The sequence below is a fragment of the Pseudomonas sp. NPDC089554 genome, from assembly GCF_050280645.1.
Classification (GTDB): domain Bacteria; phylum Pseudomonadota; class Gammaproteobacteria; order Pseudomonadales; family Pseudomonadaceae; genus Aquipseudomonas.
On record NZ_JBNNVR010000005.1, the window covers coordinates 54,665 to 107,712 of the forward strand.

General features: G+C 62.1%; 49 protein-coding genes and 2 tRNA genes (1 of these 51 cut by a window edge). 15 read left to right on the forward strand and 36 right to left on the reverse strand.

Features of this window, described 5'->3' with window-relative positions:
* The 7 genes from ACQKPE_RS03065 to ACQKPE_RS03095 all read right to left on the reverse strand — a co-directional run.
* Nucleotides 1–886, reverse strand: partial view of an XdhC family protein gene (locus ACQKPE_RS03065; protein ID WP_427663297.1) — the 5' portion only. Its footprint begins 293 nt before the window's first position; 886 of the gene's 1,179 nt are visible here — the first part of the coding sequence; the start codon lies at nucleotides 884–886; its stop codon lies beyond the left edge, outside the window.
* A gap of 14 nt (nucleotides 887–900) precedes the next feature.
* Entirely contained in the window at nucleotides 901–1,596 is a 696-nt protein-coding gene (locus ACQKPE_RS03070; RefSeq protein ID WP_427663298.1) for a hypothetical protein, read from the reverse strand.
* Between the two features lie 2 nt (nucleotides 1,597–1,598).
* Nucleotides 1,599–3,899, reverse strand: coding sequence for a molybdopterin cofactor-binding domain-containing protein (locus ACQKPE_RS03075; RefSeq protein ID WP_427663299.1), 2,301 nt, complete (start codon nucleotides 3,897–3,899; stop codon nucleotides 1,599–1,601).
* Nucleotides 3,889–4,380 carry a (2Fe-2S)-binding protein gene (locus tag ACQKPE_RS03080; RefSeq protein WP_427663300.1) on the reverse strand — a complete coding sequence of 164 codons (492 nt, stop codon included), beginning with the start codon at nucleotides 4,378–4,380 and terminating at the stop codon, nucleotides 3,889–3,891. Before ACQKPE_RS03080 ends, ACQKPE_RS03075 begins: the two co-directional genes overlap by 11 nt.
* A 480-nt stretch (nucleotides 4,381–4,860) precedes the next feature.
* A complete protein-coding gene (locus tag ACQKPE_RS03085; RefSeq protein WP_427663301.1) occupies nucleotides 4,861–5,565 on the reverse strand; it encodes a glutamine amidotransferase in 705 nt (234 codons plus the stop codon).
* A 17-nt stretch (nucleotides 5,566–5,582) separates the two neighbouring features.
* On the reverse strand, nucleotides 5,583–6,581 hold the full coding sequence (locus ACQKPE_RS03090; RefSeq protein WP_427663302.1) for a homoserine dehydrogenase: 999 nt from the start codon (nucleotides 6,579–6,581) through the stop codon (nucleotides 5,583–5,585).
* A gap of 19 nt (nucleotides 6,582–6,600) precedes the next feature.
* Nucleotides 6,601–7,023, reverse strand: a complete 423-nt coding sequence (locus ACQKPE_RS03095; protein WP_427663303.1) for a VOC family protein — start codon at nucleotides 7,021–7,023, stop codon at nucleotides 6,601–6,603.
* Between the two features lie 103 nt (nucleotides 7,024–7,126).
* Between ACQKPE_RS03095 and ACQKPE_RS03100 the strand changes: the two genes are divergently transcribed.
* Nucleotides 7,127–7,999, forward strand: coding sequence for a LysR family transcriptional regulator (locus ACQKPE_RS03100; protein WP_427663304.1), 873 nt, complete (start codon nucleotides 7,127–7,129; stop codon nucleotides 7,997–7,999).
* Between the two features lie 447 nt (nucleotides 8,000–8,446).
* Here ACQKPE_RS03100 and ACQKPE_RS03105 read toward each other — a convergent pair whose 3' ends face one another.
* From ACQKPE_RS03105 to ACQKPE_RS03155, 11 genes are all read right to left on the reverse strand, one after another.
* Nucleotides 8,447–9,289: a hypothetical protein gene (locus ACQKPE_RS03105; RefSeq protein ID WP_427663305.1), complete on the reverse strand. Its 843-nt coding sequence runs from the start codon at nucleotides 9,287–9,289 to the stop codon at nucleotides 8,447–8,449.
* Complete coding sequence (locus ACQKPE_RS03110) at nucleotides 9,286–10,479, reverse strand: AAA family ATPase (RefSeq protein WP_427663306.1); 1,194 nt, start codon at nucleotides 10,477–10,479, stop codon at nucleotides 9,286–9,288. Before ACQKPE_RS03110 ends, ACQKPE_RS03105 begins: the two co-directional genes overlap by 4 nt.
* A complete protein-coding gene (locus ACQKPE_RS03115; RefSeq protein WP_427663307.1) occupies nucleotides 10,476–11,870 on the reverse strand; it encodes a DUF262 domain-containing protein in 1,395 nt (464 codons plus the stop codon). Before ACQKPE_RS03115 ends, ACQKPE_RS03110 begins: the two co-directional genes overlap by 4 nt.
* Before the next feature lie 425 nt (nucleotides 11,871–12,295).
* A tRNA-Thr gene (locus ACQKPE_RS03120) sits at nucleotides 12,296–12,371 on the reverse strand.
* Nucleotides 12,372–12,469: 98 nt separating this feature from the next.
* Nucleotides 12,470–12,718 (reverse strand): hypothetical protein, encoded by a 249-nt coding sequence (locus ACQKPE_RS03125; RefSeq protein WP_427663308.1) that lies wholly within the window; start codon nucleotides 12,716–12,718, stop codon nucleotides 12,470–12,472.
* A gap of 326 nt (nucleotides 12,719–13,044) precedes the next feature.
* The gene (locus tag ACQKPE_RS03130; RefSeq protein WP_427663309.1) at nucleotides 13,045–14,262 is read right to left on the reverse strand and encodes a methyltransferase; all 1,218 of its coding nucleotides are present in this window, start codon (nucleotides 14,260–14,262) and stop codon (nucleotides 13,045–13,047) included.
* 73 nt (nucleotides 14,263–14,335) lie between these two features.
* On the reverse strand, nucleotides 14,336–15,025 hold the full coding sequence (locus ACQKPE_RS03135; RefSeq protein WP_427663310.1) for an ABC transporter permease: 690 nt from the start codon (nucleotides 15,023–15,025) through the stop codon (nucleotides 14,336–14,338).
* Nucleotides 15,025–15,717, reverse strand: a complete 693-nt coding sequence (locus ACQKPE_RS03140) for an ABC transporter permease (RefSeq protein ID WP_427663311.1) — start codon at nucleotides 15,715–15,717, stop codon at nucleotides 15,025–15,027. Before ACQKPE_RS03140 ends, ACQKPE_RS03135 begins: the two co-directional genes overlap by 1 nt.
* Nucleotides 15,718–15,774: 57 nt before the next feature.
* Nucleotides 15,775–16,524, reverse strand: coding sequence for an ABC transporter substrate-binding protein (locus tag ACQKPE_RS03145; RefSeq protein ID WP_427663312.1), 750 nt, complete (start codon nucleotides 16,522–16,524; stop codon nucleotides 15,775–15,777).
* Between the two features lie 11 nt (nucleotides 16,525–16,535).
* Entirely contained in the window at nucleotides 16,536–17,309 is a 774-nt protein-coding gene (locus tag ACQKPE_RS03150) for an ABC transporter ATP-binding protein (RefSeq protein ID WP_427663313.1), read from the reverse strand.
* A gap of 440 nt (nucleotides 17,310–17,749) precedes the next feature.
* Nucleotides 17,750–18,193, reverse strand: a complete 444-nt coding sequence (locus ACQKPE_RS03155) for a hypothetical protein (RefSeq protein ID WP_379671444.1) — start codon at nucleotides 18,191–18,193, stop codon at nucleotides 17,750–17,752.
* A gap of 196 nt (nucleotides 18,194–18,389) precedes the next feature.
* On the opposite strand from ACQKPE_RS03155, the gene ACQKPE_RS03160 reads away from it, so the two are divergent.
* Nucleotides 18,390–18,680: a type II toxin-antitoxin system RelE/ParE family toxin gene (locus ACQKPE_RS03160; protein WP_427663340.1), complete on the forward strand. Its 291-nt coding sequence runs from the start codon at nucleotides 18,390–18,392 to the stop codon at nucleotides 18,678–18,680.
* A 9-nt stretch (nucleotides 18,681–18,689) separates the two neighbouring features.
* Complete coding sequence (locus ACQKPE_RS03165) at nucleotides 18,690–18,995, forward strand: addiction module antidote protein (RefSeq protein WP_427663314.1); 306 nt, start codon at nucleotides 18,690–18,692, stop codon at nucleotides 18,993–18,995.
* A 121-nt stretch (nucleotides 18,996–19,116) separates the two neighbouring features.
* On the opposite strand, the gene ACQKPE_RS03170 is transcribed toward ACQKPE_RS03165, so the two are convergent.
* The 4 genes from ACQKPE_RS03170 to ACQKPE_RS03185 all read right to left on the reverse strand — a co-directional run bounded on the left by ACQKPE_RS03170 (nucleotide 19,117) and on the right by ACQKPE_RS03185 (nucleotide 22,871).
* A tRNA-Phe gene (locus ACQKPE_RS03170) sits at nucleotides 19,117–19,192 on the reverse strand.
* A 90-nt stretch (nucleotides 19,193–19,282) separates the two neighbouring features.
* On the reverse strand, nucleotides 19,283–19,555 hold the full coding sequence (locus ACQKPE_RS03175; protein WP_427663315.1) for an oxidative damage protection protein: 273 nt from the start codon (nucleotides 19,553–19,555) through the stop codon (nucleotides 19,283–19,285).
* Nucleotides 19,552–20,619: an A/G-specific adenine glycosylase gene (gene mutY / locus ACQKPE_RS03180; RefSeq protein ID WP_427663316.1), complete on the reverse strand. Its 1,068-nt coding sequence runs from the start codon at nucleotides 20,617–20,619 to the stop codon at nucleotides 19,552–19,554. Before mutY ends, ACQKPE_RS03175 begins: the two co-directional genes overlap by 4 nt.
* Nucleotides 20,616–22,871: an AsmA family protein gene (locus tag ACQKPE_RS03185; RefSeq protein ID WP_427663317.1), complete on the reverse strand. Its 2,256-nt coding sequence runs from the start codon at nucleotides 22,869–22,871 to the stop codon at nucleotides 20,616–20,618. Before ACQKPE_RS03185 ends, mutY begins: the two co-directional genes overlap by 4 nt.
* Before the next feature lie 367 nt (nucleotides 22,872–23,238).
* Between ACQKPE_RS03185 and ACQKPE_RS03190 the strand changes: the two genes are divergently transcribed.
* From ACQKPE_RS03190 to hisF, 6 genes are all read left to right on the forward strand, one after another.
* Nucleotides 23,239–24,897, forward strand: a complete 1,659-nt coding sequence (locus tag ACQKPE_RS03190; RefSeq protein WP_427663318.1) for an OFA family MFS transporter — start codon at nucleotides 23,239–23,241, stop codon at nucleotides 24,895–24,897.
* A gap of 202 nt (nucleotides 24,898–25,099) precedes the next feature.
* On the forward strand, nucleotides 25,100–25,693 hold the full coding sequence (gene hisB, locus ACQKPE_RS03195) for an imidazoleglycerol-phosphate dehydratase HisB (protein ID WP_133327498.1): 594 nt from the start codon (nucleotides 25,100–25,102) through the stop codon (nucleotides 25,691–25,693).
* Nucleotides 25,693–26,331, forward strand: a complete 639-nt coding sequence (hisH, locus tag ACQKPE_RS03200) for an imidazole glycerol phosphate synthase subunit HisH (RefSeq protein WP_427663319.1) — start codon at nucleotides 25,693–25,695, stop codon at nucleotides 26,329–26,331. Before hisB ends, hisH begins: the two co-directional genes overlap by 1 nt.
* Nucleotides 26,332–26,592, forward strand: a complete 261-nt coding sequence (locus ACQKPE_RS03205; RefSeq protein ID WP_427663320.1) for a DUF2164 domain-containing protein — start codon at nucleotides 26,332–26,334, stop codon at nucleotides 26,590–26,592.
* A gap of 27 nt (nucleotides 26,593–26,619) precedes the next feature.
* Complete coding sequence (gene hisA, locus ACQKPE_RS03210) at nucleotides 26,620–27,357, forward strand: 1-(5-phosphoribosyl)-5-[(5-phosphoribosylamino)methylideneamino]imidazole-4-carboxamide isomerase (protein ID WP_023382794.1); 738 nt, start codon at nucleotides 26,620–26,622, stop codon at nucleotides 27,355–27,357.
* Between the two features lie 10 nt (nucleotides 27,358–27,367).
* A complete protein-coding gene (gene hisF, locus ACQKPE_RS03215; RefSeq protein ID WP_427663321.1) occupies nucleotides 27,368–28,138 on the forward strand; it encodes an imidazole glycerol phosphate synthase subunit HisF in 771 nt (256 codons plus the stop codon).
* A gap of 36 nt (nucleotides 28,139–28,174) precedes the next feature.
* Here hisF and choV read toward each other — a convergent pair whose 3' ends face one another.
* The 3 genes from choV to ACQKPE_RS03230 form a co-directional block, all read right to left on the reverse strand.
* Nucleotides 28,175–29,353, reverse strand: a complete 1,179-nt coding sequence (gene choV / locus ACQKPE_RS03220) for a choline ABC transporter ATP-binding protein (RefSeq protein WP_427663322.1) — start codon at nucleotides 29,351–29,353, stop codon at nucleotides 28,175–28,177.
* Nucleotides 29,350–30,198 (reverse strand): choline ABC transporter permease subunit, encoded by an 849-nt coding sequence (gene choW, locus ACQKPE_RS03225; RefSeq protein ID WP_427663341.1) that lies wholly within the window; start codon nucleotides 30,196–30,198, stop codon nucleotides 29,350–29,352. Before choW ends, choV begins: the two co-directional genes overlap by 4 nt.
* A 73-nt stretch (nucleotides 30,199–30,271) precedes the next feature.
* On the reverse strand, nucleotides 30,272–31,219 hold the full coding sequence (locus tag ACQKPE_RS03230) for a choline ABC transporter substrate-binding protein (protein WP_427663323.1): 948 nt from the start codon (nucleotides 31,217–31,219) through the stop codon (nucleotides 30,272–30,274).
* 445 nt (nucleotides 31,220–31,664) lie between these two features.
* On the opposite strand from ACQKPE_RS03230, the gene ACQKPE_RS03235 reads away from it, so the two are divergent.
* A complete protein-coding gene (locus tag ACQKPE_RS03235) occupies nucleotides 31,665–33,041 on the forward strand; it encodes an L-serine ammonia-lyase (protein WP_427663324.1) in 1,377 nt (458 codons plus the stop codon).
* Between the two features lie 392 nt (nucleotides 33,042–33,433).
* Complete coding sequence (locus ACQKPE_RS03240) at nucleotides 33,434–34,540, forward strand: GlxA family transcriptional regulator (protein WP_427663325.1); 1,107 nt, start codon at nucleotides 33,434–33,436, stop codon at nucleotides 34,538–34,540.
* A gap of 107 nt (nucleotides 34,541–34,647) precedes the next feature.
* On the opposite strand, the gene ACQKPE_RS03245 is transcribed toward ACQKPE_RS03240, so the two are convergent.
* The 6 genes from ACQKPE_RS03245 to ACQKPE_RS03270 form a co-directional block, all read right to left on the reverse strand.
* A complete protein-coding gene (locus ACQKPE_RS03245) occupies nucleotides 34,648–36,315 on the reverse strand; it encodes an ABC transporter ATP-binding protein/permease (RefSeq protein ID WP_427663326.1) in 1,668 nt (555 codons plus the stop codon).
* On the reverse strand, nucleotides 36,312–39,098 hold the full coding sequence (locus ACQKPE_RS03250; protein WP_427663327.1) for an insulinase family protein: 2,787 nt from the start codon (nucleotides 39,096–39,098) through the stop codon (nucleotides 36,312–36,314). Before ACQKPE_RS03250 ends, ACQKPE_RS03245 begins: the two co-directional genes overlap by 4 nt.
* Nucleotides 39,099–39,124: 26 nt before the next feature.
* Nucleotides 39,125–41,953, reverse strand: coding sequence for a secretin and TonB N-terminal domain-containing protein (locus ACQKPE_RS03255; RefSeq protein ID WP_427663328.1), 2,829 nt, complete (start codon nucleotides 41,951–41,953; stop codon nucleotides 39,125–39,127).
* A 156-nt stretch (nucleotides 41,954–42,109) separates the two neighbouring features.
* Entirely contained in the window at nucleotides 42,110–43,069 is a 960-nt protein-coding gene (locus ACQKPE_RS03260) for a FecR family protein (protein WP_427663329.1), read from the reverse strand.
* 88 nt (nucleotides 43,070–43,157) lie between these two features.
* A complete protein-coding gene (locus ACQKPE_RS03265) occupies nucleotides 43,158–43,658 on the reverse strand; it encodes a sigma-70 family RNA polymerase sigma factor (protein ID WP_427663330.1) in 501 nt (166 codons plus the stop codon).
* A gap of 129 nt (nucleotides 43,659–43,787) precedes the next feature.
* A complete protein-coding gene (locus ACQKPE_RS03270; RefSeq protein ID WP_427663331.1) occupies nucleotides 43,788–44,045 on the reverse strand; it encodes a hypothetical protein in 258 nt (85 codons plus the stop codon).
* A gap of 353 nt (nucleotides 44,046–44,398) precedes the next feature.
* Between ACQKPE_RS03270 and ACQKPE_RS03275 the strand changes: the two genes are divergently transcribed.
* Entirely contained in the window at nucleotides 44,399–45,691 is a 1,293-nt protein-coding gene (locus ACQKPE_RS03275) for a M12 family metallo-peptidase (RefSeq protein ID WP_427663332.1), read from the forward strand.
* 372 nt (nucleotides 45,692–46,063) lie between these two features.
* Here ACQKPE_RS03275 and ACQKPE_RS03280 read toward each other — a convergent pair whose 3' ends face one another.
* From ACQKPE_RS03280 to choX, 4 genes are all read right to left on the reverse strand, one after another.
* Nucleotides 46,064–46,549 (reverse strand): thioesterase family protein, encoded by a 486-nt coding sequence (locus ACQKPE_RS03280; protein ID WP_427663333.1) that lies wholly within the window; start codon nucleotides 46,547–46,549, stop codon nucleotides 46,064–46,066.
* Between the two features lie 10 nt (nucleotides 46,550–46,559).
* Nucleotides 46,560–47,525 carry an L-carnitine dehydrogenase gene (locus ACQKPE_RS03285; RefSeq protein ID WP_427663334.1) on the reverse strand — a complete coding sequence of 322 codons (966 nt, stop codon included), beginning with the start codon at nucleotides 47,523–47,525 and terminating at the stop codon, nucleotides 46,560–46,562.
* Between the two features lie 25 nt (nucleotides 47,526–47,550).
* Complete coding sequence (locus ACQKPE_RS03290; RefSeq protein WP_427663335.1) at nucleotides 47,551–48,435, reverse strand: 3-keto-5-aminohexanoate cleavage protein; 885 nt, start codon at nucleotides 48,433–48,435, stop codon at nucleotides 47,551–47,553.
* A gap of 133 nt (nucleotides 48,436–48,568) precedes the next feature.
* On the reverse strand, nucleotides 48,569–49,513 hold the full coding sequence (gene choX, locus ACQKPE_RS03295; protein ID WP_427663336.1) for a choline ABC transporter substrate-binding protein: 945 nt from the start codon (nucleotides 49,511–49,513) through the stop codon (nucleotides 48,569–48,571).
* Nucleotides 49,514–49,660: 147 nt separating this feature from the next.
* Here choX and ACQKPE_RS03300 point away from each other — a divergent pair, with 147 nt between their 5' ends.
* Nucleotides 49,661–50,605, forward strand: coding sequence for a GlxA family transcriptional regulator (locus tag ACQKPE_RS03300; protein ID WP_427663337.1), 945 nt, complete (start codon nucleotides 49,661–49,663; stop codon nucleotides 50,603–50,605).
* Between the two features lie 64 nt (nucleotides 50,606–50,669).
* Here ACQKPE_RS03300 and ACQKPE_RS03305 read toward each other — a convergent pair whose 3' ends face one another.
* Complete coding sequence (locus ACQKPE_RS03305; protein ID WP_427663338.1) at nucleotides 50,670–51,074, reverse strand: lysozyme inhibitor LprI family protein; 405 nt, start codon at nucleotides 51,072–51,074, stop codon at nucleotides 50,670–50,672.
* A gap of 285 nt (nucleotides 51,075–51,359) precedes the next feature.
* Here ACQKPE_RS03305 and ACQKPE_RS03310 point away from each other — a divergent pair, with 285 nt between their 5' ends.
* Nucleotides 51,360–52,337: a dipeptidase gene (locus ACQKPE_RS03310; protein WP_016392223.1), complete on the forward strand. Its 978-nt coding sequence runs from the start codon at nucleotides 51,360–51,362 to the stop codon at nucleotides 52,335–52,337.
* A 214-nt stretch (nucleotides 52,338–52,551) separates the two neighbouring features.
* Nucleotides 52,552–53,048 (forward strand): DUF5943 domain-containing protein (locus ACQKPE_RS03315; protein WP_427663339.1); only part of this gene is annotated, 497 nt, incomplete at its 3' end.

A 53,048-nucleotide genomic window follows, 5' to 3' on the forward strand; every position in this document is an offset into this window, starting at 1 on the left:
GCAGCCCGCCTAGCCAGTGACGGTCCTGGCTGTAGCTGTGGGTCATGACCGCCACCAGCGCGCCGTCGGTCAGCGGTTGCAAGGCGTAGGGCGCCTGGACGTCCACTTGCAACACCGCATCGGCCTCGGGGAAGCGTTCGGCGCGGGCGAAGTGGGCGCGGCCATCGACCACGGTCACGTGCCAGTCGTGCAGCTTGGCCAGTTGTACCAGCGGCTGGGCATCGTGGCCGGCGCCGAAGACCACCAGGCGTTGCTGCGCCGGCAGGTATTCGCAGAACACTTCCACTTCGCCATGGGCATCGCGGTAGTGGTGCAGGGCTGAGCGGCCTCGGGCGAGGACGTTGGCCAGGTCGGCGCGTACCTGGGCGCCGAGCAGCGGGTCTTTCAGGTGGTAGTCGATGTCGTGGTCGGGGTGCAGCGGCATCTGCTCGCCCACCTCGGTGCGGGCATTGCGGTGGCTGCTGATCACGGTGGCCAGTGCGCCTGCCTGGCCACTGCCACGCACCAGGCGCAGCAGCTCGAAGGCGGCCAGCGGGCGCTCTGGGCTGTGGCGTTGCAACAGCACATGCACGGTTCCGTTGCAGCCCAGGCCGAAGGTCAGCGCGGCGTCCTCATCATCGGCGTGTTCGTCGCTGGCGGTGCTGTAGCGGCGCACCATGGCCGGTACTTCGTCGGTCAACCACCAGGCCTTCCTGGCCACTTCGGACTCCAGGCAGCCGCCGCTGATGGTGCCCACGGTGCCGCCGTACAAAGGAATGAGCATGCGTGCCCCCGGGCGGCGGTAGGCCGAGCCTTCCACCTTGACCACCGTGGCCAGTACCGCCTGGCCGCCTTGCCGTTCCAGGGTCGCGATCGCATCCAGCAGTGCTGTTGTTCCGCTCGACATGGCTGCGCTCCGGCCTAGAGGGTTTTCTTGCCGTCATCGGGGCAAGGCGCCCCCGCGCTGGTCCACAGCTGCATCGCCTCCACCAGCTGCTTGTGCGTGCCCGGCGCCGGGATACGCCCTGGCCCCGGCTCCCAGGCCCAGCGCACCAGCGGGTCGTCGTTGACGTGGTGGTCGAATTCCTTCTTGAAGGTCTTCAGGTCGTGGCGCCCGCCGCGCACGGCCAGGAAGCTGTTGCGGGCGGGGTCCAGCAACTGCTCGCACAGCGCCTGTACGCCCATGTCGCGGGTCAGCAGCATGGTCGGCGGCGGCATGTGCCAGACGAACCCTGGCATCAAGTCGTTGGCGGCACCCGGCGGCATGCCCGGTGCGTCACCGTTCTTGTCCTGGTGGCAACTGCGGCAGTTGACCGGCTGCGAGGAGTTGGCGATTTCCACGAACATCTTGCCTTCCACCTTCAGGCGCAGGTTGTGCACGATGGAAATGTTCATCGGGTGCAGGCGGCCGTCCTCGCCTACCGTGGGGCGCTGCACGCCATCCTTGATGACCCCGTGGCAGTTCACGCAGCGCTGGTGGGTGGTGACCTGGTGGATGTACTTGAATGCACTGTCCGGGTTGGGGGCCTTTACGTAATCCTCGAAGGCGTCGGCTTGCACCACGCCGGTGAAGCCGGTGAATGCCAATGCACTGAGCGTCAGGCGAGCGGTGGCCATGGTCAACCTACCTTCTTTTCAAGGGCTGCAAGGATGTGTGCCGGGCGCATCGGAAGGTCCCGAAGCCTCACGCCTACGGCCTGGTAAATGGCATTGCTGATGGCCGGTGCGATACCGATCACGCCGGGCTCGCCGAGGCCTGTGGGGAATTCGCTGCTGTCGACGAACTCGATGACGATTTCCGGCAGCTCGTTCATGCGAATGGGCATGTAGGTGTTCAGGTTCACGTCACGCACCTGCCCGTCCTGGAACTCGGTGTGCTCGTTCAGCGCCATGCTCAGCCCCCACATTGCACCGCCCTCCACTTGGGCGCGGGCGCCATCGGGGTGGATGATGATGCCGGCGTCCACCACCATCACCACCTTCTTCACCCGGATGCTGCCACTGGCCGGGTCGACCGCCACCTGCACGGCAGTGGAGATCCACGTGGCGTTGGTGCGCTCCTGGCCTGCCGACAGGGCGATGCCGATGCCCTCGTTGGCAGGCAGCGGGCTGCCATAGTTGATGCGCGCCTTGAGCACTTCCAGGGTATGGCGCAGGCGGTTGGCGCCGCCGGCAGTCTCTGGCGCGATGCCGGCGTGCTTGCCTTTGCCATCGAGCATCTGCAAGCGGAATTCCAGTGGGTCGACACAGGCGCGGTGCGCGGCTTCGTCGATGAACGCCTCCAGCCCCCAGACAATCCAGCCTTGGCCGACCGAGCGGAGCCAGCCGGGCAGGAAGGTGCGTTGTGCAAGGTCGTTGTTGATGGCCCGTGAGCGATGGTTGTCGATGCTGTACCAGTGGTCGGCGCCGCTGGCGGAGAAGGGGTCGACCTTGCCCTTTTTGTCCACGCTTTCGGTCATGCCGGCCGGGAACATGGTCAGGGTTGGCCAGGCGGCGGAAAAGGCGTGGTCCATCGCCACCAACTGGTTGTCGGCGTTGAAGTTGGCTTGGTAACGCTGTACTGAGGCCGAGCGCACCTGGTCGAAACGCGAGTCGTCGGCGCGGGTGAAGATCAGCTTCACCGGCTTGCCGTACTGTTTGGCGGTCAAGGCGGCGGGGATCATGTAGTCGCCCCCCAGCCTGCGGCCGAAGCCACCACCGAGGTAGTACTGGTGGATGATGATGTCGGTCTCGGCGACTTCCAGCGCCTTGGACAGGATCGCCAAGGTCAGCGTCTGCCATTGGTTGCCGCCGTGGATATGCCACTTGCCGTCCTGTTGCAGCGCGATGGCGTTCAGCGGCTCGAGGGCGAAATGCAGGACGGTGTGGGTGTTGTAGATCGCTTCTATCGAGTCTGGGTGCTTGGCCAGGGCGCTATCGACATCGCCATCGTTGATATACAGGACGCCCTCCGACGGGTCGTTCACCTGGCGCAGGCCTTCGGCCAGGATATCGCTTTCGCTGACCGATGCCGTGGGGCCTGGCTGGTACTGCACCTTGATCAGGTCACCGGCCTTGATCGCGGTGGGGTAGTCCTTGGCCAGCACCGATACCCAGCCCTCGAGCTGGCCGCTGGGGTCCTTGAGCACCTCAAAGCCCAAGTAACCGGGCAGCGCTTTGGCGCGTTGGTCGTCCACGCTGATCACGCGGCTGCCGTAGCGCGTAGGCGGCACGATGGGGCGGGCATAGACCATGCCTTCGACTTCCACATCGATGCCGTACACGGCCGAGCCGTTGGTTTTCGGCGGGATGTCCAGGGCGTTGTGCTGGGTGCCGATAAGTGTGTGCTTGCTCTTGGGCTTGGCGGTGAAGGCGTTCAGTTGTTCCGGGGTGAAGGTGCGGTCGATGGCGCCTTTTTGCACCACCTCGGCAAAGCTGAGGTTGCCGGCTGGCGTCAGCACGTAGCCGTTCTTGGTATCGCACTGTGCAGCGGGGACGCCCTTGAGCTTCGCCCCGGCTTCGATCAGCGCGGTGCGGCCGGCGGCACCGGCCTGGGAAAGCGTCTTGAACGAGGTGTTCACCGACCAGGACCCGCCGGTGATCATCAAGCCCCACTTGGGGTCGGTGTCCACGTGGATGATCTTGACCTGGCTCCAGTCGGCACCCAGCTCATCGGCGACGATGCGTGCCAGCGCGGTGCCCACGTGCTGGCCCATTTCCGCGCGGGTGATGTTCACGGTGACCGCACCGCTGCTGTCGATCTCGAACCAGATGGTGGGCGAGAACAGCTTGTCCTTGAGCATGTCCTTGGCGGGGGTAGCTAATACCGGGAAGGTCGGGGCGAAGGCCATCATCAAGGTGCCGGCCACGCTGCCGACCAGGAAGTTGCGCCGTGACAGGCTGGCCATGTCGACGGTGAGGCGCAGTTGCTTATTTGACATGGGCCACCTCCACCACGACAGGCGCGCCTTCGGTACTGGCCATCGCCGCTGCGTGCTTGATGGTGTCCTTGATGCGCTGGTACGTCATGCAGCGGCACAGGTTGGAGCTCATGTGGTTGACGATGTCGTCATCGCTTGGGTTTGGCGTGCGGGTCAGCAGGGTAGCGGCCTGCATGATCTGCCCGGACTGACAGTAGCCGCATTGCGGCACCTGCTTTTCGACCCAGGCCTTTTGCAGCGGGTGGTTGCCGCCCAGGCCTTCGATGGTGGTGATACGCATGCCCTTGGCCATGGCCATCGGGTACACGCAGGCACGAATGGCATTGCCATCGATATGCACGGTGCAGGCGCCGCACATGGCGACGCCACAACCGAACTTGGTGCCTTTGAGTTTGAACTCGTCGCGAATCACCCACAGCAACGGTACATCGTCAGCGGCGTTCGATTTAACTTTCTCGCCGTTCAAGTAGAACTCGATCATGCCGACCTCCAGAGGGTTTCAGGCGTCGCGTTATTGATTTATATCGTTGTTTTTTGGGCAGCCGAATACGCAAGGCGCCACGCCAAGTGGCACACATACAGCAATTGGATAGGCAGTAAATCGGCGCGGCCAATGAGCCGTGCCTGAAGGATTTATGGCGTTCGCACAGCCTCGCGCTCAACAGGAAACGTGCGCGTTAGTTGCACGTTTCCTTGTGCGTTCGGAGAATTAATAGTTATGGGCTTAGTGCGAAAAGAAGCGAGACCACGGTGTTCAGAATGAGGTGAAGTCTAGCAATGGCAGGCGGGGCGACAATGTCATATACGCAATGTTTTGGGACATGGTTTGGAGTAAAGAAAATGGGGCTGCTATGCGGCCCTTCGCGGGCGAGTCCGCTCCTACAGAGATGGGGAGAACCTGTAGGGGCGGGCTTGCCGGCGAAGGGCTGCATAGCAGCCCCATTTTCAAACAACGTTGGGCTTAGAACGAGAGCCCGGCCAGCCAGCCGCGCAGCATGTGCTTGCCCGCTTGCTCCAGCCCTTTCGCATACAACCCGGCATCGCGACGCAGGGCAACGGGGTCGATACCCGAGGTGCCCAGTTCGCACGCATGCCCCAGCAGCCAATGCTCGAAGCGCGCGCCCAGTACTTCGGGGTGGAATTGCAGGCCCAGCTGGTTCGACCCACGGGAGAACGCCTGGTTGTGGCAGATCTCGGTGGATGCCAGGCGGGTGCAGTCTTGCGGCAAGTCGAAGGTATCGCCGTGCCAGTGCAGCACCGGCACATCGCGCAGCTCGGCCAGCGGGTTGGGCTCATCCGTGTTTGCCAGCTCGAGCACCGACCAGCCGATTTCCTTCGCCGGGCCCGGGTACACCCGAGCGCCCAAAGCGGCGGCCATCAGCTGCGCGCCCAGGCAGATGCCGAGGGTTGGGCGGTCGGCGGCCAGGCGTGTGCGCAGAATGTCCAGCTGGTGGGTGACGATGGGGTAGGTGTCGTGGTCGTAGACGCCGATCGGCCCGCCGAGAATCACCAGCAGGTCGGCACCGTTCGGGTCCAGTTGGGTCAGGTCGTGTTCTGCCGCCTCGATGTACTCGATGGCGTAACCGGCTTCGCGCAGGGGGGCCTCGAAGCTGCCGAGGTTTTCGAAACCTACATGGCGGATGGCTTGCAGGGTGCGTTGGGTCATGGATGCAGTTCCGGGCGTTAGGCGTACTTGGCCATAAGGAGGTGTTCGAGGTCTTTCAGTGCGGCAGCGGCTGTGGCCAAGGGCTCGGCCCCGCCGCCTATGGCGATCGTTTCACCCATCGCATCGCTGGTAATACGGATGGCCTTGTTCTTGCCGCGTACATGGGCGAACGGGTCGGTAATCGGGTAGGTCTTGATGCCAACGCTGGCGCGGACCTTGCCATTCTCGTAGCTGAGGCTACCGACCAGCTTGGGTACCAGGCCCTTGGTGCGCCAGCCCTCGCTGAGTTCGGGGGTGACCGAGTGAATGCCGTCGACCACCAGGTCGTCCATGGTCAGGTCGGTGCCGAGGCCGAAGTTGGCCAACAGCAGCAGCTTGCAGGCAGTGTCCCAGCCTTCGGTGTCGTTGCGCGGGTCCGCTTCGGCGAAGCCATTCTCCCGCGCCAGGCGCAAGGCTTCGTCGAAGCCGAGCCCATGGCTGCCCATGGAGTCGAGCAGGAAGTTGGTGGTGGCGTTGAGAATGCCGTCGATCGACAGCACCTTGCAGCCTGCCAGGCTGTAGCCGACCAGGTCCAGGGTGGGCAGGGCCGCCGCAGTGGCGCCACTGAGTTTCAGTGTCGCCCCCGAGGCCTTGGCCAGTTCGCGCAGCTGGCGCCCGCTGTGGACCAGCGCACCTTTGGAGATGACGATGCAGTCCTTCCCGGCGGCCAGGGCCGCTTGCAGGTAGGGCAGGCCCGGGCCGCCACTGCGAAAGTCGCTCGGCCCTGCTTCGATGAGCAGGTCGGCGCCACTCGAGGCGATGAAGTCCGGCCCTGTCAGCTCAGGTTGCAGCGTCTGCAACTGACTTTCTCGCAGGCCATCGGTGGCGACCAGGCCGGCCTTCGAGCCGCACACTGCCACCAGGCGGACATCCACGCCGTAGCGCTGGCGGTAATGCTCTTGGCGGGACAGCAGCAGCTGGGCCGTGGTGCGGCCTACGCCGCCGAAGCCTGCGATGGCGACCTTGAGGGTGTGCATGGGGGCGCTCCTCGAACCGTTACTTGGCGAACAGGTTGTTGATGTCGGCGAAGGCCTTCATCTCGACGGCATTGCCGCTCGGGTCCTTGAAGAACATGGTGGCTTGTTCCCCAGGCTCACCCTTGAAGCGGATGTAGGGCTTGATGATGAAATCGACGCCGGCTTCGGTCAGGCGGTCGGCGGCTTCTTGCCACTGGGCCATTGTCAGCACCACGCCGAAATGTCGCACCGGCACGCCATGGCCGTCTACCGCGTTGGCCGACACGCTGCCGGTCTGGTCGGGGGCGAGGTGGGCGACGACCTGGTGGCCATAGAAGTTGAAGTCGATCCACTGCTCGGAGCTGCGGCCTTCGCTGCAGCCCAGCAGGTTGCCGTAGAACTCACGGGCCTCGGCCAGGTCGTTGACGGGGAAGGCGAGGTGGAAGGGGCATAGTGCGGTCATCGGAGTATCCCTCTGGGGTGTGTGGAAACAGCGTATCCGGCGACAAGGCTCATGAAAAACTATATGTTCTTATCATGAGCACAACAAAACGTTATCAATTGCCATGATCGTCGAACTCCGCACTCTGCTCGCCGTCGCCCGCCACGGCACCTTCAGCGCCGCCGGCGACCGCCTGGGCCTGACCCAGGCCGCCGTCAGCGGCCATATGCGTCGCCTGGAAGATTCCCTGGGCTTCGCCCTGTTCGACCGCACTGGCCGCTCGGCCACCTTGAATGCTGCCGGCCTGCGCACCCTGGCCCGCGCCGAGGTGCTGGTGTCCGGCTTCGACGCGTTGGGCGAACCGACCACCGACGAAGAATGGGGCAAGCCCCTGCAGATTGGCGCGATCGCCTCGGTGCAGGCAACGCTGGTCACCCGCGCCCTGGTGCCGTTCCGCCAACGCTTCCCGAACTGCCGGGTGCACCTGGCGCCAGGGGTTTCCCTGCACATGATGGACCGGGTGGAAGCGGGCGAACTCGATGTAGCCATTCTCATCCGCCCCACCTTCGAGCCGCCGCAGGAGCTTGAGTGGATACCGCTGGTGCACGAGCACTATGTGCTGCTCGTCGCGCAGGATGTGCTGGGTGACGACTGGCAGCGGGTGCTGGTGGAGCAGCCGTTCATTCGCTACAACCGCTCGTCGTTCGGCGGGCGGCAGGTGGAGCGCTTTCTGCGTGAGCACGCACTGGCGTTGCGTGAGTGGGTGGAGGTGGATGATATCCAGGCGATGGTGGCGATGGTCGAAAACGGGTTGGGGGTGGCGGTGGTGCCACTGACCGAGACCATATTGCCGCTGCCGGCGGGGGTGCGGGCGATACCGATGGGGGGCGAGCCGGTGCATCGGGAGATTGGGGCGCTTTGCCGGCGGGTGGCGGTTTCGGATGCGGTGTTGGGATTTGTGGAGTGTTTGCGGGGGAGGTGTTTAGGCGGCGGGTAGTTTGAGCGTGAGCGGGATGGAGCAGTGGTTAGGGTTTGGTGGCAAGTAGGTCGGTGCGCTGGAGCATGTGGGAGGAAAAGCTCCTTAGGCTCTGTATAAAAAGCCTTGATACTCGGTAATGCTGCGTTGAAAGCAGCCTCGGAATGCTCATTTGCAACCCGTAAATTTGAACGCGACCCCGGACGTTCCTCGGCTGTTTTCGCCTTACCTGACCTTCGTCTCAAGACTTTTCATACACAACGTATAAGGACGCTATCGGTCAATAGCAGCTCCTCATAAGCGTTCGCTCTGGTCAACTTTGCTAACTTTGGGCAATGGCTCCAAAGCGACAAGGCTCGGAGCCGGAGTGCTATTAATGCCCTCCATTTTCCGTAGAAAAACAGATTATAGTAGCGCAGATTTAAAAGTTGGTAAATAGATGCTCGCACTTCAGAGTTCATAAGTTAGTCAAAGATGTCTGCCTGCATGACCAACTAGGATTTTATCGTAAAAACCATCATGGGCTCGCGGGCAAAAATAGATTCGATGATAACAGTATTCACCCTGGATATCTGCTCTCTCGAGCTTCATGTGAGGCTCACACAGAACAAGCTCGGAGCGATCTCGATCTAAAGAAAACGAAAATGTAAGTGCTTTCTTGCGCGCTCCATTACCTTCTAAGCTTGTAGGGAATCTACTTTTTGACGAAAACACCCTCAACATTTCAGGCAGGTCGCCGTTTTTATTTTCGACCCAGTCATCATTCAAGCTAGCGAGGCTCCGCGTAATTGTGGCAGCATAAGGGGCATGACCGCCATCGAAACTATTCATGCAGTCTGGGAAGTCATTGCTAAATTTCAATCTTGGAAATGCTGCTGAAAAGTCAGCATAGAAATCTTTAACGGACTTTGCATTCAGGCTGAGATCTAGTCGAACGAGCTGCACCCAGTCGTCATTAGAGGTTAAATCGTTGGCACTTCCTCCTTGCAGAAGCCCGAGTGTTCCCACGGTTGATGCATTATCAAGGTGTTGTTTGTTCAAAATCGGTGACTGATCAATCATGAGTCGGAAGCTGGCTAAACAGTCGTGAGATAAGAGCTTGGTCGCGTCGCCATAAATCACATCACAGACGCTCACTCCAGGAAATATTTCTACTTCATAAAGCGAGTCTTCTTTCCTCACTACCTCCCCAGAATCCACAATTATCTTGTGGAGAGTAACTAAGCGCTCAGTGCAGTCCTCTAATTGGCTTTCCTGAATTTCACCATTACCATTATAACGCTCATTTGCGTGATGAAGTAGACGGCTCATTGTTTCGCTTCCATTGCTGCGCGCTTTTCTTTGCGAGCCTTCATAAGTGCTGCAAGATCACTTCCTTGCTGATCAAAAAAACCACGCGGCCAAGCACTCAACTCTGCTAGTGCATCTACTGAAATAGACTCAATTTTCGGCTGTGTGTCACCGTCTTTAGCAGAGAAAAAGATCAAGCCCACGTTGTTATAGTCAATCATGTCGGTTATAGCTGCGAGGCGAACACCATTAATCACATTTTCCGAATGTGTCTCAATTACAACCTGTACTCCCGTGCTCGCTACCGTAGCGAGGAACTGAGCGACCGCCGATTGTGCAGCAGGATGTAAATGCGCCTCTGGATTTTCGACAATCAGCATCGCACCCGGAGGGCACAGTAGCCCACTCACTATAATTGGCAGCACGTAGCTTATGCCGAATCCTGTGCTTGTCGGTGAGAGAGGTGCCACGGGGGTACCGGCCTTCTCGATACTCAAGCGGACGCGGTTTATTTCTGGGTAGGGGTGAGAAAATAACTGAATATTAGGAACTAGCAACCGCATCCACGCTTCTAGTTGTACTTTGAAAAGATTCGACCCATCAACAAGGCACAATTTTTCGTCGACAGTTAAATTCTGTGCCTCTGCGCGAGAGATAGCATCAGCCGTATGCTCTCCTGCCAAGCCTGTAGTTACATAATGCTCATCCGAGACCTCACTCAGATCGCGAGGGCCATTACGCTCTGCAACAAGGTAATGGAACTGGTCGGAAAACACCGGGAGCTGGCCCGTCTTGTTGAACACCTCACTTGAGCGTCCGCCGCGATAATGTGCTTGTAATGTGACCTTTGCATTAACCGTATCCGCAATAAATTGTGCAGACACTGGCGGCACATCACCAGCTTCAGGCCGAACCTCAATCTCAAGCTTATCAGATTCTAATTCGTCATTGGTCAATCGCAGACTGTTTCCAAGAGCCAGTCGATACGGTCCATTAAGTCTTATTGGGAACTCAACATCTTTTTCTGCTGCTAGGGCACCTACATCCTCAAGCTTGCGTAATTGATCAGCTGCCTGCCTTAAAAGTAGCAGGGACTGAATCAAGCTCGACTTGCCTACGCCATTCCCTCCGCAGACAACTGTTATAGGCTTGAAGGGGATTTCTACATCCTTGAAACATTTGAAGTTCTTAACTATCAAACTACCAATCATAGGTGCTCCCTGCAGATATCATGAAACTTAGAAAGTGCGTAAAAAATCCGCCTACGGTCATTTGTGCCGGATGTGACGCTATCATAAAGATACTCATCATCCTCTAGCTCCGCCGCTAGGTAGTGTGAGAAGTCGCCATATGGAACTCGTTTAACTTTTGTGTAGTGACAGTCGGCCAAGACCTGCGACCACGTTGTAAATAATGAGCTATTTATTAATCGCCGCCGAGCACCAGGTTCCAAATGCTCTGGTAGGCATTTTCTAAATGCATATTCACCAAATAGATGCGCTGCATTTTCCATTGCAGTAATAAAGCTTCCGTGTAGCGAATCAAGCAAATCGTAGGGCGCGTCATTCAATACGTCGATTGCGTGATCTAGAAAGCGGTCCATATTCCCTGAGTACTCTGGTAGCTCATCAAAGTGATGGGCCAAGCGAAACGCAAGAAAGCGAAGGACAAGCTCCTGGTCTTGCATTCGCGCCACGCCGATACTGTATCCGGTAGCAATCAAAAACGCCTCAGAGTTTGATAGCGACTGAATAAGATTTCTTGTGGAGGGCGAAGACATACAGTTTCTGATCTCCTGCGCATTCAGCGGTCGCCCCCCTTGATTGATGCGCTTGAATATGTCGAACTTAACGTCCGTAGGGGTTTGAGGATCGATGATGTTCACCATTATCTGGGTCTGCAAAATCCTCTTCCGATAGCGCTGGTCAATACATAGATTCGGATCATTATGGCGAAAAAATTTTCCTTCCTCTCCCTTCAGGTATTCAAGGTCCTTCAGGCGCAAATCATTGTTTAAGAATTGGCGAATGACGGTGAGTCGCTGAAGGCCGTCAACGACCTGGAGCGTCCCATTACGATCTTGAGCCATGTAGAAAACAGGTAATGGGATTCGCAGCATAATCGATTCTATTAGCCTTGATCGCGCACCGGTGTCAGTCCATACGAACTTTCTTTGAAAGTCAGGTGACAAGTTTATATCGCCATCTTCAATCATTTCATAAACCAGACTTATATTGAATGGCTTAGTGTCAATGCGGATGGTCTCAGGGTCATAAGGATAATCAAACTCTTCAGGATTTCTCACCGAATCATCTGTGTATTCAATACCTCCAATTTGCTGGATCTCTGCACCCGCCATGTGCACTAGAAACTGCTCAATGATTTCCTCATGGGATGAATCTATCTCTTCAGATGTGTCCACATCAATATGACCATCTGGAGATCGTAAAATGCTAATATGCGGATACCTAGACGCCCATTTGCGTCGACCACGCCTGTCGACATCGCGCTCTATTAATTGAACCGGTATCGATTCGCCATCAGCCATGCGTATAAAAATCAACAAAGGGGATTGCTCCAAGGCATTCTCATACTGGAGCATTCTAGCTCGGTGAGCGTCCCAGCGGCGAGACAAGCTCTAGAAATGCAATCTAGCGTACCGAGGTGGACCGTACGAGCTGCCGGATGCGAGTAGTACTTGGGCTGAGCCACCGCAGTTGCGGCGTGGTGGGCTTGAAGGTTTCGGTGTTTTGATCCGAGATTGTCGGGGCTGCCTTGCGGCCCATCGCGACACAAGGCCGCTCCTACAGAAGACGCGATGTGCTTGCTAGTGCGTTGTGTGCCAGGCTCTATGGAAAATAGGTCTAACCAAACCTTTTGGAAGGGAAGTGCTGGAGCGCCTTTGAGAACGTCAGAGCGGACTGCGCAATGTCTTACGCAAGGCTGGGGGAGTGCGCCATTTGAGTCATATCTCGTAGCCGAAAACAAAAAGGCCCACCTTTCGGTGAGCCTCTTGAGTACTACGTATGGTGCCGGCACCAGGAATCGAACCCGGGACCTACTGATTACAAGTCAGTTGCTCTACCAGCTGAGCTATACCGGCATAGGGGCGTCATTATAGCGATCGGTTGGCGGCTGTAAACCACTTCCTCACGCTTATCGTGCAATAGGGTAAGTTACCGCCCCGAAAGGAGAATTTTCCTACCAGCCGCGATGGATGGTATTGACGCTCGGCTCAGGCTGCCCGGGGTTGAAGAACAGCTTGTCATTGTCGCAACCGCGCTTGCGGCAGGGCGTTTCGGTGCGCAGCGGCAGGCCGCGGTCGCCACCGAGTTGCATGCCGGGCATGCTCCAGTCCAGCGAGGGCTGTTGCGGGGTGGGTGCGCTGTTGGCGCAGCCGCCTAGGGCCAGGGCGAAGGTCAGCACGGCGAAAGGTTTGATGCTGGTCATGATGTGTATTCCGTTATTCATGTCCAATTCAGGCAGCCGCGAATTATACATTTTTTCCTACAGACAGGTAGAGCGGGCGTAGGTATAGGCACCGTTTTTGCTGGGGAGTCGACACTTCCCTGAAAATGCTTATGCACAAGAGGCATTGCCGCGCTTCGCGAAAGGCATGCCATGGGCGCTTGCAGTCGGTCTTTGCGCAAAGGCCTGTTTTTACTGGCTTTCGCTTACCCGATGGAATAAGGCGAGCGGCTGAAATAGCGATTGGATCCAGGCTTTGATGATTTTCATCACAAGCTTGTTCACAGAGTTATCCACAGGCTCTGCACCTAAATGCGCTCTGCCAGCACCAATAGGTTGCGGGGTGTCAGCGGGTAGTCGCAGAACACGCCTACGCGCACGGCGTAGCCGTTTTCCCGCAAGAACATCGCGCGGTCGAGCACCAGCCACAGCTCCAGTGGCCTGCGGAACTGGTTGCGTACCAGCTCCAGGTTGCGCACCTCGGCGAGCCGCTGCCAGCCGGCGGCTTCCAGTGCCTGCCATTGTGGGGTGCCGCTGATCGGCACCTGGCGCAATTCGGCCAGATCGCGGCAGTACTGCTCGAAGGTCTTTTCCAGCCAGGCCGTAGGCAGTGACGGAGTGGGCAGGTACTCGTCGTACTGGCGCTGTTCACGCTGCAACAAGTCAAAGCCCAGGCGACGGGCCATGGACAGGTCGCGCTGGCGGCGTACGCGGGCGCTGGAGGTGACGGCTTCGTTCAGTGGCAGGCCGAGGTCGGCGACCGACAGTTTCAGCGGGGAGGCTTGCGCGGCCTGGGACAGCGGCGCGTATTGTTCGGTCTGGATGCGGTTGTAGCAGCACGGGGACACTGCCACCTGGCGGCAGCCGTTCGCGCTGGCCAGTTGCAGCAGGCGTACGTGCAGGTCGCCGCAGGCGTGCAGGGCTACCACGCTCTTTTCGCCATCGAGATGGCGAGCGCTGTCGGTGGCCATTACGTCCTGGCGCAGATGCGTTGCGGGCAGGTGGTGGTGGTCGCTCAGGGCTTGGCCGGCGGCGACCAGTTCGGCGTCGTATTCCAGGCAGGTGAGGCGCTGGCCGGGTTGCAGCAGGCGGCGGCCCAGGTGGCCTTTGCCTGAGCACCAGTCGAGCCAGTGCTGGGCGGGGGCTTGGAAGGTCAGACGTTGGGTGAAGGCTTCGATCTGCTGCCACTTGCGGCCGGGCACGTTGACGTCCAAACGGTGACCGGCCGGGTGCAGGGGATTGCTGGGCAATTCGCCTGCTGCCGACAGGTGCAGCGCGTTCTGCGCCAGTTGGGGGAAGGGTGCTGGGGCGGCAAGTTGTTCGGGGTGTTGTTGCGCGGCCTCGGCGTCTTCCAGGGTGCGTTGGCGTAGCCAGGCGGATAGCTCGGGGTGCTGGGCTTCCCAGTCGAGGCGCAGGGCAGTGAAGGGGCGGGGTTGCCACAGTGACCGGTGGGCAGTCAGAAACTGGTCGAGGGCCTGGAAGCGCTCGGCGAGTTGGGTGTCCTGCAGGAATGGGGTAAGGGTCATGATGTGTGTGGTCAGTGTTGGGGGCGCTTTGCGCCCCTTTCGCGACGCCAGGCCGCTCCCACGAGACAGTGCATCAGCGGCCTTGGCAGGCGTCCACGCGCAGCCAGCGCTCCAGCAGCTTGAAGCCCTGCACCAGAAGGAACGAGATCAACAGGTAGAACACCCCGGCGGCGAAGAAGATCTCCACCGGCAGGTAGGTGCGGGCGATGATGGTTCGCGCCATGCCGGTCAGTTCCAGCAGGGTGACGGTGCTGGCCAGGGCGCTGGCCTTGAGCATCAGGATCACTTCGTTGCTGTAGGCCGGCAGGCCGATGCGCGAAGCGCGTGGCAGCATGATGTAGAACAGTGTCTTGCCCCGCGACATGCCCAGCGCCCGCGCCGCCTCGATCTCACCCTTGGGGATGGCCTGCAGTGCCCCGCGCAGGATCTCGGCGATATAGGCGGCGGTGTGCAGGGTCATGGTGAGTACGGCGCACCAGAACGGGTCGCGCAGGTACGGCCACAGCGCGCTGGAGCGCACTGAATCGAACTGCGCCAAGCCGTAGTACACCAGGAACAACTGCACCAGCAGCGGCGTGCCGCGGAAGAAGAAGATGTAGCCGAAGGGCAGGGCGCGCACGTACCAGTGCCGCGACGAACGCGCGACACCCAGCGGAATGGCCAGGATCAACCCGGCGATGACCGCGATGGCTACCAGTTCCAGCGTCAGGGCTGCCCCTTCGGCCAGGCGTGGCAGCCATTTGATGATGACTTCCCAGTTCATTACGCGGCCCTCATGAAGCCGCGAGCGGCACGTTTTTCCAGGAAGTGCATGCCGGTCATGGCGACGATGGTCAGGCTCAGGTAGATGCAGGCGGCGACCATATAGAAGGTGAACGGCTCCTTGGTCACGGTCACGCCGATCTGCGCGTGGCGCATGATCTCTTCAAGGCCGATCACCGACACCAGCGCGGTGTCCTTCATCAGGATCATGAACAGGTTGCCAAGGCCCGGCAGGGCGATGCGCCACATCTGCGGCAGGATGATCCGCGAGAGGATGCGCCCCTTGGACAGCCCCAGCGCCAGGCCGGCCTCGCGGTGGCCCTTGGGAATCGCCAGGATGGCGCCACGGAACACCTCCGTGGCATAGGCGCCGAAACACAGCCCCAGGGCGATTACCCCGGCGGCGAAGGCACTGAGCTCAAGGCCAGGCAGGTTGAGGGCTTCGCCGAGGCTGTTCATCAGCCCGACGGTGCCGAAATAGATGAGCAATACCCAGAGCAGTTCGGGTACGCCGCGCACCAGTGTGGAGTAGGTGCCGCCAAGCCATTGCAGTGGCTTGACCGGAGACGTCTTGGCCAGGGCGCCGAGCAGGCCCAGGACCAGCCCCAGCAGCAAGGCGCAAAGGGCGAGTTTTACGGTCATCAGGGTGCCGGCCATCAGGGCCGGGCCGAATCCGTGCAGGTCGATATTCATGGGCAGGGTGCGTTCAAGGGACCGACACCGCGCAGCGGCGGTGTCGGTCGGGGCGAATCAATAGATGCTGAACGGGAAGTACTTGTCGTTGATCTTCTTGTACGTGCCGTCGGCGACGATTTCCTTCAGCGCGGCGTTCAGCTTCTCGCGCAGTGGGTCGCCTTTACGCACAGCGATACCGATCTTGTCGCTTTCTTCCACGGGGTCGCCCTTGAACTCGAAGGTCGAACCGTCTTTGCTCTTGAGCCATTCGTACTGCACGTACTTGTCAGCCAGGATGCCGTCGATACGACCGGCCACCAGGTCCAGGTAGGCATTTTCCTGGGTGTCGTAGAGCTTGATGTCGGTGCCGCTGGTGTTGTCTTCCAGCCAGGTGCCGGCCAGGGTCGCGCGCTGGGCGCCGATTACCTTGCCTTTCAGGGCAGCCTTGTCGGTCTTGAAGTCGACGTTTTTAGGCGCGATGAACTGCAGCTTGTTGGAGTAGTAGGGGTCGGTGAAGTCGACGGCTTGCTTGCGCTCGTCGGTGATCGACAGCGAGGACACCAGGAAGTCGAACTTCTTGGCGTTCAGGGCAGGGATGATGCCGTCCCAGTCAGAAGTGACGACCGAGCACTCGACCTTCATCTTGGCGCACAGGGCGTCGCCGATGTCCTTGTCGAAGCCGACCACGTTACCGCTGGCATCCTTGTTGTTGAACGGCGGGTAGGCCGCCTCGATACCCATGCGCAGTTTCTCGGCGGCCATGGCGTTGGCGGACATCACCAGCGTGGCAGCGGCTGCCAGGAGGAATTTCTTGTAGGTCTGCATGTATTGCTCCGTTAGCGGTGGCTGGACATGAATTGCTTGCAACGCGCCGAGGTCGGGTTTTCAAAGACCTGTTGCGGCGATCCTTGCTCTTCCACGAGGCCCTGGTGCAGGAAGACCACTTCGCTGGACACCTGGCGGGCAAAGTTCATCTCGTGCGTTACCAGCAGCATGGTACGGCCTTCTTCGGCGAGTGCGCGGATAACGTTAAGCACTTCCTGGACCATTTCCGGATCGAGCGCCGAAGTTGGCTCGTCGAACAGGATGACCTTGGGCTTCATGGCCAGGGTTCGGGCGATGGCGGCGCGCTGCTGCTGGCCACCGGAAAGTTGGGCGGGGTAGCTGTGGCGTTTGTCGTAGATGCCGACTTTGTTGAGCAGCGCTTCGGCGTGCTCGATGGCTTCGGCCTTGCTTTGGCCAAGCACGCGGCGTGGCGCCTCGATGATGTTGTCGAGCACCGACATGTGCGGCCACAGGTTGAAATTCTGGAAGACGAAACCGATTTCGCTGCGCAGGCGGTTGATCTGGCGGTTGTCGGCGGCGATCAGGTCACCGGTCTTGGTGGCCTTGAGCTTGAGGGCTTCGCCGGCGACGAGGATTTCGCCCTGGTGGGGGTTTTCCAGCAGGTTGATGCAGCGCAGCAGGGTGGACTTGCCGGAGCCGGACGAGCCGAGGATCGAGATCACGTCACCGTCGCGGGCGGTCAGCGAAATGCCCTTGAGAATTTCCTGGTCGCCGTAGCGTTTGTGCAGATTGCGGATTTCCAGCGCGGGCGTGGCCTGGGCCATGTGCGGTCCTCATGTGTTCGGGTGCGTTCCCAGCTGTTGGCGGCCTTCCTGGCGAGCGCCACGCTAGCATAGCGGCACAATGGCGGCCAACCGGGTTGCAGGGGGCTCGGGTCGCTTGTGGGGCAGTTTGTCGCATCGTTGCAGTGCAACGTCGCCACAATGTCCGCCGCAGCGTTTTTCCGGTACCGGAGCCTGGATGAAAAAAGGCGCGATGGTGCCAGTTTTACCGGGATGAGGGAAGCGGTTTTGCCTGGGGCGTTGCAGAGGTCGCGCGGTACTGTAGGAGCGGGCTTGCCCGCGAAGAGGCTACGCGGTGTATGGCCAGGGCTTTGCCCTGGTTCGCGGGCAAGCCCGCTCCTACAGGGTTTGCGGCGCCCTACATGCACAGATGTGGCGCGCCGGTTTCACTGGGTGCCACCTTTTGGGCGCTTGAACGAGGTTCAGCCAAATTGCTTCTGCTGTTGCTGCTGCTTGGCTACCAGCTCCGAAGCGGCCACGTAGGCGTCCTGGAACTCGTCGCTTTCCAGCCAGGCCATGGTGGCGTCGGCGTCGGTGCCGTCGAGCCATTCGCGGTAGGCGGTGAACACCAGCACGATGTAGTCGGTGGCGTGTTCTTCTTTATGGCCCTTGAGCACCAGCGCCAGCAGCGGGTCGACCAGGAACACCGAGATCATCGGCACCAGGCCGTTGGCCTGGGCTTCTTTCATCTTTTCGAACAGGCTGTTGTAGCTGCCCGACTCCTGGGCCTTGGTGAACACCTGCTCGACGCTGGTGCTGTCGCCGGCGCTGGCCTTCACCGCCTGGCCGCTGCGCACCATGCGGTTCTGCTTGGCCTTGGCGGCGGCGCGCTTGGCGCGTTTTTGTTGCTTGGTGTTGGTGGCCATGGGGGCGCGAGGTCCTTGGTGGAAGCGGGAAAGGTGCGTATTGAATCGTAGATAGGCGCGAAACCCAAGGGGGCGACGACGTATAGGCGTCACCAGGCGCTATATCAGTGGCAGGGGTGGTTCATCGCGCAGTTTCATAAACAGCTTGAAACACGCTGGGTTTGGTGCAATGTTAACTGTGGTTTACATTGCAGCCATGCGTACGCTAATACAAACCGATAGATATAGGCTCTGGTTCGCTGCTTTACGGGATGCTCGTGCGCAGGCTCGTATCACTGCCCGGTTGCGTCTTGTTGAGCTCGGAGGGATGGGCGATTGTAAGCCAGTTGGAGAGGGAATATCCGAGCTGCGGATTGATTATGGTCCGGGCTATCGAGTGTATTTCGTTCAGCGAGGCTACGAGGTGATCATTCTCCTGGCGGGTGGTGATAAATCCAGCCAGGCCAAGGACATCAGATCCGCGCTCAAGCTGGCACGCGAGCTTTAGGAGGCCGCCATGACTGAAATGAAGCTGTCCAAGTGGGACGCCGTAGACCACCTGAAAACCGAAGAAGACATGGCTCTTTATCTGGAGGCATGTCTTGAGGAAAACGATCCGGCTCTACTTGCTGCAGCCTTGGGCGATATCGCGCGTGCTCGGGGTATGGCTCAGCTTGCTCGCGATACTGGACTGACACGAGAGGGGCTGTACAAGGCGCTCTCGGCGGGGGGTAATCCGAGCCTGGCGACCATTATGAAGGTAATGGCCGCGCTTGGCCTGCGGCTACATGCCGAGGTGGTACAGCCGAGCACGTCGGGTTGAGGTCAGGGCTGCCACTTTAGCGGCTGTCTTCAAGCCCAAATCGCAGACAATAAAAAACCCGCACTAGGCGGGTTTTTTGTTGTCGCTTCGGGTGGCTTTGGAACCACCTGAAACTTAATGGTGGTGCCCAGAGACGGAGTCGAACCGCCGACACGAGGATTTTCAATCCTCTGCTCTACCGACTGAGCTATCTGGGCGACGGGGCGAATTAAAAAGGTTTTCAGACCCTTCGTCAACGACTTTTTGAAAATTTTTTTAAATTATTCCGTCGCTTACGTTTCAACGGGTCATGCGCTGGGTGGAACGTAGCCTTCGGCCTGGGCGTAGTCTTCACCGGCGAAGAACTTGTCCATCTCGGCCTGGATGAATTTGCGGTCTTCGGCATTCATCATGTTCAGGCGCTTCTCGTTGATCAGCATGGTCTGGTGGTCCTGCCACTCCTTCCAGGCCTTCTGCGAGATGTTTTCGAAGATGTCCTGGCCCTTGGCGCCGGGGTAGGGCGGGCGCTCGAGGCCGGGGAGTTCTTCGTTGTACTTGCGGCACTTCACGGTGCGGGTCATTGGGGCTCTCCTGCAATCAGTTCGTCGGCCGCGCGTTTGAGCAGCTTCTTGACCGGGGCGGCGAGGCCCAGGCGCGGCGGGGTGGCGAGGTTATACCAGAGCCAGTCGGGCTCGGCCACGTGCGTGCCGAGCGGGTCCACGCGTACCAGCCAGGGTTCGATCGCCAGCTGGAAATGGCTGAAGGTGTGAGTGAGGCCATCTAGGGCCTGGCTGCCGGCCAGGCGCAGGCCGTGCTGGTAGGCCAGGTCGTCGAGTTGTTCGAGGTTGTCCAGCTCCGGCAGGCTCCATAGCCCGCCCCATAGGCCTGTGGAGGGGCGGCGGTATAGCAGGATCGCGCCTTCTCGGTTGGCCAGCAGCGGCATCAGCGTCTTGCGTTGCGGCAGGGCCTTGCGCGGCTTGGGCTCGGGGTAGCGGGTTTCCTCGCCATGCAAGTGCGCTTCGCAGCCGCTCTGCACCGGGCAGATCAGGCAACTGGGCTTGCTGCGGGTGCACAGCGTGGCGCCCATGTCCATCATCGCCTGGGTGTAGTGGTTGGCGCGGGCGTGGGGGGTGAGGCGCTCGGCGGTGGCCCACAGCGCGTTGGCCACCTTCGGCTCGCCGGGGTAGCCAGCCTGGGCGGTGTAGCGGGCCAGCACGCGTTTGACGTTGCCGTCGAGGATCGGCGCGCGAATGCCCATGCTGATACTGGCGATGGCTCCGGCGGTAGAGCGGCCGATGCCGGGTAGCTCGGTGAGCTGCTCGACGCTGCGCGGGAATTCGCCGCCATGCTGCTCCATCACCACCTTCGCGGCCTTTTGCAGGTTGCGGGCGCGGATGTAATAGCCCAGGCCCGTCCACAGGTGCAGCACTTCGTCCTCCGGCGCTTCGGCCAGCGCCTGCACGGTGGGCAGGGCCTGCATGAAGCGGTCGAAGTAGTTGAGCACAGTGCTTACTTGGGTCTGTTGCAGCATGATTTCCGACACCCACACCCGGTAAGGCGTGATGCCCTGTTGCCAGGGAAGGTCGTGGCGGCCGTGCTGGTCGAACCAGCTCAGCACGGCGCTGGAGAACTGCTCGGGGCTCATCGCTTGAACAGCCCCTTGAGTGCTTCTTTGAGTTCCGGGCTCACTTTGTCTCCGAGTTTCTCGTCGAGTTTTTCATCGAGCTTGTCTTTGAGGCGGTTGCCGGCCAGTTGCGCGGCGACCTTGCCCAGGCCTTCCTGGTCCAGGCGGCAGGCCTTGGCGCCGAGCTCCAGCGGGCCGCGGCAGCGCAGCGGTACGGCAACGCCGACGTAGCGCTCGTTGACTTGGCAGGCCGGGTCGGGCATGGCGGTTTGGTCGCCTTCGACGATGACGCCGACGTTGTAGTCCATGCCCAGCACGCGCAGGTCGAGGTCGCCTTGGCCATTGACTGTCAGGCCGGGAATGCGCGCCTTGAGGTCAGGGTTGCTGGCCACGCCATTGCGTATCACCAGGCTGCCGCGCAGTTCCTGGAAGGGGGTGTCCTTGCCGCGTGGCTCGCCGCTGAGCTGCTTGCGGTTGAGGGTGGCGATGGCCTGGCACAGCTGCTGTTCAAGGTTGGCGTTGACCAGCACACCGTCATTGATGGTGAAGCTGGCGTTGCCGTTGAGGGTGTCGACCAGCGCCTTCTGGCTGTTGCCGGTGGCGGTGAGGTCGCTGGACAGGGTCAGCAGGCCCTTGACCGGCGGCGCCTGGTCGGGGCTTTCGCGCTTGATGAAGTGCTCCACCGGTACACGGTTGATGCGTGTGTTCACACCCACCTGCGGCACGGCCGGGCGCACGTCGACGGTGCCCTTGGCCTCGAAGGTGCCGTTGTACAGGCCGCCACGCAGGGTTTCCAGGGTCACCAGGCCGCCCTGGCCGTTGGCCTTGAGCTGAGCATTGCTGATCGGCAGCTTGTTCAGCGTCAGGGCACCGAACGACAGGTCGGCTTGCAGGTCGAGCACGCGCAGGCGGTCGACCGGCAGCAGCTTGTCGGTGCTCCAGGCCAACTGGGTCGGTGGGGCCGGCAGCGGCGAGGTGCCGGCGCCGACGGTGGCGCTGGCTTCCTGTTGCTTGACCTCGGCCTGGCGCGCGGCAGCGGTGCCCTTGGCCTCTTCGCTCTTGGCCGGCAGGTAGCGGTCGGCATTGAAGGTGTCGGCTTTCAGTTGCAGGCGCAGGGCCTGCTTGGCGAAGTCGTCGATGGCGACGCGGCCGGTGAAGGTGCTGTCGTCCAGTTTCACCGCCAGGTCTTCGAGGGCTAGGCTGCTGGGTGTGCCTTGCAGGCGGCTGACCAGTTCGAACTTGCCGAAGGCCGCTGCGTCGGCGGTGGCGGGCAGCGGGTGGCCGATGCCGTCGAGGAAGGTGCGCAGGTCGAACTGGGCGATGGACAGGCCGCCGCTGAGCTGCGCTGCCTTGTCGAGGTCGCGTACGTTCAGCTCGCCGAGGGCGCGCAGTTGGTTGGCGGAAACCTTCAGGCCGGTCCACGAGGCGACGTTGGCCGCCAGGTCGACCAGCACCTGGCCCTGGGCGACGAAAGTCATGCTCTTGCCGGCCAGCGGTTCGCCCGAGGTTTCCCCGGACAGGCGCATGTCTTCGAAGCTGTAGCGCTTGAGCTTGCGATCGAAGCGCAGCTCGCCGGCAAGCTCCGTGCGCGCCTTGATGTTCGGCACGCTGGCGCTGAGGAAGGCACTGGCCTTGACCGGAATGTTCACGCCGTCGTGCACCGCGCCGGTGCTCAGCTGGATGCTTTCGGCCTGGTAGCTTTTGCCGCTCTGCTCGTCGGTGTACTGCACGCGGGCGTTGTTCACCGTGAGGCTGTCGATGTCCAGCTTGACCGAGCGCTCGTTGCCGCCCTGGGTTTCGGCGGGCGTCGAGGCCGGGGTATCGGGTTGCGGTGCCGGGGGAGTGCTGGCGGTGGCGTTCGGGTCGGGCAGCGGCTTGCCGATGTCTTCCCAGTTGCCGTGGCCCTGGGCGTCGCGCACCAGGGTCAGGTTCAGCCCTTCCACGCGCACGTCGCTCATTTGCACTTCACGGCGCAGCAAAGGCAGCACGCGCACCGAGAGGCCGAGCATTTGCAGGTCGGCGAATGGCTCGGTGGGTTTGTTCAGGGTGGCGATGCTCGCCTCGTGCAGCTCAAGGCCCAGCCAAGGGAACAGGCTCCAGCCGATGTCGCCATTGAGGGTCAGCTCGACACGGGCTTTGTCGCGCGCCAGTTGGCGAATCTCGTCTTTATAGTCGTTGGGATCGAAGAGGTGGGTCAGGGCGAAGCCCAGCGCCACGATGATCAGCAACAGCCCGAGCAGCCCCAGTCCCAGGATTTTGCCGAACGCTTTCATGGGCGAGTCCTTGTAGTCCGATAGTGAAATTCAAGCGGCAAAGTATAGCGCCGCAGCTATGGCCTCTGCGTATCCGACAACAGATACAGGGCATTTCATGCGTGTCTGAGGGTTACGCCAACAGCGCCCCAACCGGTTCCGGGTTCGACAACCCAGGGTATTACAGTTCCGTTAAACGTTTGCGCTGGCAAAAAAATATCAATCTCATAATGCCTTCACCTGTTACTCTTGCGCCGCTCGACGAGCGCCCGCGACCCATTGTCGCGGGCGTTGCCGCAAATGGCCGGGCCTTCCGGGGAGAAGGCGATATCCAGAGCCAGGCATTCAATCAATGAGCATCCGCCTACCTACATAAAGGAACGATCCCATGAACAGCAATGTTGCGACAGGGATTCCGGAGCGCGTGCCCGGTTTCCTGTCCAAGGAACGTATCATCGCCCGTCCGGGCTTCAACCGCTGGCTGGTCCCGCCTGCGGCCCTCGCCATTCACCTGTGCATCGGCATGGCCTATGGCTTCTCGGTGTTCTGGCTACCGCTTTCCCAAGCCATTGGCATCACCGCGCCGGTTGCCTGCTCGCCTGACATGGGCTTCATCGCCCGCCTGTTCAGCGCCGAGTGCGACTGGCCAATCTCCATGCTCAGCTGGATCTACACCCTGTTCTTCGTGTTCCTCGGCTGCTCGGCCGCGGTACTCGGTGGCTGGCTGGAACACGCAGGCCCGCGCAAGGCCGGCCTGGTATCGGCCGTGTGCTGGTGCGGTGGCCTGCTGATCTCGGCGATCGGCATCAAGACCCACCAGCTGTGGCTGATGTGGCTGGGCTCCGGTGTGATCGGTGGTATCGGCCTGGGCCTGGGCTATATCTCGCCAGTCTCGACCCTGATCAAGTGGTTCCCGGACAAGCGCGGCATGGCTACCGGCATGGCGATCATGGGCTTCGGTGGTGGTGCCATGGTGGGTGCGCCGCTGGCCACCGCACTGATGGGCCACTTCGCCAACGGCCAGGAAGTGGGTGTGTGGCAGAGCTTCGTGGCCATGGCTGCGATCTACTTCGTATTCATGACCGCAGGCGCCCTGGCCTACCGCGTTCCGCCGACCGGCTGGAAGCCTGAGGGCTGGACCCCGCCGGCGAAGAAAGCCAACACCATGGTCACCGACCGCCACGTGCACGTCAGCGTTGCCTGGAAAACCCCGCAGTTCGCGCTGATCTGGCTGGTGCTGTGCCTGAACGTTTCGGCGGGTATCGGCATCATCGGCATGGCCTCGCCACTGCTGCAGGAAGTGTTCGCCGGCAAGCTGCTGGGTAACGATTTGAGCTTCAGCGAGCTGAACAGCGCGCAACTGGCGCAGATCGCCGCCATCGCCGCGGGCTTCACCGGCTTGCTGAGCCTGTTCAACATCGGTGGTCGCTTCTTCTGGGCCTCGTTCTCCGACTACATCGGCCGCAAGAACACCTACTTCGCCTTCTTCGCCCTGGGCTTCGCCCTCTACGCCATGGTGCCGAACCTCGGCCACCTGGGTAACGTGGCGCTGTTCGTGGCGGCGTTCTGCGTGATCCTGTCGATGTACGGCGGCGGCTTCGCCACCGTGCCGGCCTACCTGGCCGACCTGTTCGGTACGCAGATGGTCGGCGCGATCCACGGTCGCCTGCTGACTGCCTGGGCAGCCGCTGGCGTGCTGGGCCCGGTGTTGATCACCTACCTGCGTGAGTCGCAGTTGGCAGCGGGCGTTGCCCGTGCAGCCGCCTATGACATGACCCTGTACATCCTCGCCGGTCTGCTGGTACTGGGCTTCATCTGCAACCTGCTGGTGCGTCCGGTCGCCGACAAGTACTTCATGACCGATGCCGAGTTGGCCGCCGAGCGCGCGCTGAGCCACGACAAAGGTGCCGATGGCGTCCGTGCGCTGGAATGGCATGCAGCCCCTGGCAGCCTGCCGCTGGTGCTGATCGCCTGGGCCGTGGTGGTGATTCCGCTGGCTTGGGGTGTGTGGATCACCTTGCAGAAGACTGCGGTGCTGTTCAACTGATCCATTGCTTCAGCGGGGCCTGAGAGGGCCCTTTCGCGGGCAAGCCCGCTCCTACAGGGATCACCTAGACCTTGTAGGAGCGGGCTTGCCCGCGAATGCTTTTACTGGCCACCCTTCTGCCACACGTCATCCGCGTTTCAAACCGGCGCGTTCTGGGCGTACAATGTAGCCCTTTTCGCCCAATGATTTTGCGGAGCTGGTGATGGTCGAACGTAAGGCTTCCGTCGAGCGCAACACCCTGGAAACCCAGGTCAAGTGCTCGATCAACCTCGATGGCAGTGGCAAGGCCCGATTCGATATCGGTGTGCCTTTCCTTGAACACATGCTCGACCAGATCGCCCGGCACGGGCTGATCGATCTGGACATCGAGTGCAAGGGTGACCTGCATATCGACGATCACCACACCGTGGAAGACGTCGGTATCACCCTCGGCCAGGCATTCGCCCAGGCTATCGGCGACAAAAAAGGCATCTTCCGCTACGGCCACGCCTACGTGCCGCTGGACGAAGCGCTGTCGCGGGTGGTCATCGACTTCTCCGGCCGCCCAGGCTTGCAGATGCACGTGCCGTACACCCGCGCCTCGGTCGGTGGCTTCGACGTCGACCTGTTCCAGGAGTTTTTCCAGGGCTTCGTCAACCACGCCCTCGTCACCCTGCACATCGACAACCTGCGCGGGCACAACACCCACCACCAGATCGAGACCGTGTTCAAGGCTTTTGGCCGCGCGCTGCGCATGGCCGTGACCCTGGATGAGCGTATGGCCGGGCAGATGCCATCCACCAAGGGATGCCTGTAATGCAGACGGTTGCGGTAATCGACTATGGCATGGGCAACCTGCACTCGGTGGCCAAGGCCCTGGAGCACGTAGGCGCTGGCAAGGTGTTGGTCACCAGCGACGCAGCGGTGATCCGCGAGGCCGACCGCGTGGTGTTCCCAGGCGTTGGCGCGATCCGCGACTGCATGGCCGAAATTCGCCGCCTGGGCTTCGACAGCCTGGTGCGTGAAGTCAGCCAGGACCGCCCGTTCCTTGGCATCTGCGTAGGTATGCAGGCGCTGCTGGAGCACAGCGAGGAGAACGACGGCGTCGATTGCATCGGCCTGTTCCCCGGCAAGGTACGTTTCTTCGGCAAGGGCCTGGAAGAAGACGGCGAGCACCTGAAGGTGCCGCACATGGGCTGGAACCAGGTCAGCCAGTCCATCGACCACCCGCTGTGGCACGACATCCCGCAACTGGCGCGTTTCTACTTCGTGCACAGCTACTACATCGAGGCCGGCAAGCCGGGCCAGGTAGTTGGTCGTGGCCACTATGGCGTCGACTTCGCCGCCGCGCTGGCCGATGGCTCGCGCTTCGCCGTGCAGTTCCACCCGGAGAAGAGCCATACCCATGGCCTGCAACTGCTGCAGAACTTCGCCGCCTGGGACGGGCGCTGGTAGATGAGCAAGTCGCGAACCAAGGCGCCGAGCATCACGTTGGCCCCGGAGCAGGAGCGCGAGGCGCTGGAGGTGCTCAAGCGCTTCCTCGAAGACCGCTTCGAGCTGCAACTGGGGTCGTTCGAGGTGGCCGAGGTTCTCGACGTGTTCAGCAAGGAAATTGCACCCCATTACTACAACAGGGCGATTGCCGATGTTCAGCTGCACCTCAAGGAGCGGTTCGAGAGCATCGAAAGCGACCTGTGGGCGCTCGAGAAGCCCTGAATTCCAACGTTTAGACAGGTTCCCAAGATGCTGATTATCCCCGCTATCGATCTCAAGGACGGTGCCTGCGTACGCCTGCGCCAAGGCCGCATGGAAGACTCCACGGTGTTTTCCGACGACCCGGTGAGCATGGCCGCCAAGTGGGTCGAAGGTGGCTGCCGTCGCCTGCACCTGGTCGACCTGAACGGCGCCTTCGAAGGCCAGCCGGTCAACGGCGAAGTGGTCACCGCCATCGCCAAGCGCTACCCGAACCTGCCGATCCAGATCGGCGGCGGCATTCGCTCGCTGGAAACCATCGAGCACTATGTGAAGGCCGGCGTCAGCTACGTGATCATCGGCACCAAGGCGGTCAAGCAGCCAGAGTTCGTCGCCGAGGCGTGCAAGGCCTTCCCGGGCAAGGTCATCGTTGGCCTGGATGCCAAAGACGGCTTCGTCGCCACCGACGGCTGGGCCGAGGTCAGCTCGGTGCAGGTCATCGACCTGGCCAAGCGTTTCGAGGCCGATGGCGTCTCGGCGATCGTTTACACCGACATCGCCAAGGACGGCATGATGCAGGGCTGCAACGTGCCCTTCACCAAGGCTCTGGCCGAAGCCACGTCGATCCCGGTGATCGCGTCCGGCGGCATCCACAACCTGGGCGACATCAAGGCCCTGCTGGATGCCAAGGCCCCAGGCATCATCGGCGCCATCACCGGCCGTGCCATCTACGAAGGCACCCTCGACGTCGCCGAGGCCCAGGCCTTCTGCGACAACTACCAAGGCTGAGGACACCCACATGGCACTGGCCAAGCGCATCATCCCTTGCCTGGACGTGGACAACGGCCGGGTGGTCAAGGGCGTCAAGTTCGAGAACATCCGCGATGCCGGCGACCCGGTGGAAATCGCGCGCCGCTACGATGAGCAGGGTGCCGACGAAATCACCTTCCTCGACATCACCGCGAGCGTCGATGGCCGTGACACCACCTTGCATACCGTGGAGCGCATGGCCAGCCAGGTGTTCATCCCGCTGACCGTGGGCGGTGGCGTGCGCACTGTGCAGGACATTCGCAACCTGCTCAATGCCGGTGCCGACAAGGTGTCCATCAACACCGCCGCGGTGTTCAACCCGGAGTTCGTGGGCGAGGCGGCGCAGCGTTTCGGTTCGCAGTGCATCGTCGTGGCCATCGATGCGAAGAAGGTTTCCGGGCCGGGCGAGACGCCGCGCTGGGAAATCTTCACCCACGGCGGGCGCAAGCCGACCGGGCTGGATGCAGTGGAGTGGGCGAAGAAGATGGAAGGCCTGGGGGCGGGGGAGATCCTGCTGACCAGCATGGACCAGGACGGCATGAAGAACGGCTTCGACCTGGGGGTGACGCGGGCCATCAGCGATGCGCTGGGGATTCCGGTGATCGCTTCGGGTGGCGTGGGTAACTTGCAGCACCTGGCCGACGGCATTCTGGAAGGGCATGCCAGTGCGGTGCTGGCGGCGAGTATCTTCCACTTCGGCGAGTACACCGTGCCGGAGGCCAAGGCCTATATGGCTTCGCGCGGGATCGTCGTTCGCTGAATCATCGATTGGGGCTGCGCAGCAGCCCCAATGGCATCACCCGTGGTTCTTGCCGAGCAACGCGTGATAAAGCTCGGTATCACCGAGAATCCCCACCACCTTGTCGTTGTCCTGCAACACCAGCTTATTGCCTGTTTGATAGCGAATCTGCAGCGCATCGCGCATGCCGATATCGGCATTCACCAGGGTCGGCAGACGGCCCAACTCCTCCACATCCTGCCCCGGCACCCAAGCTTGCAGGTCCAGGCCATTCTGGCCCTGGCGCGCACGCTTGAGCGAGTTGCCTTCGCCCAGGTCCAGCCAGGAATCGCCGCCTGGGTCCAGGCACACCGAGCCGTTGATGCGCTTGCAGTTGTCCAGGCTGCGCATCAGGCTGCGGCCGCACAGCACGTTCAGCGGGTTGGTGTGGGCGACGAAGGTGCGCACGTAGTCGTCGGCCGGGTTCAGCACGATGTCTTCGGGCTTGCTGTACTGGATGATCCGCCCGTCCTTCATGATCGCGATGCGGCTACCGAGTTTCAGCGCCTCGTCCAGGTCGTGGCTGACGAACACGATGGTCTTGTTCAGCTTGCGTTGCAGTTCCAGCAGCTCGTCCTGCAGGCCTTGGCGAATCAGCGGGTCGAGGGCCGAGAAGGGTTCGTCCATCAGCAGGATGTCGGCGTCCATCGCCAGCGCCCGGGCCAGGCCCACGCGCTGCTGCATGCCGCCGGAAAGCTCGTCGGGCTTCTTGTTGCGCCACTGGGTCAGGCCCACCAGCTCGAGCTTTTCGTCCACCAGCTTGCGCCGCTCCTTCTCGGGGCGGCCCTGCATTTCCAGGCCGAAGCTGATGTTCTCGCGCACCGTCAGCCAGGGCATCAGGGCGAACTTCTGGAACACCATGGCGATGCGCTTGGTGCGCATCATCTTCAGCTCTGCCGGGGTGCAGTGGGCAATGTCGATGTCCTTGCCTTCGTGCTCGATGAACAGCTTGCCGCGGCTGACGGTGTTCAGGCCGTTGATGCAGCGCAGCAGGCTCGACTTGCCCGAACCGGACAAGCCCATCAGCACGCAGATCTCGCCCTTGTTGATTTCCAGGTTGGCCTTCTCGACACCCAGCACAAGGCCGGTCTTCTTGAGAATTTGTTCGCGTGTATCGCCTTGGTCAAGCAGGGCCAGGGCCTCGCGTGGCTTGTTGGAGAAGATGACGTCGACATCTTCGAAGCGAATGATGCTCATGCTTCACTCCTTGCCGGCAGTTCCGGTTGCTTGCAGATACGGTCGAGCATGATTGCCAGCAGCACGATGGCCAGGCCTGCCTCGAAGCCCAGGGAAATGTCGGCGGTGTTCAATGCGTTGACCACGGGTTTGCCCAGGCCGTCGGCGCCCACCAGGGCGGCGATCACCACCATCGACAGCGACAGCATGATGCATTGGGTGACGCCTGCGGCGATGCTCGGCATGGCGTGCGGCAGTTCGATGCGCGTCAGCAACTGGCGACGCGAGCAGCCGAAGGCCTTGCCGGCGTCCAGCAGCTCTTGCGGCACGTCGCAAATGCCCAGGTAGGTGAGGCGAATCGGCGCGGCGATGGCGAACACCACGGTGGAAATCAGCCCCGGCACCACGCCCAGGCCGAACAGGGTCAGGGTGGGAATCAGGTAAACGAAGGTGGGGACCGTCTGCATCAGGTCCAGCACCGGGCGCATGGCGGTGTAGAACATCGGCTTGTGTGCGGCGACGATGCCCAGTGGCACGCCGATGGCCACGCAGACCACCGTGGCGAAGGTCACTTGCGCGAGGGTTTCCATGGTTTCCTGCCAGTACCCCAGGTTGAGGATCAGCAGGAACGACAGGGCGACGAATACGGTGAGCGCCCACTTGCGTTGGATCAGGTGCGCCAGGGCGGCGAACAGCGCGACGAGTACCAAAGGGTTGAACCAGGTCAGGGCGCTGGTGACCCCATGGATCATGAATTCCAGGCCTTGGGCGATTGCATCGAAGTAATCGGCGCCGTTCTGGGTCAACCATTCGACGAATGAGGCGATGTACTGCCCCAGGGGTATTTTCTGATCGATAAGCATGATAGCGAGCTTCCACCTGCAAAGATTGAAATCAGTCCGGGGCGAGCACGGTCTCGCCCCGCGGTAGTGCCTACAGCTACTGCGTCAGCTTGGCTTTGGCCGCCTCCAGGCCTGGTTTGCCGTCGACGGTGGTCACCCCGGCGAGCCATGCATCGAGCTTGCCTGGGTTGTCCTTGATCCACTTCTTGGCGGCGGCGTCGGGCTTCATCTTGTCGTCCAGGACATAGCCCATCATGGTGCTTTCATCCTTGAGCTCGAACGACAGGTTCTTCAGCAGTTGGCCGACGTTGCTGCACTCCTGCGCATAGCCTTTGCGGGTGTTGGTCAACACGGTGGCCTTGCCCAGTTCCGGGCCGAAGAATTCGTCCCCGCCGGTCAGGTACTGCATCTTGAAGCGGGTGTTCATCGGGTGGGGTTCCCAGCCGAGGAACACGATCGCTTCACCGCGCTTCTGCGCCCGATCGACCTGCGACAGCATGCCCGCCTCGCTCGACTGCACGATCTTGAAGCCGGCGTCCTTAAGGCCGAAGGCGTTCTTGTCGATCATGCTCTGGATGGTGCGGTTGCCGTCGTTGCCCGGCTCGATGCCGTAGATCTTGCCGTCCAGTTCCTGCTTGAACTTGGGAATGTCGGCGAAATCCTTCAGGCCCTTGTCGTACAGGGCCTGGGGCACGGCCAAGGTGTACTTGGCGTTCTCCAGGTTGGCGCGCACGGTCTCGACGGTACCGGCATCGCGGTACTGCTTGATGTCGTTTTCCATGGTCGGCATCCAGTTGCCGAGGAACACGTCCAGGTCTTTGCCAGCGGCCAGCGACTTGTAGGTCACAGGTACCGAGATCATGGTGGTGTGGGTCTTGTAGCCGAGGGCTTCGAGCACGACGCTGGTGGTCGCGGTCGTCACGGTGATGTCAGTCCAGCCGACATCCGAGAAGCGGACCGTCTGACACTGTTCGGGCTCCGCTGCCTGGGCCAGCAACGGAGCAGAGAGCAACGCAACCAGCAACAGCGAGGGTGAACCTTTCATAGGTGAGGACTCCTGTGATTTTTTCTTCGGGTTCGCGGGGGCCGCCGGGCCTTCTTCGGGCTTCCGTTCGACCGGCCTGCAGAGGGCAGGTTGCGAGGCCGTGCAATACGAGTCGCTTTCGATAATCCACCAGCGTTGGGCAATCGCCTACTGGTAGGGTCGTAACCAGTGCAGGACAGGTCGCATCCAGTACGGGCAATGTCGCATATGGTGTTTTCCACCTCCCCGGCTGTGACTTTGTGTGACATCGACAGCGAAAAACGGCGAAACGGTGGCGGGTTCAGCAGGGCGCGGCTGGACAAAAGTACGTCGGTTGCAGACGGCGTGGGGTGGGTGAAAAACCCGATGATGCGCTCATTCACGGCAGCTCGCCGGTATCAGCCTAGCACCTGCAGGCGCCGCCACATGGCGCGTACAGACAAGCCCATCAAGAGGTGATTCGACAATGGCCATCAGCGTGTTCGACCTGTTCAAGATCGGTGTCGGGCCTTCCAGCTCGCACACCGTCGGCCCCATGCGCGCGGCTGCGCTGTTCGTCCAGGGCCTGCGCGAGCGCGGCGAACTGGAGCAGGTGCGGCGTATCGAAGTGCGCCTGTACGGCTCGCTGTCGGCCACCGGCGTTGGCCACGGCACCGACAACGCCACGATCATGGGCCTGATGGGCGAATGGCCGGACTCCATCGACCCTACGCAGATCACCCCACGCATCGCCGACCTGCGCGAAACCAACACCTTGCAGCTCGACAGCCGCCTGCCCATCGAATTCGTCTGGGCCCGCGACATGCTGCTGCTGGACGAGAACCTGCCTTATCACCCCAACGCCATGACCTTGGTCGCCGAAGGCGCCCAGGGCGAACTGCACCGCGACACCTATTACTCGGTCGGCGGCGGCTTCGTGGTCGATGAGGCGCAGGCCGCCAGTGGCGTGCTGGACGCCGACCAGACCGTGCTGCCCTACGATTTCAACAGCGCCGCCGAATTGCTGCGCCTGTGCAAACAAAACGACATGCGTGTGTCGCAATTGATGATGGCCAACGAACGGGTCTGGCGCAGCGAGGCCGAGATCCATGCCGGCCTGCTCAAGCTCTGGGACGCCATGCAGGAATGCGTGAACAATGGCCTGAAGTACGAAGGCACTTTGCCCGGCGGGCTCAATGTGCGTCGCCGCGCGGCCAAACTGCATCGCAGCTTGCAGGAGATCGGCAAACCCAACGTGATTGGCTCGACCATGAGCGCCATGGAGTGGGTAAACCTCTATGCCCTGGCGGTCAACGAAGAGAACGCCGCAGGCGGGCGCATGGTCACTGCGCCCACCAATGGCGCGGCGGGCATCATTCCGGCAGTGCTGCACTACTACATGCGGTTCTCCGATGTGGTGGACGAGTCGAATGTGGTGGAGTTCTTCCTGGGTGCGGCAGCGGTGGGCATTCTGTGCAAGAAGAACGCCTCCATCTCAGGCGCTGAAGTGGGTTGCCAGGGGGAGGTCGGCTCGGCCTGCGCCATGGCCGCGGCGGGCCTTGCCGAAGTGCTCGGCGCCACCCCGGCGCAGCTGGAAAACGCCGCCGAAATTGCCTTGGAACACAACCTGGGGCTGACCTGCGACCCGGTCGGCGGGTTGGTGCAGGTGCCGTGCATCGAGCGCAACGCAATCGCTGCGGTGAAGGCGATCAATGCCGTGCAGATGGCCTTGCGCGGCGACGGCGAGCACTTCATTTCCCTCGACCAGGTGATCCGCACCATGCGTGACACCGGCGCCGACATGCACGACAAGTACAAGGAAACCTCGCGCGGGGGCCTTGCGGTCAACGCCATCGAGTGCTGATGCGCCGGTTTGGCACCGCCCTCGGCGGCATGCCACTTTTTGGCGCGTGGCCCCCATGCGACCGATTGTCGGATGTCGCTACTGGAGGTGTCATTGTCGGTGACACTCAAGAATGTCGTTTCTGGGCAACCTTCCCACAAGTGCTACCGATTTGCTCAGCAGTGACACGCAAAGGCGCTGGCACGCCGCTTTGAGCTAAGCGTACAACTCTCCAGGAAAAGCCCTACAAGACGCGTGACAACGTCGTTTTTGGTTTTTTTTGGATGGCCGTTCAACTTCAGGCACGGCGTTTGCGTTGAGATTGGCAAAGCCCCTGCATACGAATAGGGGCAATAACAAGAAAACGGTGCCCGCCTGAGGCACACCCTGCATTTGTGTGAGGAGAAATCGCGATGACGTCGTACACCTCCGGGAACCCAACCCAGAACCGCACAGCCCCCCAGTCCATCGGCTTTCTCCTGCTGGACAACTTCACCCTTATTTCCCTGGCCTCGGCGGTCGAGCCGCTGCGCATGGCCAACCAGCTGTCCGGCCGTGAGCTGTACCGCTGGCATACCCTGACCGTCGATGGCGGCCAGGTGTGGGCCAGCGATGGCTTGCAGATCACCCCGGACGCGGCCATGCACAACGCCCCGCCGATCGACACCGTGATCGTCTGTGGTGGCGTGGGCATTCAGCGCACCGTTACCCGCGAACACGTCACCTGGCTGCAGGCCCAGGCCCGCCAGTCGCGCCGCTTGGGCGCGGTGTGCACCGGCAGTTGGGCACTGGCCTGCGCCGGCCTGCTCGACGGTTTCGATTGCAGCGTGCACTGGGAATGCCTGGCGGCCATGCAGGAGGCCTTCCCGCGGGCGAACATGAGCACCCGCCTGTTCACCCTCGACCGCAACCGTTTCACCAGTTCCGGCGGTACTGCACCGCTGGACATGATGCTGCACCTGATCAGCCGCGATCATGGCCGCGAGCTGTCGGCGGCAATCTCGGAAATGTTCGTCTACGAGCGCATTCGCAACGAGCAGGACCACCAGCGCGTGCCGCTCAAGCACATGCTCGGCACCAACCAGCCGAAGTTGCAGGAAATCGTCGCGCTGATGGAGGCCAACCTGGAAGAGCCGATCGACCTCGACGAGCTGGCGGTGTACGTGTCGGTGTCGCGCCGGCAGCTCGAGCGCCTGTTCCAGAAGTACCTGCATTGTTCGCCGTCGCGCTACTACCTGAAGCTGCGCCTGATTCGCGCACGGCAGTTGCTCAAGCAGACGCCAATGTCGATCATCGAGGTGGCTTCGGTGTGCGGGTTCGTCTCTACGCCGCACTTCTCCAAGTGCTACCGCGAGTACTTCGGTATTCCACCGCGTGACGAGCGCGTGGGCTCCAACACGGCCCAGCAGGTGGCGATGGTACCGATTCCGCAGGCCATGGCGTTGTCGCCGCACAGCGGGCCGATGGCGGCGCTGAGCCAGGCGCGCAACGAGTCGACCTTTGCCAGTGTGAGGCTCTGATACTGCAGCGACTGCTTCGCGGCGGTTCGGCGCTCCGACAAGCCCGCTCCTACAGGTATGCGCAAATCCTGTAGGAGCGGGCTTGCCCGCGAAGAAGGCACCGCGACTCACGCCATCTGCGGCGCCTTGGCCAACTCCAGCGTGCGCTCGAACAACCCCGCCAACCCGTCCTGATGGCTCACCCCCACCACCGTGCAGGCCGGCAGTTCGCGCCTGAGCATCTGCAACAGGGCTCTGGCACTCGCCAGGTCCAGCTGGCTGGTGGCTTCGTCCAGGTACAGCGTGTCGGGCTTGTACAACAAGGCCCGTGCCAGGCCCAGGCGTTGCTGTTCCCCTCCCGACAACACCCGCTCCCATTCCTGCTCGTCGTCCAGTCGCCCACCCAGCGCACCCAGCCCTACCTTGCTCAGCACCTCCCGTAACAGGCCGTCATCGAAGGGTGCCAGCTGTGGATAAGCCAGCAGGCTGCGCAGGCTCATGTGCGCCAGGTAGGGCTTTTGCGGCAACAGCAGGCTGCGCCCGCCCGGCAGTTGCCAGTCGCCCTGGCAGTAAGGCCACAGCCCCTGCAAGGTGCGCAACAGCGTCGACTTGCCCAACCCGCTGCGCCCGGCCAGGCGCAGCCATTGGCCATGTTGTGCGCGCAGGTGCACGTCGTCCAGCAGCACGCTGCCGTCGGGGCGGCACAGGGTCAGGCCCTGGGTGCACAGGCAATCGCCCTGAGGGGCTGGGTTGGCAGTGCGGCGGCTCGCGGTGATGGCCCGTTCGAACTGGTCCAGCCGCTCCAATGCGGCGCTCCAGCGCACCAGCTTGTGGTACAGCTTGATGAACCAGCTCAGCGAGTCATGCACGGCATTGAACGCACTGCGGATCTGCATCAGCCCGCCCAGGGTGATGGCCTTGGCCATGAACGCGGGTAGTGCGGCGAACACCGGGATGATCAGGCTCAGGCGCTGGTAGGCGACGGTGAACAACCCAAGGTCACGTTCGCGGCCCATCAGTTGGCGCCAGTTCTCGGCGATGGCGGCGAAGCGTTGCAGCAGTTGCTGGCGCTCGACAGCCTCGCCGCGATACAGGGCGATCTGCTCGGCGTGGTCGCGCTTGCGCAGCAGGCTTGCGCGAAAGTCCGCTTCGCGGTGTTCACGTTCGTAGTTGAGGCGGTGCAGGGGCTTGCCGATGCAGTGGGTCAGTACGCTGCCGAACAACGTGTAGCCGAGCACGATCCACACCAGGTAGCCATGTACGGTGTAGGTCTCGCCGAACAGGCTGAAGGTCTGTACCCCCGAGAGGTTCCACAGGATCACCAGGAACGCCCCGACCTGTGCCAGGTTGATCACCAGCGACGCCACCAGCTCGACGGACAGGTCGACCATCACGTCGACATCCTGGGCGATGCGTTGGTCGGGGTTGTCCGGCTCGCCAGTCAGGCCCAGGCGATAGAACGCCTGGTCGGCCAGCCAGGCATCGACCAGGCGCCCAGTCATCGCCTGGCGCCAGCGCAATACCAGGCCTTTGCGGATGTAGTCGAGGGACACGAAGATCAACACGTAGGCCGCCAGGTACAGCGTGTACTCGCCCACCAGCCCATACAGCGCTGCGGTGTCGAACGCACTGAGGGTGTCGTAGAAGGTCTTGCTCCAGCTGTTGATCAACACGTTGATCCGCACCACCAGCAGGCCCAGGCCGATCACGGCGGCCAGCATCAGCCAGGCGGGCCATTGGCTGCGCTGGCGCCAGAACGGTTGGCTCAGGCGATAGAAGATTCGCAGCGTGTTCACCGGGCCTGTTCCTCGGCGCGAGTGGTGGGCAGCAGGCGCAGCTGCACCTGGTTGGCCTTGGGGAACAGCTGGCGCGCCTGCTGTTGCAGCTCGGGTAGCGTCAGGGCTTCGGGCAGGTGCTGCTGGGTTTGCAGGTAGCGTGGGTCTTGCCAGCGGCGGTCGCTGAGAATCAGGCGCTTGAACTGGGTCTGCGGGTCATCGCGGCGTTTGCTTTCCTGACGCAACAGTTCGCGACGTTCGCTGTCCACCCAGGCTTGGTCGACGTCCAGGCTGGCCAGGGTGTGCTGGGCCATGGCCCACAGCTCGTCGACCCGGGCCGGGTCGCAGGTGAAGCTCAGGCTGCTTTCGACACGCTGGGTATCGGGGTTCAGTTCGCTGTCGAAGCGCAGCCGGTACACACCCGAGGCCTCGCCGCGCAGTTGTGCCTTGAGGCGCTGGTTGGCCAGGTCGCGCAGCATGGCCACGCGCATCGCCGCCTCGGGGCTCCAGGGCTGATCGAAGTAGCTGCTGGCGTGCAGCACGGCGCGTGGCTCCAGGGCGATGGGCAGATCGCTGCGGCGTTGGCCGGGCTGTTGCAAGGCCGGCTGGCTACCGATGGGGATGGCGCTGCGCGGAATGGTGGCGAGCGCCTCGCGTACCAGCCGTTGCACGTCCTCGGCGGGGAGGTCGGCCATCAGGTAGTAAGTGGCGGGGGCGCTGGCCTGGCGTAGCCAGTCGGCGTCCAGCTGTTTGACCGTCAGGGCCTCGACCGCTGCGAGGCTGGGCGCCTGCCAGTGATCGGTGCCGTACTTGAGTTCGCGCTGCGCGGCCTCCTGACGACTGCGGACATCGTCGGGGCGGCTGCGCAGGCGTTGCAGCAGCTCGTCGCGGGCCTCGGCGAACAGGCCGGGGTCGATGCTCGCCACCTGGCTCACGCGGTAGCTTTGCAGCAGTGCAAGCAACTGCGTGGGCTCGGCTTTCAGGCTCAGTTGCAGGCGTTGCGGCTGCTGGTCGAGGCTGAGCGTGGCGCGTTGCGCCTGGCGCCAGTCGGCCAATGCTTGCGCGTCCATGCCGGCGGTGCCGCTGCGCACGGCCAGTTGCGCGGCCATCTGCACGCGCCAGGCCGGCGCGTCGGGCAGGCGGTAGCCTGCGGCAGAGTCGGCCTGCAATAGGACCTGGCCGTCGGGGCCTGGGCGTTTTAGCCACACCAGTCGGTCGCCGTTGCTCAGGCGCCAGTGCTCGACCTGCTGCTCGGCAAATGCCTTGCGCTCGACGATGGTCGCGGCAGCGGGGTTGGCGGACATCTGTAGCGGCGTTTTTTCAGGTGCTGGCGGGGCCTTGCGCAGGGGCTCGGGCAGCGTACGCGCGGCCAGCTCGGCCTGCTGCGCTTGCACCTGGGCGACGCTCGGCAGTGTCAGCGTGAAGGCGGCAGGCGCGCTGATCTGCAATACCCGGTCCGGGCTGTCCAGCCATAGGCGCAGGCGGGCATTGAGGTCGCGCAGGCGGATCTTGCCCAGCACCTTCTGGTAACGGCGTGCGGCGGCTTCGCGCTCGACCAGCGGGCGGTCCTGTACGGCGGCGTTGTTCAACTGCTCGACCCACTGCTCGAAGGTACGCGGGGTTTGGTTGCCGATGGCCTTTTTGGCCAGGCCTGCGATATGCGAGCGCTCGCGTTGCAGGTCGTCCTTGCTGAAGCCGTGCTGGCGCAGGCGTTCGATTTCGGTCAGCAGCGCTTGCAAAGCTTGCTCGTGTGCCTGCCCTTCGACACCTGCGGCGATACCGAGCACTGTGGAGTGCTCGCCGATCAAGGTCTTCTGTGCGCTCAGGCTGCGCACGCCATCTGCTCGGGGCTGACGGCGCAGGATGTCGAGCAGGGCGGCGAGGGCCATGCGGTCGATCAGGCGTTCACGCAGCGCTGCGTGGGTGGTGCCACGGCTGTCCGGTTCGTGCAGGCGGAACAACAGCGCCACCTGGTTGCTGCCCGATTGTGGGTCTTGCAGGCGGAAGATCTTCAGCCTGTCGTCCAGCGGCAGCTCACGTTGCTGGCGGTCCGGCACCTCGCCGGCCTTGGCCGTGCCGAAGGTCTGTTCGATCTGCACCTTGAGCTGCTGTGGGTCGAAGTCGCCCACCGCCGACAGCACCATGTTGTTGGGCAGGTACCAGCGCCCCTGGAACGCTTGCAGGCTGGCCAGGCTGGCCGAGCGAATGGCCGCTTCGTTGCCGATGGTGCGGTGTTCGGGGTAGCGCGAGCCTACCCGCTGCGAGGCGGTGCGCTGCTCGTTCATGCGCTGGGCCACGCCCAGGCCGCCGCGCCATTCTTCGATGACGATAGGGCGCTCGCGCTCAAGGTCCGCCGCGCTGTAGTCGCGGGCGAACACCAGGTCCGACAGCGCCTGCAACGCTTGGGGCGCCTGGCGCACGCCGGACGGCGGGGCAAGCATGTACTGGGTGCGCTCGTAGTTGGTCACGGCATTGAAGTGTCGGCCCTGCACCCAGCCCAGTTCGTTCATGCGCTGGCGCAGGTTCTGGTCGGTACCGGCGCGGCTGTGGAAGGTGAGGTGTTCGAGCATGTGCGCCACGCCGACCTGGTCGTCGGCTTCGTCCACCGAGCCCGCTTTCACTGTCAGGCGCAGGTCGAGGCGGCCGCTTTGCGTGGTGTCGCGCACCAGGCGGTAAGCCAGGCCGTTGGCCAGTTGGCCATGCACCACCTGGCTGTCCCAGGGCAGCGGCGCGTCGGGTTCGGGCAGCGATGCGCAGGCGCTGAGCAGCAGCGGCGCAAGAAGGCCGGCGAGGAGGTTTTTCATCAGGGCATCCATTTTCTTGTGTGCGCTTAGAAGCGGTAGCCCACTTCCAGCCAGTACTGACGGCCAACTTCGTAGCTGATCACGCTCACTGTCGAGCGAGCTGCCAGCTGGTTGACCTTGTCGGTGACGTTGGTGATATCGAGGTTGACGAAGAACGCCTGGTCCTTGCCGGTGGGAATGTCCCAGGCCAGGCGCATGTCCCAGGTCGGTGCGCCGGGGGTGGTGACGGTTTCGTAGCGGCTGTAGGTCTTGCCGTCGATCTCGGCGTCGGGGCTGACCTTCAGGACCTGGTCATAGGGGCCTCGGTAACGGAAGAAGTTGCTGACCTCAAGGTTCCACTGCGGGATATCGGTGATGGTGACCAGCCGTGCGGTCCAAGGGCGGTTGAAGTCGGCGGCTGGCAGCTCGTCGTAGGCCACCAGCTTGCCGTCGTACACCACCGGCTCGTTGTCCATTTCCTCGCGGTCCACCCCGGCTTCATAGGTAGAGCCATGGGCGCCTGTGCTTTGCGACCAGTTCAGCGCCAGCTGCACGCTGGTGCTGGTGCCGTTGAACTGCAAAGGTTTCATCGGCGTCGCGGTCAGGGTGACGGTCTCGGATTCGCTGGTGCCGGCGTTGAGGTACACCAGGTAGTCCTTGTTGTACCCGGCCGGAATGTCCTTCTCATCGAGGTTGTAGTAGGGGCGGGTGCGGTAGATCTGGTCGTGGCCCTTGCGGTTGACGTACTTGAGCTGGAAATCGGTATCGAGCCAGCGCTGGTTCAGGCCGAGCATCAGCTCGTCGTCGTAGGGGATGTCCATGGTGCGGAACTGGCTGTTGTTCTCGCTGCGGCTGGCCATGGCCCAGGCGGCGGTCTGGCTGGCGCGGGTGTAGCGGGTGTTGAAGGCCTGGCGGCCATCGGCCAGGCGGTACTTGAACAGGTTGCGCCCGTAGTAGCGGTTGGCGCCGAACACCAGCACGGTGCTGCGATCGCCGAAGAAGTCGTAGTCACCGGCAAAGCGCGGCGCCAGGGACTTCTTCTGCATGTAGTCGTCACCCTCGAAACGCAGCCCGGGGCGCAGGGTGAGGTTGCCGTAGCTGATCTGGTCTTCGATGAACAGCGCGTAGTCCCGCTGCGCCATGTCCAGCTTGCCGGCGCCGTACACCATCATGGCCGAGCCGTACTGGCGGTTCATGCCGTTGGGCAGGCGGCCGATGGAGCAGTACGGGTCGTTGCCTGCGCAGGTTGCAACGTTGTCGCGCCGCAGGGTGGTGATCGCCGTGGCGTCGTCTTCGCGCTCCCAGATGGCGCGTTGGTAACCCAGTTCCAGGCCGGTGGCCACGGTGTGCAGGGTGGAGCCTACATTGAACGTCTGCCATTCGGCCTTGAGCTTGTAGTCGATACCGCGCTGGTTCTGCTCCAGGCTGCCGTAGGCGCCTTCCTGGCTGCGTGGGGTGCTGGAGTCGTTGGGGTTGCCCCAGTTCTTGTCGGCAGACCAGTACCAGTTGATCCACTCGTCGCTCTCGGAGTCGCGCGAGGCATAGAGGTTGGTCAACGCCAACTGCTGGGTCCAGCGCGCGCTGTCACCTTCGTAGGTGGCCTTCAGCGAGCCCTGCCAGCCACCGTTGGTGTTGGTGAATTCGGAGTTGCGGCTGTCTTCGCGGAAGTAGGTGTTCTCTTGCGGGGCGTAGACGACCGAGGCGTCGAGGGTCAGGCGATCATTGACCGTCCAGTAGGTCTTGAGCAGGAAGTTGTCGAGGGCGCGGGTTTGTTCCTGCTCGTTGTCGTTGTCCGGGCTGTTGTAGCCGTTGGTGTAGGTGCGCAGCGGCAGGTACGAGCGCTTCTGCGAGAAGTTGAACAGCACGCCGAAGTCTTCGTTCAAGTGGCCTTCGAGGGTGCCGCGCAGGGTGGTTTTCTTGAATTCCGGCTGGCTTTGCTCGCTGGTGGAGTTCTCGAAGTCTTCCTTGTCTTCGCCGCTGATGTGGTAGCGCGTCCACTCCGAGCGGCTCAGGGCGTAGGAGATTTTGCCGTGCAGTTCCTGGGTCGGGCGGCGGGTGATGGCATCGACCACGCCGCCGTTGAAGCCGCCGTACTCCACCGGCACGTTGCTGTCGTAGACCTTGATCTCTTCGAGCAGGTCGGCGTCCAGGGCAATGCCGTGCGAGCGGCTGGGAGCCGAGTCGAATTGGCGGGTTTCGCCGTAGCCATGGGCGCCGGGGTCGAGGTCGTTGTTGATCGAGATGCCGTCGATCATGAAGTTGTTCTGGTAGAACTTGGCGCCGTTGATGCTGATGTCGGCGGGGTCGATCTCGCCGGGGGTCTTGGAGCTTTTCTGCTCGGTGCTGAACTGCACGTTGGGGTGCATCTGCAAGATCGTGGTGATGTCGCCATTGGCGCCGGGGAAGGCCTGCACGGCCTTGCGGTCGATCACCGTGGCGCCCATGAAGCTGTTTTCCTGGGTGTCGCCGAGGATCAGCGTGTTGTGCAGCTCGATGGCGCCGGTTTCGGCCTCGAGCAGGCGAAAGGTCAAGGTGCCGTATTCGTAGTCCCAGGTGATGCCGGTGCCCAGCAGCAGTTGCGCCAGCGCCGCCTGGCTGGCGAGCTGGCCGCGCACGGCGGTGGACTGCTGGCCGTCGAGCAGGCTGGAATCGACGCTGACTTGCAGGCCGCTCTGCTGGCCGAAGTTGATCAGCGCAACGGCCAGCTTCTGCGCCGGAATATCGAACGCATGGGTTTGCGCCATGACTGCGCCCGACGTCGGTTCTTCGGCCTGGGCCGAGACCACCGTACCGCTGTAGCACAGCCCGAGCAGGCCTGCGCTGGCCACTTGTGCCAGGTGCTGCGACCAACCCTTGCGGCTTGTTGTTTGAGTCATCCCACGTCCCCGCCCCGACATTCGCCGAGATGCAAAATTGAATACGAATCGATATCAGTTGTTGCGCGCGGGGAAGAAGACGGGGCAGTGCGGGGATTTTTCAGAAAATCGTGAAATTATTTTTGCGGGGCGGGTGCGGGTGGCTGTTGAGCCCGCTCAGGGCTTGCCCAGCACCAGCAGCCAAGGCCCATAGCTATTCACTTCGCCGCCATGGGGGCGGAGCACGGCGCGCAAGGCCGCCTCGGGCTTGCGCAGGTCGTACACGCCGGTCACCCGCCGGGTGCCCAGTGCATCGTCGCGCAGCAGTACCTTGCCGGGCAGGTAATGGGCCAGTGCCTGGACCACTTCGGCCACCGGCTGGTCATCGGCAATCAGCTGGCCCTGGCGCCAGGCTGCGGCTTGAGACGGCACGAACACGCTCAACTGGGCTTGCCCATCGAGGTAGCGCAGGCGTTGCCCGGCGGTCAGCGCGTTAGCCAGTACCTTGGCCGAGTCTTCGACCCGTACCGAGCCATGCTGCACGTCCACGCCGATGCTGCTGGGGCGCAGTTCCACGTTGAAGGCGGTGCCGGTGACCGTGACCCGAATGGCATCGGCGCGCACCTGGAAAGGCTTGGCCTTGTCGGGCATGACCTTGAAGAACGCCTGCCCAGTGAGCAGGCGCACGTCACGCTGGTTGTCGCTGTAGTCCACGCTGATGGCGGTGTCGCTGTCGAGCTGCACCACGCTGCCGTCCGCCAGGGTGATGTCGCGGGTCTCGCCTTGGGCGGTGCGGTAGTCGGCTTGCAGGCGCAGGGTCAATGACGGCGCAACGGCCAGCATCAGGCAGGCCGCCACAGCGGCGACCAGCCACCAGCGGCGCGTGTTCTTGTGCGCTACAGGCAGCGGCAGCACCTCGGCTGTGGCGGGCCAGTGCGCGCGGGTGGCGGGTGCCAGTTGCTCGCTCAATTGCCAAAGCTGCGCGGCCTTGCGGTAGGCCTCGGCATTGTCGGCATGCTGCTCCAGCCATTGTTCGAACTGCTCGCGCAGGGGCATGTCGTGAGGCGCCTGCTGAAGGCGCAGGAGCCAGTCCAGTGCCTGCTCGTTGCGGCTGCTGCTGAGGTCTGCTGACATCATGTCCGGCAAGTCTCCTGGAGGCTCGGGGGCGCGAAGGGTCGCACAGAGCAACCCCGTTGGGCAAAAGACGCGCCAGCGCGGCGTTTTTTCACAACTCGCCCCCCAGCCGTTCCAGGCAGTGGCGCAGGGCATCGCGCACCAGCTGGTGCACCAGGCTGACCGAAACGTCCAGGTGGGTAGCCACCTGCTGCAAGGTGTAGCCGCCCAGGCGGTGCATCTCGAAGGCGGTGCGGGTGCGCAGGGGCAATTCTTCCAGCGCTCGGCTGATGGCGCTCAGTTCGTTCTGTTGGCTGACGGCCTGCTCTGGCGAGGCGGTGCTGGCTGGCAGCTCGGCGAGAACTTCGTCGCCGCCGGGCTGGACCTTTTCGGTGGCGCTGCGACGGGTCTGGTCGAGCGCCAGGTTGCGCACGATGCGGTACAGATAGCTGGCGGGGTGGCGAATGTCTGCCTCGAGCGGCTGGCTGCTGAAGCGCAGCCAGGCTTCCTGGACCACATCCTCGGCGCGGGCGCGGCAGCCTACGATCGGCGCGGCGTAGTCCACCAGTGCCGGGCGGTGGGCCAGGTAGAGCTGCAGTTTGTCGTCCGCCACGGGGTGGTATGCCAGGGATGTCTCGGGGGCGGCGATGTTACCTGTTGTCGAGAATCATTATCAATAGCTATGCGACATGACCCTGTCTGCTGCTTCCCAGGTATGCCCGGGGAGCAGCAGGCGACGAGGTCAGGCGCGCTGGCTGAAGTGCGCCAAGGCCGGCAGCAGCTGCTTGTCGATGGCCTGGCGTACTGCCGGAAGAATGGTGGCGCTGCCGGTGTACATCTGCTCGACCATGCCTTTGAGTGCGCGTGCATTGGGCTCGGTCAACCCGCGTACCACAGTTTCGCAGGCCTGTTCGGCGCTGGCCCCGGCGGGAATGTCGAAGCCGCGGGCGCGCAGTTGGCCCAGCAGATCGTCCTGGTCAATCAAATCCGCATGCATCATGGTTTTTATCCTTCTCGCTGCTGTGATCTGCCCCCGATTCTGTGACCAACCCAACAGCCCGGCAAGGGCAGAATGCCGCAGTGGCTGCTTTGGCTAAGAACAGGTCGCTTACGGCTAAATCGTAGAAGAGGGGAGTGTGCACACTGAAGTCATTCACGGCACCCGAGGGCTTGGTCACCCTCACTCAGGCACAGTGGATGTTGCTCGCTCTCGCGCCCCGGTAGCTCACGGCTTTCCGGGGTTTTTTTTCTTAAGAGGTTTTGAGAACACCATATAGCTGATAGTTGTATCAGGTTACAAACTCTTATTTATTTGCTCTGATGATGAGGCTTAATTTCTAATTGGAGCGGAAGATGAAAAGACCAAGAGGGTATCTTATTCTGGCGTGTACGGGTTTCATGCTGGCAACTGCAAACGCAATGGCCGCTTCTCCTTCGGGAGGAAATGAAGATCGTGTACCGCAATTATTTTCAATTGAATCGACACCTGACCGCGCTACGCTGCAGCAAACAGGAAATGATTACATCCAGCGTCTGTTGACAGTCCCTTCAAATGAACAAATCACAGTGATCAAGTTGAACCCAGCGGTCGTCAGTCGCGAAACGCCAACGTTGGCTGTGACGTTGCCTGACGGTAAAGCTGCGCAGTTCAATTTGCGTGATTTTAATACGATTACCGCGGGTGTTCAGGGTTGGGTAGGCTATAAACCCTCTACCTGGAAGCCGACTCATGCGCCATCGGCCGCTGAAATCGATATCGACCCGCTGAATTACCTGTCCCTTGTCCGGGAGGGCGATGCACTGGTCGGCAGTATCATTGTCGACGGCCAGCTGTACCGAATAGACTCGGTCGGCTCAGGGCAGTATGCATTGATAAAGATCGACGAATCGAAGTTGCCGCCGGAGGCAGAAGCGCTTGAGTCGGAACAGGTAAATGCAGTCGATGACACGCATGCAAAGACCCCCCAGTCGAGCCACAGTATAATTCGCGTACTTTTCGTAGCGACCAATCAGCGGCGAGCCGCTTCACCCAATTATAAGTTGGAGTTGGCTAATGCGCTTAACGATGCGAACCAGTACATGCGCAACAGTGGCGTGGAGGTGACGTTGGAACTGGCGGGGTACTATGAGGGGCCCTATGACGAGTCCGCAAGATATTACACCCAGAAACTGAACGACCTTCGCCTGGCTCAGCCCTTTGCAGGAGAACTATTGAAGCGGCGGGATGAACTGGGGGCGCACCTCGTCACCCTGTACTCATCAGATCCAGCATTTTGTGGGATGGCGTGGTTAAATCCCGGCAAGGCTCAGGCACACTCTGTTATTACTTGCCCAACGGCCCTGGCGCATGAGATAGGTCATAACTTAGGTGCGAATCACAATTGGCAACCTGGAGACCCCGTCGCGAACCCACCCTATCAATATGGTTATCGTTACATGGGGGCACAGGACCGTTTTCGTACCCAAATGTCCTATGATTGCCCTGGAGCGAGCTGTCCGAGGCTGCCCTACTTTTCGAATACTTGGACGACCTGGCAAGGCTATCCTTTGGGCACTGCGGCCAACCACGATGTTGCGCGCCGCTTCAACGAGCAGCGGGAGAAATTTGAAGGTTTCTATCCGCCGGGGGGGCACCCGTTATCTTGAATTTGTATGAGCGTGACAATTTTGCGGGGCGTACCTGCAGTATCACACTGCAGAATCTGGATTTAAAAGGTCCTTGCATCCCACAACCCAGATCTGCCCAAGTACTAGGTGCTGCGGTAGGGTCAAAGCTCTGTATTGGTAACAGGTCGGCCATCCATGAATCTTGCTATCGCGTTGTCCGGGGCAATGGGAGGTATTCCGTTTCCAATTTGGATAATCCTCATAACTTGTCCCCCGATGTAACGCACCAAAAAGCCGGGGAGGGCGCTATCGGGCATTCGGATATTGTTCGCTATCAGCGCTTCTAACCCCTCACAACTGGCACGCGCCAATCGCTTGGTTGCAGCATGGGGCGTGCCAGTTGCTCATGGGTCATTGTTTAGTTTTTGCGTTGGGTAGCCGAAGGGTTCTGCCTACGTGTTCAGGTGTTGGCAAGTCGCGTTGCTGTTCAATTATTTGGTCTAGCGCTTGCAGGGTTCGTGCACTGAAAGGGGTCGAGCTTGGCCCTGCCAAATCCACGTGAAGCAACATCTGTTCACTTGCGGCCAAGGCTTCTTCAACGTCATTGCGATGCAGGCTGTGATAAATATGTGCGCGCTTGCGATCAATACCGATGATCTGCGTCTGCACCCATACTTCTGTGCCCAGCTTTACTTCGTGCAGGTAGTTGATGTGCGCCTCCAGGGTAAACAGCGAGTGGCCGCTTTGCCCACGGCTGTCGGCATCCAGGCCGATGCGCTCCATCAGCGCATCGGTGGCGTAGCTGAAGATCAGCAGGTAGAAGGCATCGCGCAGGTGCCCGTTGTAGTCGACCCAGTCCTCCTGGACCGGGGTGCGGTAGGTGATCAGTGCGGGCATGGTCGCTTCCTCAGTCGCCGAAGGCCATGCCGTGCTTGGCCTTGCTGTTCTTCACCGCTTCCAGCACGGCCAGCAGGGTGTCGTCGCGGTAGCGCTCGAGCTGCGCGATGCTGCGCTCGCCCAGTTGCTCGGAGGTGCCGTCGACCACGTCGTCGATCAGCTTGTCGGTCAGCTCCGGGGCCGGCAGGTAGGTCCAGGGCAGCTTGAGCGCCGGGCCGAACTGCGACATGAAGTGACGCATGCCGGCATCGCCACCGGCCAGGGTGTAGGTCAGGAAGGTGCCCATGAACGACCAGCGCAGGCCGGCGCCGAAGCGAATCGCGTCGTCGATTTCGCCTGTGCTGGCCACGCCGTCGTTGACCAGGTGCAGGGCCTCGCGCCACAGCGCTTCGAGCAGGCGGTCGGCGATGAAACCCGGTACTTCCTTGCGTACGTGCAGCGGGCGCATCCCCAGGGCGGTGTAGATGGTTTTCGCGGCTTCGATGGCCTCGGGCGCGGTGTTCTTGCCGCCGACGATTTCCACCAGCGGCAGCAGGTACACCGGGTTGAACGGATGGCCAACCACGCAGCGCTCGGGGTGGCTGGACGACTCGTAGAACTCGCTGGGCAGCAGGCCCGAGGTGCTGGAGCCGATGATCGCGTTGGGCTTGGCGGCGGCGCTGATCTTGGCGTGCAGGTCGAGCTTGAGCTCCAGGCGCTCGGGAGCGCTTTCCTGGATGAAGTCGGCATCGCGCACGCACTCTTCGATGGTCGCGACGAAGGTCAGGCGCTCTTGCGAGGCGCCTGGGGCCAGGCCTTGTTTTTCCAGGGCCGGCCAGGCGTTGGCGATGCGCTTGCGCAGGGCCTGCTCGGCGCCGGGGGCCGGGTCCCAGGCGACCACGTCCAGGCCGTGGGCCAGGGCGCGGGCCACCCAACCGCTGCCGATCACGCCGCTACCCAGGGCGGCGAAGGTTTTGATTTCGGTGATGAAAGGCATTGCGTGCAACTCCTGAAAGTAGGGCTTAGCGGCGCTTGAGGTTCATTTTTGCCCGGCCTTCGGCAGGGGTCAGCACGCGGGCGCCAAGGCGCGAGATGATCTCTACGGCGCGCTCGACCAGTTGGCCATTGCTGGCCAGCACGCCGCGGTCCAGGTACAGGTTGTCTTCCAGGCCCACGCGAACGTTGCCGCCGAGCAGGACCGCTTGCGCTGCCATCGGCATCTGCATGCGGCCGATGCCGAAGCCTGCCCAGGTGACGTTGGCCGGCAGGTTGTCGACCATCGCCTTCATGGTGGTGGTGTCGGCCGGCGCACCCCACGGGATGCCCAGGCACAGCTGGAACAGCGGGTCTTCGAGCAGGCCTTCCTTGATCATTTGCTTGGCGAACCACAGGTGGCCGGTGTCGAAGATCTCAAGCTCGGCCTTCACCCCCAGTTCGGTGATGCGCTTGGCCCCGGCGCGCAGTTGCGCGGGGGTGGAGACGTAGATGGCGTTGCCGTCGCCGAAATTGAGGGTGCCGCAGTCCAGGGTGCAGATTTCCGGCAGCAGCGCTTCGACGTGGGCCAGGCGCTCCAGCGGGCCGATCAGGTCGGTGCCGGCGCCGAATTCCATGGGCGATTCGCCTGGGCCGATCTCCAGGTCGCCGCCCATGCCGGCGGTGAGGTTGACGATGATGTCCACGTCGGCTTCGCGGATACGCTCCATCACCTCGCGGTACAGGTTCACGTCACGGCTGAAGCGGCCGGTCTCGGGGTCGCGGACGTGGCAGTGGACCACCGTGGCACCGGCCTTGGCGGCTTCCACGGCGGCTTCGGCGATCTGTTTCGGGGTCACCGGCACCAGGTGGCTCTTGGCGACGGTGTCGCCGGCACCGGTCAGTGCGCAGGTGATGATGACGTCATGGTTCATGTGGGTTTCCTTCAGGCGTGACGGGTCTGTTCGTGGCGTTGCGGCGACGAGTATTCGTGGGTGTCAGTAAGGGCCCTATCGCGGGGCGAGCCCGCTCCCACAGGGTTGGGGGAGAACCCTGGGGAGCGGTGTATCAGTTGGCGGTGAGCTTGATGTTCTCGGCCGCCGGCTTGCCGTCGAGGGTGGTGACGCCCTCGAGCCAGCGCGCTTTGTCTTGCGGGTGGTCCTTGAGCCACTGGCGGGCCGACTCCAGCGCGTCCTTGTGGTCGAGCAGCGGCTGCATCATGCGGCTCTCGGCTTCGGCGCTGAAGGTCAGGTTGGCCAGCAGGCGGCTGGCGTTGGGGCAGCTCTGGGCGTAGTCCGGCGCGGTCACGGTCCACACCGTGGCCTTGCCTTCATCCGGGCCTAGGGCGCCTTCGCTGCCGTCCAGGTAGGTCATGTCGATGTTCACGTTCATCGGGTGTGGCGCCCAGCCGAAGAACACCACCGCTTCCTTGCGCCGCACGGCGCGGTCGACCGCGGCCAGCATGCCAGCTTCGCTGGACTCGACCAGCTGGAACTTGCCCAGGCCGAACTGATCTTTCTTGATCATTTCCTTGATCTGGGTGTTGGCGCCCGAGCCCGGCTCGATGCCGTAGATCTTGCCGCCCAGCTCCTTCTGGAATTTCTGGATGTCGGCGAAGCTCTTCAGGCCCTTGTCGGCCAGGTAGGTCGGCACTGCCAAGGTAGCGCGGGCGTCTTCCAGGCTGGGCTTGTCGAGTACCTTGACCTGCTTGGCGTCGACGAACGGGGTGATGGTCTGGGTCATCAGCGGGTTCCAGTAGCCCAGGAACATGTCCAGGCGCTTGTCGCGGATACCGGCGAAGATGATCTGCTGCGAAGCGCTGGTCTGCTTGACCTGGTAGCCCAGGCCTTCGAGCAGCACCTGCGCCATGGCGCTGGTGGCGATCACGTCGGTCCAGTTGACCACGCCCAGGCGCACGTTTTTGCATTCGGCCGGTTCTGCGGCGAACACAGGGGAAACCAGGGTGGAACCGAGAGCAAGGGACAACAGACTGCGGCGGATAAAGCGTTGCATGGTGGCTCTCCATCGGCAGAACGTATTGTTATGGGGGCCGGCCTCTACGGGCCGTGTTCAAAAAGTTACGCGGGTGGCACAGTAGGAAATCGCACGCTGGCGACCAAGAATGGCACGCAAGCGACCACCTTGCCTGTGGAGCACGCAATGCCTGAAACCATCCAGTTCCTGTTGTTGCCCGGCTTCTCCGCGATCGGCTTCATCAGCGCGGTGGAGCCGCTGCGCGTGGCCAACCGTTTCCGTGGCCCGCAGTACCGCTGGCGCGTGCTGAGCCTGGATGGCGGCGCGGTATTGGCGAGCAACGGCATGTCGGTGAACGCCGACGCTGCCCTGGCCGAGGCCGAGCGTGCTGGCATGCTGCTGGTGGTGGCGGGGTTCGAGCCGTTGGCCGGGTTTGCGCCTGCGTTGCAGCATGCGCTGCGTCGCTTCGACCACGAGGGGATGATTCTGGGCGGTATCGACACCGGGGCGATGGTGCTGGCCGAAGCTGGCCTGCTCGATGGCTACCGCGCGACCCTGCACTGGGAGGCGCTGGAGGCGTTCAAGGAGCGCTACCCGCGATTGCAGGCGACCCAAGAGCTGTTCGAGATCGACCGCCGACGCATCACCTGCGCCGGTGGCACCGCCTCCATCGACCTGATGCTCGACCTGATCGCCCAGGCCCATGGCAGCGAGCTGGCGATCCAGGTGTCGGAGCAGTTCGTGCTGGGGCGCATTCGCCCGCGCCAGGACCACCAGCGCATGCAGATCGCCAACCGCTATGGCATCAGCAACAAGAAGCTGGTGAAGGTGATCGGCGAGATGGAGCGCAATACCGAGCAGCCGCTTAATACCCAGGTGCTGGCCGATGGCGTGCAAGTGACCCGGCGCCAGCTCGAGCGATTGTTCCGCCTGCACCTGGACGACACGCCCAGTGGCTTCTATCTAAGGCTGCGATTGGACAAGGCTCGGCAACTGTTGCGCCAGACCGACATGAGCGTGCTGGAGGTGAGCATTGCCTGTGGGTTCGAGTCGGCGTCGTATTTCACCCGCTGCTATCGGGCGCGGTTCGTGCGTTGCCCGCGTGAGGACCGGCAGGCGGTGGTGGTATAGCGGGTTCGGGGTCGGCCTCTTCGCGGGTAAACCCGCGAAGAGGCCAGTACAGACAGCAAAGCACTCACTGCTGCCCAATCGACTGCAAATACTCCGACCGGTCATCGCTACGCTGCGCCAAGCAGGTATTCCACGCCGCCTCGAAGGCCTTGTTGCCAGGCTTCTCGGCAAAGGTCTCGACCTTACAGTCGGCATCGCGCAATTGCGTCCACAGTTTCTGCGCCGCTTGCAGCTTGCCTACCAGCGACTCGGCCTGGGCACCCTCGTCGGCATACTGGTCGCGCACACGCAGTACCAGCTCGTCGAACGCCTCTTTCAAGCCTCGCTCGGCGGCCTGCTTGTTATAGGCCGCGCAGGCGTACTCCTGTTGCTCGCTGTCGACATTGTCGCAGGGCGTGCTTTCTTCCTCGGCGGCCTGTGCACCCAGCGCCACTGCAGCCAGCAGGGCCAGCCATGCCTTTGATTTCATCCGTTTTCTCCTGAGCGAGCGGTCGAGTCGCTGGCGATTCTCGCTCAGCCAAGGGGCGGCGTGAAGCGCCCTGACGAAAAGTTCATACACCGCTGACAAAGCCCTTATCGAGAGCCACTCTCATTACCGCAAGCCCTGGCGCAGAGCCCATGTCGCCCATTGACGCTTTCGGCAAACCCCCTGTCGTTTTTGCATCGGGACGCCCCCGGCCACAGGCATATGCTGGCCCCAAAGCGCCGACACACGATTCGGCGCGCAACGACTCGATAACAAGGGGACCGCCTGATGAGCCCAGCCGAACTACACGCCGACAGCATCGTCATCGATGGCTTGATCATCGCCAAGTGGAACCGCGAGCTGTTCGAAGACATGCGCAAGGGCGGCCTGACCGCTGCCAACTGCACCGTGTCGGTCTGGGAAGGGTTCAAGGCCACCGTCGACAACATCGCCGCCAGCCAGAAGCTGATTCGTGACAACAGCGACCTGGTGATGCCGGTGCGCACCACCGCCGACATCCGCAAGGCCAAGGAGCTGGGCAAGACCGGCATCCTCTTCGGCTTCCAGAACGCCCACGCCTTCGAAGACCAGATCGCCTACGTGGATGTGTTCAAGCAGCTGGGCGTGGGCATAGTGCAGATGTGCTACAACACCCAGAACCTGGTGGGCACCGGTTGCTACGAGCGTGATGGCGGGCTGTCGGGCTTTGGCCGCGAGATCGTCGCCGAGATGAACCGCGTCGGCATCATGTGCGACCTGTCCCACGTCGGCTCCAAGACTTCCGAAGAAGTCATCCTCGAATCGAAAAAGCCAGTGTGCTACTCCCATTGCCTGCCCTCGGGCCTGAAGGAGCACCCGCGTAACAAGTCCGATGCCGAGCTGAAGTTCATCGCCGACCACGGCGGCTTCGTCGGCGTGACCATGTTCGCGCCGTTCCTGGCCAAGGGTATCGACTCGACCATCGACGACTATGCCGAGGCCATCGAGTACACCATGAACATCGTTGGCGAAGACGCCATCGGTATCGGCACCGACTTCACCCAGGGCCACGGGCAGGACTTCTTCGAATACCTGACCCACGACAAGGGCTACGCCCGTCGCCTGACCAACTTCGGCAAGATCATCAACCCGCTGGGCATTCGCACCGTCGGCGAATTCCCCAACCTCACCGAAACCCTGCTCAAGCGCGGCCATTCCGAGCGCGTGGTGCGCAAGATCATGGGTGAGAACTGGGTGAACGTTCTCAAAGACGTCTGGGGCGAGTGAGTACTGCTGGGGCCTACTGCGCGCACCGATCGCTGCGTCAGGCCCTCACGAAAAGCTCGCCGTGCCTCGGCACTGTCTCGCTTTTCGCTTCGGCCCTTCCTTGCGCTCGGCGCGCTCGCTACGGCCCCAACAGCACTCACTGCGGCTTTTTATAAAAGCAAAAGCCAAAGCGGCTTTTGATCGAATCCTAAAAATTTTCTGGAGTTGAGTTTCCATGGCCAAGATCGCCCCGCAATTGCCAATCGAAGTCGACAGCGAGACCGGTGTCTGGACCTCCGATGCCCTGCCGATGCTGTACGTGCCGCGCCATTTCTTCGTCAACAACCACATCGGCATCGAGGAAGTGCTGGGCGCCGACGCCTATGCCGAGATCCTCTACAAGGCTGGCTACAAGTCGGCCTGGCACTGGTGTGAAAAAGAAGCCGAATGCCATGGCCTGGAAGGCGTGGCGGTGTTCGAGCACTACATGAAGCGCCTGAGCCAGCGCGGCTGGGGCCTGTTCGAGATCCAGGACATCGACCTGGACAAGGGCACTTGCAGCGTCAAGCTCAAGCACTCGGCGTTCGTCTATGTGTACGGCAAGTGCGGGCGCAAGGTCGACTACATGTTCACCGGCTGGTTCGCCGGCGCCATGGACCAGATCCTCGCTGCCCGCGGCAGCTCGATTCGCACCGTGGCCGAGCAGGTCTACGGTGGCTCGGAAGAAGGCCA

What these genes read in the sequence shown, in the direction of transcription:
- ACQKPE_RS03140 (WP_427663311.1), bottom strand. Translation starts at nt 15,717, where the DNA reads ATGAATATCGACCTGCACGGATTCGGCCCGGCCCTGATGGCCGGCACC.
- ACQKPE_RS03125 (WP_427663308.1), bottom strand. Translation starts at nt 12,718, where the DNA reads ATGACCAGCATCAAACCTTTCGCCGTGCTGACCTTCGCCCTGGCCCTA.
- hisA (WP_023382794.1), top strand. Translation starts at nt 26,620, where the DNA reads ATGCTGATTATCCCCGCTATCGATCTCAAGGACGGTGCCTGCGTACGC.
- ACQKPE_RS03155 (WP_379671444.1), bottom strand. Translation starts at nt 18,193, where the DNA reads ATGGCCACCAACACCAAGCAACAAAAACGCGCCAAGCGCGCCGCCGCC.
- ACQKPE_RS03080 (WP_427663300.1), bottom strand. Translation starts at nt 4,380, where the DNA reads ATGATCGAGTTCTACTTGAACGGCGAGAAAGTTAAATCGAACGCCGCT.
- ACQKPE_RS03145 (WP_427663312.1), bottom strand. Translation starts at nt 16,524, where the DNA reads ATGCAGACCTACAAGAAATTCCTCCTGGCAGCCGCTGCCACGCTGGTG.
- hisF (WP_427663321.1), top strand. Translation starts at nt 27,368, where the DNA reads ATGGCACTGGCCAAGCGCATCATCCCTTGCCTGGACGTGGACAACGGC.
- ACQKPE_RS03230 (WP_427663323.1), bottom strand. Translation starts at nt 31,219, where the DNA reads ATGAAAGGTTCACCCTCGCTGTTGCTGGTTGCGTTGCTCTCTGCTCCG.
- ACQKPE_RS03255 (WP_427663328.1), bottom strand. Translation starts at nt 41,953, where the DNA reads ATGACTCAAACAACAAGCCGCAAGGGTTGGTCGCAGCACCTGGCACAA.
- ACQKPE_RS03275 (WP_427663332.1), top strand. Translation starts at nt 44,399, where the DNA reads ATGAAAAGACCAAGAGGGTATCTTATTCTGGCGTGTACGGGTTTCATG.
- ACQKPE_RS03165 (WP_427663314.1), top strand. Translation starts at nt 18,690, where the DNA reads ATGACTGAAATGAAGCTGTCCAAGTGGGACGCCGTAGACCACCTGAAA.
- ACQKPE_RS03185 (WP_427663317.1), bottom strand. Translation starts at nt 22,871, where the DNA reads ATGAAAGCGTTCGGCAAAATCCTGGGACTGGGGCTGCTCGGGCTGTTG.
- ACQKPE_RS03285 (WP_427663334.1), bottom strand. Translation starts at nt 47,525, where the DNA reads ATGCCTTTCATCACCGAAATCAAAACCTTCGCCGCCCTGGGTAGCGGC.
- ACQKPE_RS03130 (WP_427663309.1), bottom strand. Translation starts at nt 14,262, where the DNA reads ATGACCCTTACCCCATTCCTGCAGGACACCCAACTCGCCGAGCGCTTC.
- ACQKPE_RS03160 (WP_427663340.1), top strand. Translation starts at nt 18,390, where the DNA reads ATGCGTACGCTAATACAAACCGATAGATATAGGCTCTGGTTCGCTGCT.
- ACQKPE_RS03305 (WP_427663338.1), bottom strand. Translation starts at nt 51,074, where the DNA reads ATGAAATCAAAGGCATGGCTGGCCCTGCTGGCTGCAGTGGCGCTGGGT.
- ACQKPE_RS03090 (WP_427663302.1), bottom strand. Translation starts at nt 6,581, where the DNA reads ATGCACACCCTCAAGGTCGCCATCGCAGGCTTCGGCGGCGTAGGCCGC.
- ACQKPE_RS03095 (WP_427663303.1), bottom strand. Translation starts at nt 7,023, where the DNA reads ATGACCGCACTATGCCCCTTCCACCTCGCCTTCCCCGTCAACGACCTG.
- ACQKPE_RS03205 (WP_427663320.1), top strand. Translation starts at nt 26,332, where the DNA reads ATGAGCAAGTCGCGAACCAAGGCGCCGAGCATCACGTTGGCCCCGGAG.
- choX (WP_427663336.1), bottom strand. Translation starts at nt 49,513, where the DNA reads ATGCAACGCTTTATCCGCCGCAGTCTGTTGTCCCTTGCTCTCGGTTCC.
- ACQKPE_RS03280 (WP_427663333.1), bottom strand. Translation starts at nt 46,549, where the DNA reads ATGCCCGCACTGATCACCTACCGCACCCCGGTCCAGGAGGACTGGGTC.
- ACQKPE_RS03250 (WP_427663327.1), bottom strand. Translation starts at nt 39,098, where the DNA reads ATGAAAAACCTCCTCGCCGGCCTTCTTGCGCCGCTGCTGCTCAGCGCC.
- ACQKPE_RS03235 (WP_427663324.1), top strand. Translation starts at nt 31,665, where the DNA reads ATGGCCATCAGCGTGTTCGACCTGTTCAAGATCGGTGTCGGGCCTTCC.
- ACQKPE_RS03270 (WP_427663331.1), bottom strand. Translation starts at nt 44,045, where the DNA reads ATGATGCATGCGGATTTGATTGACCAGGACGATCTGCTGGGCCAACTG.
- ACQKPE_RS03110 (WP_427663306.1), bottom strand. Translation starts at nt 10,479, where the DNA reads ATGATTGGTAGTTTGATAGTTAAGAACTTCAAATGTTTCAAGGATGTA.
- ACQKPE_RS03075 (WP_427663299.1), bottom strand. Translation starts at nt 3,899, where the DNA reads ATGTCAAATAAGCAACTGCGCCTCACCGTCGACATGGCCAGCCTGTCA.
- ACQKPE_RS03115 (WP_427663307.1), bottom strand. Translation starts at nt 11,870, where the DNA reads ATGCTCCAGTATGAGAATGCCTTGGAGCAATCCCCTTTGTTGATTTTT.
- ACQKPE_RS03240 (WP_427663325.1), top strand. Translation starts at nt 33,434, where the DNA reads ATGACGTCGTACACCTCCGGGAACCCAACCCAGAACCGCACAGCCCCC.
- ACQKPE_RS03100 (WP_427663304.1), top strand. Translation starts at nt 7,127, where the DNA reads ATGATCGTCGAACTCCGCACTCTGCTCGCCGTCGCCCGCCACGGCACC.
- ACQKPE_RS03070 (WP_427663298.1), bottom strand. Translation starts at nt 1,596, where the DNA reads ATGGCCACCGCTCGCCTGACGCTCAGTGCATTGGCATTCACCGGCTTC.
- ACQKPE_RS03300 (WP_427663337.1), top strand. Translation starts at nt 49,661, where the DNA reads ATGCCTGAAACCATCCAGTTCCTGTTGTTGCCCGGCTTCTCCGCGATC.
- ACQKPE_RS03310 (WP_016392223.1), top strand. Translation starts at nt 51,360, where the DNA reads ATGAGCCCAGCCGAACTACACGCCGACAGCATCGTCATCGATGGCTTG.
- ACQKPE_RS03290 (WP_427663335.1), bottom strand. Translation starts at nt 48,435, where the DNA reads ATGAACCATGACGTCATCATCACCTGCGCACTGACCGGTGCCGGCGAC.
- choV (WP_427663322.1), bottom strand. Translation starts at nt 29,353, where the DNA reads ATGAGCATCATTCGCTTCGAAGATGTCGACGTCATCTTCTCCAACAAG.
- ACQKPE_RS03260 (WP_427663329.1), bottom strand. Translation starts at nt 43,069, where the DNA reads ATGATGTCAGCAGACCTCAGCAGCAGCCGCAACGAGCAGGCACTGGAC.
- ACQKPE_RS03190 (WP_427663318.1), top strand. Translation starts at nt 23,239, where the DNA reads ATGAACAGCAATGTTGCGACAGGGATTCCGGAGCGCGTGCCCGGTTTC.
- ACQKPE_RS03135 (WP_427663310.1), bottom strand. Translation starts at nt 15,025, where the DNA reads ATGAACTGGGAAGTCATCATCAAATGGCTGCCACGCCTGGCCGAAGGG.
- hisB (WP_133327498.1), top strand. Translation starts at nt 25,100, where the DNA reads ATGGTCGAACGTAAGGCTTCCGTCGAGCGCAACACCCTGGAAACCCAG.
- ACQKPE_RS03105 (WP_427663305.1), bottom strand. Translation starts at nt 9,289, where the DNA reads ATGAGCCGTCTACTTCATCACGCAAATGAGCGTTATAATGGTAATGGT.
- ACQKPE_RS03085 (WP_427663301.1), bottom strand. Translation starts at nt 5,565, where the DNA reads ATGACCCAACGCACCCTGCAAGCCATCCGCCATGTAGGTTTCGAAAAC.
- ACQKPE_RS03150 (WP_427663313.1), bottom strand. Translation starts at nt 17,309, where the DNA reads ATGGCCCAGGCCACGCCCGCGCTGGAAATCCGCAATCTGCACAAACGC.
- hisH (WP_427663319.1), top strand. Translation starts at nt 25,693, where the DNA reads ATGCAGACGGTTGCGGTAATCGACTATGGCATGGGCAACCTGCACTCG.
- ACQKPE_RS03175 (WP_427663315.1), bottom strand. Translation starts at nt 19,555, where the DNA reads ATGACCCGCACCGTGAAGTGCCGCAAGTACAACGAAGAACTCCCCGGC.
- mutY (WP_427663316.1), bottom strand. Translation starts at nt 20,619, where the DNA reads ATGAGCCCCGAGCAGTTCTCCAGCGCCGTGCTGAGCTGGTTCGACCAG.